Source organism: Kitasatospora sp. NPDC002551 (genome assembly GCF_040296005.1).
In the GTDB taxonomy this organism is placed as follows: Bacteria; Actinomycetota; Actinomycetes; order Streptomycetales; family Streptomycetaceae; genus Kitasatospora.
Genome location: NZ_JBEOWI010000019.1, coordinates 1 through 56,508, shown reverse-complemented (window position 1 = coordinate 56,508; position 56,508 = coordinate 1). Strand labels below are relative to the sequence as shown.

Genomic DNA, 56,508 nt, shown 5'->3' with positions numbered 1-56,508 from the left:
CGCGACGTGCTTGATCAGGCCGCCCAGGCACAGTTCGCCGGCGGTGGTGCGCAGGGCGGCCTGCTCGTCGGTCAGGTCGCGGGTGGTGAAGCGCAGGAACTGGCGCTGCGTGGCGAGCTGTGCCAGCAGGTCGGCCCGCTCGCCGGTGACCGCGAGGGGGGTGATGGTCGCGGTGTCGCTCATGTCTCTGCCTCCGTCGTGCATCCGTTGCCGGCGGCTCGTGCCGTCCGACGTGCTTCACAGTAGGCTCCGTATAGGTCAGATCCTGACCTCGACCCCACCCCGCCGCCCTCTTGACGGACCGTCGGCCGGCGAGGGTCGTCGGGAGGATCAGTTGAGCTGGTCCGGGTGCGGGCCGGTGCGCAGGCCGCGGTCGGTCGCGGCGATCGCGGCCATGTCCTCGCCGGTCAGCTCGAAGTCGAAGACGTGGAGGTTCTGGCGGATCCGGGCCGGGGTGACCGACTTGGGGATCACGATGTTGCCCAGCTGCAGGTGCCAGCGCAGCACCACCTGCGCGGGCGACTTGCCGGTGCGCGCGGCGATCGCCGTGATCGCCGGGTCGTCCAGGACGGCGCCCTGGGCGAGCGGGCTCCAGGCCTCGGTGGCGATGCCGTGCCGGGCGTGGAAGGCGCGCAGCTCGGCCTGCTGCAGACCGGGGTGCAGCTCGACCTGGTTGACGGCCGGGACGAGCTCGCTGGTGTCCAGCAGGCGCCGGAGGTGGGCGGGCTGGAAGTTGGAGACGCCGGCGGCGCGGATCCGGCCCTCGGCGGCGAGGCGCTCGATGGCGCGCCAGGAGTCGAGGTAGCGGTCCCGGGCCGGGGCGGGCCAGTGGATCAGGTACAGGTCGACGGTGTCCAGGCCCAGTTTGGCGAGGCCGGCGTCGAAGGCGCGCAGGGTCTCGTCGTAGCCCTGGTCGGTGTTCCACAGCTTGGTGGTGACGAACAGCTCCTCGCGCGGCACGCCCGCCCGGGCCAGGGCCCGGCCGACGCCGGTCTCGTTGCCGTAGATCGCGGCGGTGTCGATGCTGCGGTAGCCGGCCTCCAGGGCGGCGGCGACGGCCGCGGTGGTCCGGTCGTCGGGGACCTGGAAGACGCCGAAGCCGAGCTGGGGGATCTCGACGCCGTTGTTGAGCTTCACGGTGGGGACGGTGGGGGTGTTCACGGTGGTGCCGGTCTTTCGGTCGGTGCGGTGGTGGGGGGTGTGAGGGGCGGTCCGTCCGTTGTGGTCGGCGAAGACCTCGCGGGGCGTGCGGGTCATCGGGCGAGTTCCCGCAGCGCGGCGGCGGCGAAGGAGTGGTCCTGCTCCGGGGCGCCGCCGCCGACGCCCATCGCGCCGACGAGACGGCCGTCGCGGTGGACGGGGATGCCGCCGGCGATGAACAGCAGCGGCCGGTCGAGCGCGGTCGGCAGCGAGTGGAACGGCCCCTCGGGCTTGACCAGGTCGACCAGGTCGGCGGTCGGGGCGTTCAGCTGCAGCGCGGTGTAGGCCTTGCGGGTGCTGGTCTCGCCGGAGATGAGGACGGCCCGGTCGTCGCGGCGGAAGGCCAGCAGGTGGCCCCCGGCGTCGAGGACGGTGACACTGACCGGGACCCCGGCCGCCTCGGCGGCGGCTCGGGCGGCCGTGACCAGGGTCTCGGCGTCGGCGGTGGTCAGCGGGGTGACGGCGGTGGTGCTCATGGGGTGGTTCTCCGGGGGGTGGGGGAGCCGGACGGGGGAGGTCAGTGGTGGGCGGCGACGGCGGTGGTGACGGGGGCCGCCGTGGTCGCGGTCGCGGAGGTGCGGCGCTCCAGGGCGGCGGACCACAGGGCGAGCACGAGGGCCGCGGCGGCGAGGGCGGCACCGACCCAGTTCGGCGAGGTGTAGCCGAGGCCGGCGGCGATGACCATGCCGCCCAGCCAGGCGGCGAGCGCGTTGCCGAGGTTGAAGGCGCCGATGTTCACGGCGGAGGCCAGGGTGGGCGCCCCGTGGGCCTGGTCCAGGACCCGCTTCTGCAGCGGCGGGACGGTCGCGAAGCCGAGCGCCCCGACGAGCATGATGGTGATCGCGGCGAGGACCTTGTTGTGCGCGGTCACGGTGAACAGCGCGAGCACGGCGGCGAGGCCGCCCAGGGTGGTGTAGAGCATCGGCATCAGCTTGCGGTCGGCGTACTTGCCGCCGAGCAGGTTGCCGAGGAACATCCCGGTGCCGAAGAGGACCAGCAGCCAGGTGACCGCGCCGTCCGAGTAGCCCGCCACGTTGGTCATCATCGGGGCGATGTAGGTGATCGCGGCGAAGACGCCACCGAAGCCGAGCACGGTCATCGCCATGGCGAGCAGGACCTGCGGGTTGCGGAAGGCGGTCAGCTCGCGGCGCAGGTGGGCGCCCTCGGGGCGGGGCATGGCGGGCACCAGCTTGGCGACGCCGAGCAGGCCGACCACGCCGAGCGCGGCCACGCCGGCGAAGGTGGTGCGCCAGCCGACGGCCTGCCCGATGGAGGTGCCGAGCGGCACGCCGACGATGTTGGCGACGGTGAGGCCGGTGAACATGGTGGCGATGGCGCCGGCCTTCTTGTCCGGGGCGACCAGGTCGGCGGCGACGACGGAGCCGATGCCGAAGAACGCGCCGTGGGCGAGCGAGGCGACCACGCGGCCGGTGAGCATCATGCCGAACGAGGGAGCGAGGGCCGAGACCAGGTTGCCGAGCACGAACAGGCCCATCAGCAGCATGAGCATCCGCTTGCGGCTGACCTTGGTGCCGAGCACGGTCAGCAGCGGGGCGCCGAGGACCACGCCGAGCGCGTAGCCGGTGACCAGCAGGCCCGCGGTGGGGATGGAGACGCCGTAGTCGGCGGCGATCTCGGGCAGCAGTCCCATGATCACGAATTCGGTGGTGCCGATGCCGAAGGCGCCGACGGCCAGAGCGAGCAGTGCGAGAGGCATTGGGCCCGACCCTTCTGTGATTGCTTGAGTGAGCTCCTTGCGTGTCTCGACAATAGTTGCAGACGCGCGATATGTGCAAGCGCGTGATGTGGTCGTTCTCTGGATGTCGGCGGTCACATGTCATCGCGGGGCACGAAAAACCGGCCCCAGCGGAGTGCTGGGGCCGGTCGGCGCGGACGGGAGGCGGGCGGCTAGCCGAGTCGCGCCGGGGCGTTCACGGCCTCGACGGCCTCGACCAGCGAGGCCAGCTCGGGGTTGCGCGCGGCCTCGTCGAGCGCCTCGCGCAGCGCCGCGTCATTGGTCGGCCGGGCCTCCTCCAGCAGCTTCAGCCCCTCCTCGCTGACATTGGTGTAGATGCCGCGGCGGTCGGTGGGACACAGGTAGCGCGCCAGCAGTCCGCGGTCCTCCAGCCGGGTGACCAGCCGGGTCGTCGCGCTCTGGCTGAGCACGACCGCGTCGGCGACCTGCTTCATCTGGAGGTGGCCGCCCTCACCGTCGTGCTGCCGGCTGAGCACGTCGAGCAGCGAGTACTCCCGCACGCTCAGGTCGTGCCTGGACTGCAGGGCGCGCTCGATGTGCGACTCGATCCTGCCGTGCAGGAGGGAGAGCGCGCCCCAGCCGCTGGCCAGGGCGGTGAGCGCGGGGTCCGTGGCGGTCATGGGGCCGGTCTCCTTACCGAATGGGGCGGTACCCAAGGGTAAGCCATGAAGGTGAATACCGGCCAGAGCTGATAAAGCGCTAGTGCAAGTATTCTGCCCCGGGCCCCGCGCTGCGACGCCCCGGCCCGGGGCGGCCGCAACGCGCCGCCGGCCCGCCGGGCGCGGGCGGATCAGGACTCCCGCCGCGCCGCCGCGAGCGCGGTGTTGATCCGGGCGGCCCGGCGGGTCAGGTGGTCCCGCTCGGCGACGTTGGCCGCCTCACGGGCCGCCTCGGCGTACAGCCGGGCCGCCGTCGCGAGGTCGCCGTCCCGCTCCCGCAGATGGGCCTCCGCCGCCGTCCGGCGCGGGAGCCCGGCGTCGACCTCCGCCAGCGCCGCCAGCCCGGCGCGCGGCCCGTCCGCCTCGCCGACCGCGACCGCGCGGTTCAGCCGGACCACCGGGCTGCCGGTCAGCCGCAGCAGTTCGTCGTACCACTCGACGATCTGCACCCAGTCCGTCTCCGGCGCGCTGCGCGCGTCCGCGTGCAGCGCCGCGATCGCCGCCTGCGCCTGGAACTCGCCCAGCCGGTCGCGGGCGAGAGCCGCCTGGAGGACCGCCACGCCCTCCGCGATCGCCGCGGTGTCCCAGCGGCCGCGGTCCTGCTCGGCGAGCGGCACCAGGTCGCCGTCCGGCGTGGTCCGGGCGGCCCGCCGGGCGTGGTGCAGCAGCATCAGTGCGAGCAGCCCCGCCACCTCGGGGTGGTCCACCCGGGCCGCGAGCTGCCGGGTCAGCCGGATCGCCTCGGCGGCGAGGTCGACATCGCCCGAATAGCCCTCGTTGAACACCAGGTAGAGCACCCGCAGCACGGTCGCCACGTCGCCGGGCCGGTCGAAGCGCACGCCGGAGACCGTGCGCTTGGCCCGGCTGATCCGCTGCGCCATGGTCGGCTCGGGCACCAGGTAGGCCCGGGCGATCTGGCGGGTGGTGAGCCCGCCGACGGCGCGCAGGGTGAGCGCGACCGCCGAGGCGGGCGTCAGCGAGGGGTGGGCGCACAGGAAGTACAGCCGGAGCGTGTCGTCCACCGCGGACGCCGGGCCCGGGGCCGGCTCCTCCTCGACCCGGTCCTCCCGGCGGCGCCGGGCGGTGTCCGCCCGGGCCGCGTCGAGGAACTTGCGCCAGGCCACGGTGACCAGCCAGCCCTTCGGGTCCGCCGGCGAACCGGCCGGCCAGACCCGAAGGGCCTCCACCAGGGCGTCCTGGACGGCGTCCTCGGCCGCCGCGAAGTCGGCTCCGCGGCGGACGAGGACGGCGAGCACGCCCGGGGTGAGGCTGCGCAGCAGGGCCTCGTCCACCGGAGACGTCACTCCGTGACGGTCGGCGCGGAGCCGTAGAACGGGCGCAGCTCCAGCCACTCGTGGATCGGCCGCCCGCCCGCCCCGGGCGCGGCGGACAGCTCCCCGGCCAGCTCGACGGCGCGCTCGTAGCTGTCGACGTCGATCACCATCCAGCCGGCGATGAGGTCCTTGGTCTCCGCGAACGGGCCGTCGGTGACCGGCGGGCGTCCCTCGCCGTCGTACCGGACCCACGCCCCCTCGGGGGCGAGCGCCTGGCCGTCGACGTACTCGCCGCTCTTCTCCAGCCGGTTCGCGAAGTCCCGCATGTACTGCATGTGGGCCTCGATCTCCTCGGGCGTCCACTGGTCCATGGGGACGTCGTTGACCGACTCCGGCGCGCCGCGGTAGTGCTTCAGCAGCAGGTACTTGGCCATGGTGACCCTCTCCTCGGAGTTCCTGCGGCCCATTGTGGCCGCCTTCGACCCTGGGACGGAGCCACCCACGGCTTCTCGACATCACCGCGCGGAATTTCTTCCGGCGGTTTCCGACGCCCTCCCGTCAGCTCCGGTAGACGCCCGCCTCGAACAGCGAGTACCCCCAGGAGGTGCCGCGCTGCTCGCCGTGGATCCGCACGTGGCGGGCCGGGACGGCGGGGAACCGCGCGGTGTCCAGGCCGCCGTCGCCGGAGGCGGTGGACCACACCGTGCTCCAGTTCGTCCCGTCGGTGGACACCTCGATCCGGTAGGCCCGGGCGAAGGCGCGTTCCCACTCCAGGGTGACCCGGCCGACCAGGGCGGTGGCGGGCAGGTCCACCCGCAGCCACTGGTCGTCGCTCCAGTCGCTGGCCCAGCGGCTGGAGCCGTTGCCGTCGACGGCCCGGGCGGCCCCGTAGTCGGTGAACGGGTTCCACTCGGCGGAACTCGCCCCGGCCGAGGCACCCGCGGCGAGGTTCACCCCGGACCGGTGCCGCTCGGAGGCGCCCCAGGTGGTGAGGTACGACTCCGCGCCCCGGAACAGGTCGTCGACCACGTCCTGCCCGCCCACCTGCCGGATGTCCTCCAGCCAGTCCGGCACCAGGCCGTAGTGCGCGGCGCCGTCGGTGTTGACGTCCCAGGTGCGGCTGCCGGCGGTGGCGCGCTCGACCAGGGAGCCGCCGTCGGCGGTGCGGAACGGGTATCGCACCGGGTTGGCGGTCCCGGCCCCGCGCGGACCGGGCCAGCCGCCCACGCCGTTCATGTCGGTGCCGTAGCCGTACCCGACCCCGTACTTGTCGCGCAGCGCGTCGGTGCGCCTCGCCTCCGCGCTGAACGCCTCCGCGCCGTTCATGTACTGGGCGACGAAGCCGCCGAGCCGGTAGACGCGCTCCGTCCAGCCGAGGTCCATCCAGCTGTGCGAGGAGAGGGCGCCCGGGTAGGACACCGACTCCATGACGTCCAGCGCCCGCCCGGCCGCCTTGACGCTCATGTGGTCGAGCTCCAGCATCATGCCGCGCCGCATCATCCCGCGCAGGGCGTACTCGCCGAGCTCGGTCAGGCCGCGGGTGTTGCACTGCGCGCCGGCCGCGTACGAGGGCGCCGCCACCCCCGGGGGCAGCTGGCTCTGGATCGAGGCCGGGGTCGGCGCCAGGCCGATCGGGTTGTCGTGCTGCGGGCCCGGGCACGTCTCGGTCTGCCAGAAGGTGCCGGTCGACAGGAACTGGCCGGCGTTGATCGCCGCGCCCAGCGAGCCCTCGTCGAACCGCACCCCGCACAGCGCGTTGTCGAACTTGTGGCACAGGAACATGCTGCGCACGCCGAGGCCGTACAGCTCGTCGAGGCCGCGGTCGATGTCCGCCTGGCCGCACTGGGCGACGTCCAGCACCTGCTTGCAGCCGAACGGCTCGGAGGTCTCCACGCCGAGGACGACGGCCAGCTTGCCCTGGCGGACGACGTCCCGGGCCTGCGTGCTGCTGGTGACGATCCGGAACCAGCCCTTGCCCGGACCGCCGTACATCGCGTCGACGTAGGACTGCATCGCGTAGCTCTGCTGCGCCTGCAGGCGGATGGAGGTCATCTCGTCGCAGCTGCGGTCCTTGAAGAAGTAGACCGAGCAGATCACCCCGTTGGTCACCAGGTCGTTGACGAGCACCCGCTCGCCGCCGCGCCAGGCACGTTCCACCCAGGCGTAGTAGTTCTGCTGGTGGGTCAGCGAGTCGTGGGCCGGCCAGTCGGCGAAGGTCGGCCAGCCGACCGGGTCGTGCTTGCCGTCGCCGCCCTTGGTGATCATGTCGAAGATGGCGAGCGAGCCGTCGGGGTAGTGCTCCGGGCAGTCCTTCAGGGCGTCCTCGACGCCCGCGGGGGAGAAGGCCTTGCCGCAGATCAGGCGGCCGCCGAAGGCCTCGTTGGCCATGATGTGGTCGTGCGCGTCGACGAAGCCGCGGACCCGGCCCTGGGCGTCGGTGCCGGTGAACGGTTCGCCCGTGACGCCGATCGCGGCGTCGGGCGCCGGCCGGGCGACGGGCTCCCACCAGTTCGCGCCGCCCGCCCCGCGGGCCGGGGCGGCGAGCGCGGCGGCGACCAGGGCGAGCAGGGTGGCGAGCAGGGTGGCGAATCGGAGGCGTAAGCGGGGGAGTCGGGTCATGGGCACCCCAGTTCCGGACGGGCGGACGGCGCGGCCGGCGTCCCGCCCGTGGCGCGGCACCGCACCCTGGCCGGTCGTCAGGTCCCGCGCACTCGGTGCTGACGAGAATCGCCATTGTTGGACATTCCGTCAATAGCGCTGACAGAACCCGCACGGCGCCGGCTGCCCCGGTCCGCGCGACCGTCGGCATGTCCGCCGCGGGATCGGGCAGACGCCGGTGGTCCATGGCCGGTGCGAGCGGAGGAGGCAGCAGTGGGGGAACGGACGAGAACGGCCGGCCGGGGCCGCGACGCGACGGCCGGACCGGGCGGCGGCGCCGTCGAGAGCACGATCCCGGCCCGGCTGGACCGCCTGCCGTGGTCCGCCTGGCACTGGCGGATCGTGATCGGCCTGGGCACCGTCTGGATCCTGGACGGCCTGGAGGTCACGATCGTCGGCAACATGGCGGCCAGGCTCGCCGAACCGGGCAGCGGCATCGGCATCTCCACCGCGCAGGTGACCACGGTCGCGGCCGCCGTGTACGTGGCGGGCGCGTGCAGCGGGGCGCTGTTCTTCGGCTGGCTCACCGACCGGCTGGGCCGCAAGAAGCTCTTCATGCTGACGCTGGCGGTCTACCTCGCCGCGACCGCCGTCACCGCGTTCTCCTGGAGCGCCTGGTTCTTCTTCGTCTGCCGGTTCTTCACCGGCTTCGGCATCGGCGGCGAGTACGCGGCGATCAACTCCGCGATCGACGAACTGATCCCGGCCCGGGTGCGCGGGCGGATCGACCTGATCATCAACGGCAGTTTCTGGATCGGCGCGGCCGTCGGCGCCTTCGCCTCCATCGCGCTGCTCGACACCGCGCTGTTCGCCACCGACACGGGATGGCGGCTGGCCTTCGGCATCGGCGTGGCGCTCGGCCTGGTGATCCTCCTGGTGCGCCGTCACGTCCCGGAGAGCCCGCGCTGGCTGGTCACGCACGGGCGCGCCGACGAGGCCGAGGCGGTGGTGGCCGAGGCCGAGCGGATCACCGAGGAGCGGACGGGCTCCGCGCTGCCGCCGGTCACCGGCGAGCCGATGCTGATCCGCGAGCGCGGCCCGCTCGGCTTCCTCGTCATCGCCCGCACCGTGGTCACCCGGTACCCGCGCCGCACCGTCCTGGGCCTGGCCCTGTTCATCGGCCAGGCGTTCCTCTACAACGCGGTGACCTTCGGCTACGCCGTCATCCTGACCACCTTCTTCGACGTTCCCGAGGGCGACACCGGCTACTACTTCGCGGTGATCGCGCTCGGCAACTTCCTCGGCCCGCTGCTGCTCGGTCACCTCTTCGACTCGGTCGGCCGCAAACCGATGATCGCCGGCACCTACCTCGGATCCGGCGTGCTGCTCTTCGGTACCGCCGCGCTCTTCCAGCAGGGGGCGCTGTCCGCCGTCACCATGACGGCCTGCTGGACGGCCGTGCTCTTCCTCGCCTCGGCGGGCGCGAGTTCGGCCTACCTGACGGTCAGCGAGATCTTCCCGCTGGAGACCCGGGCGCTGTGCATCGCCTTCTTCTACGCCGTCGGCACGGCGGCCGGGGGCATCAGCGGTCCGCTGCTGTTCAACGGGCTGGTGAGCACGGGCGAGGTCTCCGACACCACCCTGGCGTTCTGCGTCGGCGCCGGGCTGATGACGCTGGCCGGCCTGGTGGAGGCCGCGCTCGGCGTCCGCGCGGAGCGCCGCAGTCTGGAGTCCCTGGCGACCCCGCTGAGCGCCGTCGGCAGCGCCCCGCCGGGAACCGGCCCGGCATGACCCGGCGCGCCCGGCGCCGTCCCCGGGCGGTGCGAGCCGCTCACCGCCCGGGGACGGACCGGGCCTCCCCGCTGCCGGCCGGGCGGTCGTGCGGCAGGAGCAGGGCCGCCCCGAGGCCGACCACCCCGAAGCCGGCCAGCGCGATCATCGCCGCGGCGTAGCCGTTGCGGCTGAGTTCGGAGACCAGGATGGTGCCGGCGACGGCGGTGCCCAGCGAGGACCCGAGGTTGGAGACGCTGCGGGACAGGCCGGAGATCTCGCCCTGGCGGCGGTCCGGGAACGCGGACTGCACGACGTTGACCGACGGGGTGAGCATCAGGCCGAGGCCGAGCCCGATCAGCAGCAGACCGGGGGTGAAGGCCCAGACGCCGTCGAAGGAGCGCACCAGCAGGAGCAGCACGACGATGCCGGCCGTGGTCGCGGCGAAGCCGGTGACGATCAGGGTGCGCTGGGCGCGGCGCTTCGCCAGCCGCTCGGCGGCCAGCGAGGAGAAGAGCAGCCCCACGGTGGCGGCGGTGAACACCCCGCCGGTGGCGATGGCGCTGTAGCCGCGGACGACCTGGAGGTAGGCGCCGACCGTGAAGGACACCCCCATCAGCACCAGCCACTGGGCGTTCTGGGTCACCAGGCCGAGGTTCGAGGTGCGGTCCCGGAACAGGCTGGTGGCCAGCAGCGGTTCGCGCCCCGCGCGTTCCAGCCGGCGGATCCAGGCGAAGAAGCCGACCAGTACGGCCGCGCCGGCCGCCAGCAGGGCGACCATCAGCCAGGCGTTGTTGTCGGCGGCGAGGATGCCGGTGACCAGCAGGACCAGGCCGGCGGCCGACAGCACCGCGCCGACGGCGTCGAACGGCCGGTCGGGGTCGGGCGGCAGCGGGTCCTCCAGGGTGCGGGTGAGCAGCATGATCGCGGCCACCACCACGACCTGGAAGCCGAAGTTGGCGCGCCAGTCGATCGCGGTGGTGAGCAGGCCGCCGATGAGCGGTCCGGCCGCCGCGCCGATGCCGCCGAGCGCCATGATGGCGCCGAACGCCCGGGCCCGGGCGGCGGTCCCGGTGAAGAGCAGGGTGGTCAGGATGTAGACCGGGGGGATCAGCAGCGCGGTGCCGACGCCCTCCAGGACCGAGTTGCCGAGGATCAGCACACCGAGCCCGGGGGCGGCCGCGCTGAGCAGGGCGCCGACGCCGTAGACGCCGAGGCCCAGCATCAGGCAGCGCTTGCGCCCCCAGCGGTCGGTGAGCTTGCCGCCGGGGATCATCAGGGCGGCCATCACCAGCAGGAACACGGTGATCGCGACCTGGACGCCCTGGACGCTGGTGTCGAGGTCCTCGCTGATGTCGTTGATCATCACGTTCATGCTGGAACCGGCGAAGCTGCAGATGAACTGGGCGAGGGCGAGCGGGACCAGGACGCGCCGCCCGGCCGCGGCGGGGCGGGCCGTGGCGGCGGTCATGTCCGGCTCCCCGGCGCGGGCGAGGTGAGCACGGCGTAGAGCGCGGCCACGTCGACGGCGATGATCAGCAGTGACCAGGCGGGGTAGCTCGGGAGGAAGACGAACTGCACGAAGACGTTGGCGCACAGCACCGTCACCGGGAACCAGCGGCTGGGCAGGTCGCCGGTCAGCAGCGTGATGCCGGCCAGCCCCTGGGCGACGGCGAGGGCCAGCACCGCCCAGCCCAGGCTGTGCAGGTCGCCGAAGACGTAGCGGTCGGTGCCGGTGACGACGGGGGAGTCGATCAGGGCCGCCATCGCGTCCCACCCGTTGAACAGGGCCAGCAGGATCAGCGCCACGCCCGCGAACGGCAGCAGGTTGCGGCGCGGGCGCGCCGGGTGGGCGGTGGAGGCCATGGCCGGGCTCCTTTCACGAACCTGGACGGACACCGGACGGATCGCGGTGCCGGGCATCGCGCGCCGTCAGGCGGCGCCCCGGCGGTCCAGCTCCTCGTCGAGGGCGAGGGCCGCGTCGATCAGCGCGAGATGGGTGAACGCCTGCGGGAAGTTGCCCAGTTGCTCGCCGGAGGGGCCGATCTCCTCGGCGAACAGGCCGACGTGGTTGGCGTAGGTGAGCATCTTGTCGAAGGCGTAGCGGGCCTGCTCGACCCGGCCGGCCCGGGCGAGGGCCTCGACGTAGAGGAAGGAGCAGAGGTTGAAGGTGCCCTCGGTGCCGCGCAGCCCGTCGGGGGAGGCGGCCGGGTCGTAGCGGTAGACCAGGCTGTCGCAGACCAGCTCCCGGTCCATCGCGTCCAGCGTGGACAGCCAGTCCGGGTCGGTGGGGGAGAGGAAGCCGACCTTGGGCATCAGCAGCAGTGAGGCGTCCAGGACGTCGGTGTCGTAGTGCTGGACGAAGGCGCGGCGCTCGTCGTTCCAGCCGCGCTGCACGATCTGGCGCAGGATGTCGTCGCGCACCGAGCTCCAGCGCTCCAGGTCCGCCGGGCGGGCGTGCAGGCGGGCCAGGCGCACGGCGCGGTCGAAGGCGACCCAGCACATCAGGCGGCTGTAGGTGAAGTCCTGGCGCCCGCCGCGGGTCTCCCACACCCCCTCGTCGGCGCGGTCCCAGTGCTCGGTCAGCCAGTTCACCAGCCGTCGGAAGGCGTCCCAGCCGCGCAGCGCTCCCATGTCGCTCTCGTCGGCGGCGAACGCGTAGGCGGCCTCGCCGTAGATGTCCAGCTGGAGCTGGTCGGCGGCGGCGTTGCCGGCGCGCACCGGGAACGAGGCGAGGTAGCCCTCCCAGTGGTCGAGGGTCTCCTCGCTCAGGTGGGGGTCGCCGTCGATGCGGTACATGATCTGCAGCCGTTCGCCCGGGGCGTCCGCGGCGGCCTCGACCCGCTCGCGCACCCAGCGGCGGAAGGCCCGCGCCTCCTCGTGGAAGCCGAGGCCGGTCAGCGTGTGCGCGGAGAGCGAGGCGTCCCGGATCCAGGTGTAGCGGTAGTCCCAGTTCCGCTCGCCGCCGACCTGCTCCGGCAGCCCCGTCGTCGCGGCGGCGATCAGCGCGCCGGTCGGCCGGTAACTGAGCAGCTTGAGCGTGATCGCCGAGCGGTCCACGATCTGGCGCCAGCGGCCCCGGTAGGTGGACGACCTGAGCCAGTCGTACCAGAACGCGCGGCAGGCGTCGAAGGCCGCGAGGGTGTCCTGGTCGCGCGGCGGGGCGGGCAGCACGGCGCCCGGCGGGCGGGTGGTCAGCACGACGGTGGCCATCTCGCCCTCGCCGAGGCTGAACCGGGCCGTCACGTCGGTGCCGTCCGCCTCCAGCACGACCGGGGCGGAGGACTGCACGCACAGCTCCTGGCCGGGGCTCCGCAGCAGGGCGGTCCGCTCGTCGGGCCGGTCGAGCCGGTGGGCGGCGCGGCCGTAGTCGAAGCGCGGCCGGCACTCCAGCACGAAGGGCACCCGGCCGCGGACCACCCGGGCGGTGCGCAGGATCCGGTGCTGCTCGCTCGGCTGCGGCGAGGTGTCCGGGAGCATGAAGTCGATCACCTCGGCGACCCCCTGCGGGGCGAGGAAACGGGTGACCAGGATGGCCGTGCCGGCGAGGTAGAGCTGCTTCACCTGGACCTCGGGCACCGCGTCCCGGTCGGCCGCGAGCCGGCACCGGCCGCCCCGGGTGGCGTCCAGCAGGGAGGCGAACAGGCTCGGGGAGTCGAAGCGGGGGGTGCACCACCAGTCGATGTCGCCCTCGGTGGAGACGAGGGCGGCGGTCTGCAGATCGCCGATGATCCCGTGCTCGGCGATCGGGGGGTAGGCGCTCATGGGTGCTCCCTCGACGGACGGCGGTGGCCGGGCAGTGGGAACCGGACGGGCGGCGGGAGCCGGACGGCCGGCGGGGACTGCCTGCGCCGCCACCCTACGAGCGGGCGGCGCGGCGCCGGATCACCCGGCGTGGGTGACCGCCCGGCCGGCAGCCGCCGCGCCCCGCGTGCCCCGGGCCCGGGCGGGAGGGTCACCTGGTGGGGGTGATGCGGTGCGCGCGGGGCGGCGGTGACGCTGGAGGTCACCGACGAGGCGAAGGGAGCCGGCCCCATGCGCTACGAGATCCAGGTGTCCGGCGTGCTGCAGGAGACCACCCGCCGCGAGGGCTTCCCCGAGCTGGAGAGCCGGGTCGTCCCCGACCACACCGTGCTGTACGGCGACGTCGTCGACGAGGCGCACCTGTTCGGGCTGCTGAACCGGTGCCAGGCCCTGGGGCTGACCGTGACGGAGCTGCGCCGGCTGCCGGAGTGAGCCGGCGGTGAGCCGACGCGCGGGCCGGCGGCCCCGCCCGCCGGTGCGCGGGCTCAGGGCTTCCCGTCCAGCAGGTGCAGCCGCGAGGCGGCGCGCACCGCCTCGCGGCGGTTGGCGGTCAGCAGCTTCCGGTTGACGCTCTTGAGGTGCGTCTTGACCGTGTTCGGCGACAGGAACAGCTCGTCGGCGATCTCCTGGGTCGACAGCATCCGCGCCGCGCACCGCAGGATCTCCTGTTCCCGCGTCGTCAGCGGCTCGGCCGGCGGCGCGCCGTCGCCGTCGGGGGCCGCGTCCACGGCGGCCGGCCGCAGGTCCTGCGGGAGCCAGGCGTGGGCCCGGGCCAGCTGCGGCTGTCGGCTCAGCTGGCGGCGCACCCACGGCGCCGACTCGCGGAACGGCCGGCGCAGCCGCTCCGGCTCGGCGGTGGCCAGGGCCTGCACCAGCAGGCGGGTGCTGTCCGGGCCGTCGTGGTCGGCGCCGGCCTGCGCGAGCAGCAGCAGCGCCCGGGTGCGGGTCGCGCTGCCGACCGCCGGATCGCCGCGCAGGGCGCGCAGCCGCCCGAGCGCCCCTTCCTCGTCCCGTCCGGCCGCGAGCTGCGCCTGCGCCGCCACCACCACCGAGTCCGGCGCCCGGGTCGGCGCGCCGGCGAGGGCCGCCACCGCGTCCTGCGGCCGGCCGGCCGCCAGCAGGGCGGCGCAGGCCGTGACGGCCAGGCGCTCGCGGCTCCAGTCGGAGGGCCGGTCGGCGAGCTCGCGCTCCCGGGTCTCCGCCAGCAGGCGCAGCGCGGCCTCGGGCCGGCCCTGGGCGAGCTGGAGCCTGGCCCGGATCACCCCGCTGCCCAGGGTGACCACCGGGTCGCGGTCGGGCGCGTGGTGGCCGGCCGTGAGGCGGTGCAGCGCCGAGCGGGCGTCGGCCAGCTCGTCGCGCTCCAGCGCCGCGGCGGCCAGCACCAGGTCACGGACCTCGGTGCGGCTGTCGGGCGGCAGGCTGGAGCGGTCGGCCTCCTCGTCGGCCTCGTGCACCCGGCGCTCGGCCCGCCCGGGCCAGCCGCGCAGGTAGTCGATCAGCGCGAGCCGGCACAGCGAGTCGTGGCGCAGCCGGACGGTGGTGGGCGACAGCGGTGCCTGTGCGGCGCTGTCCAGGGCGGCGCGCGCCTCGTCCAGGCGCCCCTGCCACAGCAGCGCCGAGCCGAGCCCGGCGTCCACCAGCGGGAGCAGTTCGGGGTGGCGCTCCAGCAGCTCGGCCGGCACCAGGTGCTCCAGCTCGTGGGCCCGGCGGGCGGCGCTCTCGGCGAGCGCGGCGCAGCCGAGGCGGCGGGAGGTCTCCGCGCGGACGAAGGCGGCCGCCAGCTGGAGCGGGGGCTGCTGGTCCGCCAGCCGGGGTTCGACCCGCTCCAGGATCCGCAGGGCGTCGTCCGCCTCGTCGCGGGCCAGGTGGACGGTGGCGCGCACCAGGTCGGCGGCCGGGGCGTGCTCGCCCGGCGGCATCCGGGAGAACAGCGCGCACAGCCGGGTGGCGTCGCGCCCGGCGAGGAGTTCGCCGAGGGCCAGCTGGTCGACCAGCAACTGCGCGGCCAGCGCCCAGGCGCCGCTCTCGGCGGCGTGGTCCAGCGCGGCCCGGTACTGGCCGTGGTCGGCGAGCCAGCGGGCGGCGCGCACCCGCAGCCCGTCGATCCGCTCCGGGTCGGCGGCGCGCAGGTGCAGGCGCAGGATGCCCGCGAACATCGGGTGCAGCCGGTACCAGCCGTCGGGCAGGGCGTCGGTGAAGGCGTTGTCCTGGTGCAGCCGGCTCAGGATCCGCAGGCCGTCGCGGCGGCCGGTGAGCGCGTCGGCGAGGTCCGGGTGGACCCGGGCCAGGATGCTGCAGCGCAGCAGCAGGTCCTGGGTCGGCGCGGGCTGGGTGCGCAGCACCTCGGCGAGCAGGTAGTCGGAGAGCGCGGCGTGCCCGGTGTCGATCCGTCCCAGGTACGCGCCGGGGTCGTCCGAGTCCTTGGCGGCGATCGCCAGCAGCCGCAGGCCGGCCGCCCAGCCGGACACCGCGTGGTGCACCGCGCCGACGGTGGCGGCGTCCAGATCCAGCCCGTGGCGCGCCAGCACCGCGGCCGCCTCGGCACGGCTCAGCGCGAGGTCGGCGGCGTGCAGCTCGCCCAGTTCGTCCGCGGCCCGGTAGCGGTGCAGCGGCAGCAGCGGCTCGCTGCGGCCGACCAGCACCAGCCGCAGCTGCCCGGAGGTGTGCCGGACCAGGTCGTGCAGCTGCTCGGTCAACCGGGGGTTGTCGATGTGCTCGAACTCGTCCAGCACCAGGACCACGGGAGTGGGCAGGCCGTTCAGCCAGGCGGCCAGGTGGACCAGCAGGGAGGGCTCGACGTACTCGGCCCGGGCGGGGGCGCCCACCTCGTCGGGCAGTCCGGGCACGGCGCTCTGCAGCGCCTCGCGGACGTACGCCCAGAAGGTGCCGGGCTGGTTGTCGCCGGTCTCCAGGGTGAGCCACCCGGCCGGGCCCGGCAGGTGCCCGCGGGCCAGCCAGTCGGCCACCAGCAGGGTCTTGCCCGCTCCGGCGGGGCCGTCGACCAGGGTCACCGGCCGGGTCACCGCCGCGTCGAGCCGGCGCAGCAGCCGGTCGCGCGGCAGGAAGGTGGCGGCGGGAGGGGCGGGCGGACGGACCCGGGTGAGCAGCATCGGGTCGCCGTTGGGAAGCCTCGCGGGTGCGGTGCGGGTGTGCGGCATGGGCCACCGCCTGGGGGTTCCGCCGTGCCGGTGGGCACGGCCGGGAGCGGAGCGGCGGGCCGCGGGCGAACCGCCGCGGGCCGCTCGGGGAGACGCCACCTCGACGGTAGTACGGGCCGGGCGCCGCGTGCCATCGGAGCGGGCGGGAACCCCGCCTCACCTCCCCGGGGTGAGGCCGGCGGCCGCCGCACGGGCGACGATCGTCGCGAGGACCGGTCGGCCCGGCCGGCCCGGTCGCTACCCCGCGGGAGGCCGCCGTGACCGATCCCGGACCGGCGCCGCGACGGCGCGTCCCCGGCCCGCCCGGCTCGCCCGGCTCGCCCGTCCCGCCCGGAGCGGGGCCGGACGAGCGGGCGCGGCGGACCGACTACGCCGGGGCGGTCTACGGCTCGATGCTGGCGGCCTCGGTGATCGCGGCCTCCAGCGTCGACGGGCCGCACCCGAGGTTCTCGCTCATCCTGCTGCTGGTGGTCACCGGGCTGGTTTTCTGGGCCGCGCACGTCTACGCGCACGTCGCCGGGCAGCGCGAGGCCGGGCGCCAGGTCAGCCGGCGCCAGGTGGTCGAGGTGGGGCGGCACGAGTGGCCCATCGTCGAGGCCGCGGCGCTGCCGGCCCTGGCGGTGCTGGTCAGCCCCTGGCTCGGGACGCGGGAGAACGCCTGGCTCGCCCTCGGCGTCGCGGTGGCCCAGCAGGTGGGCTGGGCGAGCCTGGGCGCCCGCCGGGCCGGGGCCGCCCCGCGCCAGGTCCTCGCCGAGGCGGTGGTCAACCTGCTGCTGGGCCTGGTCATCGTGGCGGCGAAGGTGGCCGTCGGGCACTGAATCACCCGGACCGGGTGGTCCCGTCGGCGGCGCCGCCGTGGCGCAGTGGTGGGGTACGTGGCCTGCCCGAGGCCGTGACCGAGGGCGGGCCCGTGACCGAGGGCCGTGACCGAGGTCCGTACCCGAGGGCCGTCTCCGCGACGGACCCGCCACCTGGAGGCAACCATGACCGCCGCCGTTCCCCACGGCGCCGCCCGGCCGGCCGGGGCGTCCGCGAAGGGCGACCAGCTCGGCTCCGGGCTGCTGACCTTCGCCGGAGTGCTGCTGGTGCTGGTCGGCTCGCTGAACGCGCTGGACGGCATCTCCGCCATCGCCGGCTCGCACGTCTTCATCGGCGACGCCCACTTCGTCTTCGGCGACCTGCTGGCCTGGGGCTGGGTGATGCTGGCCCTGGCCGTCGCGCAACTGGCCGCCGCCTACGGCGTGCTGGCCGTCCGCACCCAGTGGGCCCGGTGGGCGGGCGTCGCCGTCCTGGTGCTCAACGCCTTCGCGCAGATGTCCTTCATCCCCTCCTACCCGGTGTGGTCGCTGACGATCATCGCGATCGACGTGGTGGCCATCTACGCGCTGACCGCCTACGCCACCCCCGACCGGTGGCCGCCGGATTCCTCCGAGCAGCCGCCCGGGACCGGCGGCGGGACCTGAGCGGCCGGCGCGGTCCCGGCCCACCGCGGCCGCAACCGGGTGGCATGACGCGCGCCGGTGCGGGAAGACGGGCCCCGGGCCGGTGCTGACGGTCCGTCGGGGAGGTTCCCGGCGGACCGCCGGGCTTTCCGCCGGCCCGCACCGCCGCCACCGTCGAGGAGGAACCCGATGACCCGGCCCGTCCCGCCCAACCTGTCCGTCGCCCACCTGGCCGCCGAGGCCGCCGAACTCCTGCGCGCCGCCGGCACCGCCCCGCAGGGCGGCCGCCCGGGCCTGCTGCACGCCGCCGAGGCGGCCGAGACCGTCGGCGCGCTGGCCGGGCTCGCCGCGCGCCTGCCCGAACTGCTGGACCACGTCGAGGCGTTCCTCAGCAGCGAGCAGGCGGCCGGCCGGATCGCCTCGGGGACCGCCGGGGACGGCGGGTTCGCGGCCGTGCGCACCGCGCGCGACGCCCGCGAGCAGCTCTACGAGGCCAGCCGCACCGCCGCGCTGCTCGCCGAGTCGCTGGCGGCGGCCACCGCCGTCCTCGCCCCGCTCGGCGCCAACCGCGCGAGCGGCGGCCCGACCGTCCCGCACGTCTGACGGCTCACCCCGGCCGCGGCGCGTCGGCCGGCCGCTCCAGCCGCCAGACCACCTCGGTCCCGCTGCCCGCCGGGGCCACGGGCGGCGCGACCGGCCCGCGCCGGACCTCCCGGAAGCCCAGCCGGCGCGGCACGGCGGCGCTGGCGGTGTTGGCCAGGTCGTGGGCGATCTCCACGAACTCCACGTCCGGCAGCGCGAACACCTCGGCGGTCAGGGCCGCCGCCGCCCGGGTCGCGAACCCCCGGCCGGTGGCGGCGGGGTGCAGCCAGTAGCCCAGCCGCGGCCCCCGGGGGTCGGCCCCGCGATAGGCCTGGCACATCCCGAGCAGGGTGCCGTCCCCGGCGGCGACGGCGTAGTTGAACACCTCGCCCTCGTCCCAGCGCGCGCCCGCGCGGTCGAGGAACCCCCGGGTGAACTCCTCGTCGTACCCGTCGATCCAGGTCTCCCAGGGCCGCAGGTGCTCCAGCGACTCCTCGATCAGCGCCAGCGCCGCGGCGAGGTCCTCCTGCCCGCGCCACCGGCGCAGCGTGAAGTCCCCGCAGTCGATGCTCTCCCTCGGTCGCCCCATGGGCGCCATGATGGCCCGCGTCGCGCCCCCACCGCCAGAGCGGTGCGGGGCCGCACCGCGGCCGGGCGGTGCGGCCCCGCCGAGGGGGCGGTCAGTACCGGTCGCCGTAGCGCCGGCGGAAGCGCTCGACGCGGCCGGTGGTGTCGGGGACGCGGGACCGCCCGGTGTAGAAGGGGTGGCTCGCCGAGGAGATCTCGACGTCGATCACCGGGTAGGTGCGGCCGTCCTCCCACTCGACGGTGCGGTCACCGGTGACCGTCGAACGGGCGAGGAAGGCGAGGTCACCGCTCCTGTCGCGGAAGACGACGGGCCGGTACGCGGGGTGGACGGTGGGCTTCACGGGTTCTCCTTCGGGTCGGGTCGGTTCGGTCGGTTCCGGGCTGGTCGGCGGGTCAGCGCTCCTCGCGGAAGTCGACGTGCCGGCCCACGACCGGGTCGTACTTGCGCAGCACCATCCGGTCCGCGTCGGTGCGGCGGTTCTTGCGGGTCACGTAGGTGTAGCCGGTGCCCGCGGTGGAGCGGAGCTTGACCACCGGGCGCAGTTCGCTGCGGGCCATGGGGGTGTCCTCCCGGGTCGCGCGGCGGCGGGCCGTGAAGCCCTCCGCCGAAATGGAAGTCGTTTTCACCGGCTGCAACGCGCACCGCCCGCCACGCATTCCCGGCCCCCGCCCGCCCGGCGGCGCGCTCAGGCCGGCCGCGACAGCTTCCGCCGGCCCGCCCGGCGGCGCAGCTCCGGCAGCCGCGCGGCGGCCACCGCCGCCGCCTGCCGCTGCCGCTCGTGCAGCACCCCGAGGGCGAAGCCGTCCGCCCGGCCCGCCGGGTCCTCGGCGAGCACGGCCAGCTCCTGCCGGGCCACCACGCTGTCCTGGTGCGCGCCCAGCACCTTGTGCAGCCTCTTCATCCGCGCGGCGAAGGTCTCCGCCCGCTTCGCCGCGCGCCGCCGGACCCCGGTCCGGGTGTCCTCGGCGGTGTACCGGGCGCGCTTGGCGGCCTTGCGGGCGCGGTGCAGGGCCCGGTCGCGCGGCGGGCCGGGCTCCGCGCGCAGCGCCCGGTCCAGCCGCTTCGTCGTCCGCCGCTGCTCGCGCCGCAGGGTGGCGGCCAGGTAGGCGCGCGCGTCCCGGCCGGCCCGGCGGCGCAGCGGCGGCCGGGCGGCGAAGGCGTCGAGCTCGTCGAGCAGGGCGTGGTACCGCGCGCCGTCGAGACCGGAGACCGCCTCCCGCCAGGCTGCCCGGTAGCCCCGGGCGTAGCGCTCGGTGAGACGGCCGCGCAGGGCGGCCCCGCGCAGCCGGGCGGGTACGGCGTCGAGGTGCTCCACCAGCAGCTCGCCCAGCACCTCCTGGTCCCGGGCACGGCCGAGCAGCCGCCCCAGCCACCGCAGTCCGTCGGACAGCGCCTGCGTGCGGCGCCGGTCGAACAGCCGCCGGTGGGCCCTGAGCAGGCTGCGCAGCCGGCGCGCGGTGACCCGCATGCGGTGCACGGAGTCCGGCTCCCCGCGCCGCACGGCCGCGTCCAGGACGAGCAGTTCCCCGACCCGGGCGCGCAGGCCCGCCGTCACCACGGCGCCGGCCGAACCCGGGGGCCCCGGCTCGGCGGGCGCGGTCGGCGCGGGCTCCCCGCCGAGCACGCGGGCGAGCTTCGACGGCCAGGGCGAGCGGACCAGCCCCGCGTCGGTGAGCACCTCGTCCAGCGCGTCCAGCAGCGCTGCCGGGCCGTGGTCCAGCTCCACCTCGAACTCGGTCCAGCCGATCGGCTCCGCATCGGGCCCGGCGCCGTCGCCCGCTGCGCCCGGCGGGCCGTCGGTGCACACCCGGGCCGTGACCCGGTCCTCGGTGATCCGTGCCAGGGCCTCGCCCCGGTCGTCCCGCAGCACCGTTTCCGCCCGGTGCGTGCACAGGTGCGCCACCGGCCCGAGCCCGGCGCCGCGCGCGTACGCCGCCACCAGCAGCGCCAGCTCCTGCGGCACGCCGTCCGGCCCGGCCGCCTCCAGCGGCAGTGCGACCTCCCGCCGGGCTTCCGCGTCCATCGGCAGTTTGAGGTGCCAGCCGGCGTCGCCCCCTCCGGAGCGCCGGCGCAGGGTGATCCGCCGGCGCAGCAACCGCAGGTCGGGGGTGTCGTAGTAGACCGCGTCGAGGTCCTGCCGCTCGCCCCGCTCCACGGCGGCGACCCCCGGTGCCCGGTCGAGCCGCTCCGGCAGGGCCGGTCCGTCGTACTTCCGCTCCGTCTCCACATGCGTCGTCGCCATGGACTGCGCCTGCCCCGGACCGGGCCGGTCATGCGGCCCGCGCACGCGCCGGGCCGGGGGCGAACACTGGAGGCATGGACCCGGTCGAAGCGCTGCGGCGGATCGCCTTCCTGCTGGAGTGGCGCGACGCCTCCCCGTACCGGGTGCGGGCGTTCCACACGGCCGCCGACGCCGTCCTCGCCCTGCCGGCCGGACCGGTGGACGCGGCCCGGGCCCGGGCCCTGCGCGGGGTCGGCCCGGTCACCGCCGAGGTGATCGCCCAGGCCTCGGCCGGCGCGGTGCCCGGGTACCTGGCCCGCCTGGAGGAGGAGACCGGCCCGGCCGCCCTGGCGGGCTGGGACCTCGCGTCGGCGAGCCTGGGGGACTGCCACCTGCACTCCGACTGGTCCGACGGCGGCAGCCCGATCGAGGAGATGGCCGAGGCGGCCGGTGCGCTCGGTCACCGCTGGGCGGTGCTCACCGACCACTCGCCCCGGCTCACCATCGCCCACGGACTCGGCGCCGACCGGCTACGCCGGCAACTGGCCGTGGTGGCCGCCGTCAACGCCCGCTCCGCCACGGGCCTGCGGCTGCTGACCGGCATCGAGTGCGACATCCTGGAGGACGGCGCCCTCGACCAGGAGGAGGAACTGCTCGCCCGGCTCGACGTGGTGGTGGCCTCGGTGCACTCCGGGCTGCGTTCCGAGCCCGGACCGATGACGGCCCGCATGGTGGCCGCCGCGCGCAGCCCGCACGTCGACGTGCTGGGGCACTGCACCGGCCGGATCATCACCGGCCGCGGCCGTCCGCAGTCCCGCTTCGACGCCCGGGAGGTCTTCGCGGCCTGCGCCGAGTCCGGGACGGCGGTGGAGATCAACTGCCGCCCCGAGCGGCGCGACCCGCCCGACGACCTGCTGCGGCAGGCGGTCGAGGCGGGCTGCCTGTTCGCGGTGGACACCGACGCCCACGCGCCCGAGCAGCTGCGCCGGCAGTCCACCGGCTACGCGCGGGCCGCCAGGGCCGGGTTGGGAGCGGAGCGGCTGGTGACCACCTGGCCGCTGGGGCGGCTGCTGGACTGGACGGCCGGGCCGCCGCCGGGCCGCTGACCGTCCGCCGGGCTCAGCTCTGGGGTTGCGGGAGCGCCACCACCGCGTCGGCGAACCGCGCGGGGGCCTGCGGATCGGTGTCGAGGAAGAGGTTCGGCTCGACCAGCTCCACCTCCAGGACCACCGGCTCCCCGCGGTCGTCCAGCACCAGGTCCACCCGGGCGAACAGCGGGGGACGGGCGGAGGGCAGGGCGGCCAGGGCCGCCAGCGCGGTGCGGACCTCCGCCCCGGTCGGCCGGTACCGGACGACCCCGGGGTGCGGGTGGCGGTCGTTGTCGACCACCCCCGGCTCCGTCAGCAGGGGGTCCTTGCGGACCGCGTGGCTGAGCACCCCGCCGAACAGGACCAGCGCGCGTTCCCCCTCCGCCACCCGGGGCAGGTACGGCTGGACCATCACGCCGCGGCCCCGGTCCAGCAGCGCCCGGGCGTGCCGGGCGGCGGCCCCGGCGTGGCCGGGCGGGTAGCGGGCGGTGTCCAGCGCGCCCGCCGAGACGGCCGGCTTGACCACGACGCCGTCCGGGCCGTCCAGCCGTGCCGGGTCGAACGGGGCGCCCGGTTCGAGGAACCGGGTGGGGACGACGGCGACGCCGCGTCCGGCCAGCTCCCGCAGGTAGTGCTTGTCGCTGTTCCACCGGATCAGCGGCGCCGGGTTCCACAGCCGGGTGGCGCGCGCCGTGCTGTCGGCCCAGGCCAGGAACGCGTCGAGCCGCTCCACGTAGTCCCAGGTCGAGCGGACGACCGCCAGGTCGAACCGCTCCCAGGCCGTCCGGGCCGCACCCCAGACCACCGGTTCCGCCGCCACCCCGCGCTCGGCCAGCGCCGCCACGACGGGCGGCAGGTCCTCGTCGAGCCCGAGCCCGGCCTCGCTGGTCACCAGGGCGACCCTGGTCGTGCTCATCGCACCCTCCTGCCCGTTCCCCGGGATCCAGCATCGCGCAGGCGGCGGCTCGGGGTGTGAAGTGCGCTCCGGGCGGTCCGGCCCCCGCGTCCGCCGGGTCCGGAAACGGGCGGGGGCGCGCCGCGCCCGGGACACCCGCGCCGCCGCGCCCGCAGCCGGCCGCCACGCACCACGCGGTGCTCTGTGTGAACGCGCCCGCGATGGCCGCCTCGGGCCCCGACGGCCAGCTGCGCGGACACGGCCTGCACGGCTTCTACCGCTCCGGCGTCCGGGTGGTGGCCCGGATGGAGCTGCGCCTCGGCGGGGTCGAGCCGCTTCCGCTCCAGGGCACCCTGACCTCGGCGGCCCAGGCCCGCTTCCTGGGCGCCGTGCGCCTGCCCGGCGACCTCGACCCGGATCCGGCGCTCACCGTCGAGCGGCTGCGCCACGCCGACGGCGTGGAGACCGTCACGGTGCGCAACGCCGGCAGTCGCCCGGCCCGCCTGCCGCTGGAGATAGCGCTCGCCACCGACCTCGGCCCGGTCGGCGAGATCGCCGCCGGACAGCGGCCCCCGGACCTGCCCGGCCAGGTGCAGTCCGCCGGGCTGCGCTGGGCCGGGCCCGCGCACAGCGCCACGGTCAGCGCCCAGCCCTCGCCGCACGCGGTGCTGGCCGGCGCGGGCGTGCTGCGCTGGGACCTGGACCTCCAGCCGGGTGCGCGCTGGTCGGTCGAACTGCGGGCCGGGCTGGAGAGCACGGTGGCCGGCCCGCGTCCGCCGGGCGGCCGCGGGACCGGCGTCCCGCTCCCGTGGGCCGAGCCCGAGGTGCGCTGCGACGACCCGCGCGCGGCGCTGGTGGTGTCCCGCTCCCTGGACTCCCTCGGCGGGCTGCTGTTCGCCGACCCCGACCGGCCCACCGACCTCTACCTGGCCTCCGGCGCGCCCTGGCGGTTCGGCCTCGCCCCGGCCGACGCGCTATGGGCGGCCCGGCTGACCCTGCCGCTCGGCACCCGGCTCGCCGCCGGGACCCTGCGCGCCCTGGCCCGCCGTCAGCAGCCGGCCGCCGCACCCGGCCAGGGCCCCCGCCGCCCCGAGGGACTGCTCCCCGGCACGCTGCGGCACGGCGGTCCCGAGCTGCCGCCGACCTGTACGGCCACCGAGGCGACCCTGCTGTTCGTCACCGTGCTGGCCGAGGCCTGGCGCTGGGGCCTGCCCCGGGCGGAGGCGGCCGAGCTGCTCCCCGCCGCCGAGCGGGCGCTCGGCGCGCTGCGCGAGGGCCTGGTGGACGGCTTCGTCACCGACCTGAGCCGCCCCGTCGAGGAGCGCTCGGCCCACCCGGTGCCCGCCCGGGCCGAGGTGCAGGCCCAGGCGCACCGGGCCGCCCTGCACGGCGCCGAACTCCTGGAGGCCTTCGAGCGGCCCGGGGCAAAGGAGTGGCGCGACTGGGCGGCCGCCCTGCGCGGCCGGTTCCGCGAGCGGTTCTGGGTGGACGACCTCTCCGGTGGCCGTCCCGCCGCCGGGCTCGCCCCGGGCGGCCAGCCGCTGCCCGCCGTGGCCGCCTCCCTGGTCCACCTCCTCGACCCGGGCCTGTCCGCCGGGGGCGGTCGGCACGAGAGCCTGCTGGACCGCGAGCAGACCAGGCTGCTCGCCCAGCGGCTGGCCGCGCCCGAGCTGGACAGCGGCTGGGGGCTGCGCACGCTCAGCGCCAAGTCGCCCCGGTTCAACCCGCTGGGCCACCGCAGCGGGGCGGTGCGCGTCCACGAGACCGCGCTCGCCGTCGCCGGGCTCGCGGAGGCCGGCTACGAGAACGAGGCCGGGGCCCTGCTGGAGGGGCTGCTCGGCGCCGCCGCCCACTTCGAGGGCCGGCTGCCCGAGATGTACGCCGGGGAGCAGTGGACGCCCGGCTGCCCGCCGGTGCCCCACCCGGGGGCCTGCCGACCGGCGGCGGTCTCGGCCGCCGGGGCCGCGCACGCGGTGTTCGCGCTCGCCGGGGTGCGCCCGGACGTCCCCGGCGGGCGGGTGCTGGTCCGCCCGGCCAGCACGGCGCCGCTCGGGGAGCTGGAACTGACGGGGCTGCGGGTGGCCGGCGAACCGTTCTCGGTCCGGGTCAGCCGGATCGGTGTGGCGATGGTCGAGGAGGCGTCCGCCGAGCTCCAGCTGGTGGCCCGCTGACGCCGCCTCCGCTGCCGCCGCCCGGGCGCGGGCCGGGTTCCACCGGCCCGCGCGGGGCGGAGGGCGGCCGGGGCCGCCGCGGCACGGCCCCTCCGCGGGCCTGTGCTTATCGTCAGAGAGACGACTATGATCGTCGCCATGTCGCGTTATGACCCGTCGGCCTTCCCCCCGTTCGCAGTCACGGTCGACCTGGTCGTGCTGACGGTGCGCGAGCACGCGCTCTGTGCCCTGCTGGTCCGCCGGGGCGAGCCGCCCTACCAGGGCTACTGGGCGCTCCCCGGTGGATTCGTGCGCCCCGGCGAGGGCCTGGCCGAGGCCGCCTCGCGGGAGCTGGCCGAGGAGACCGGCCTGCGCGCCCACTCCGCCCCCGGCCACGACGCGGCCGGGCCCGGCACCGCCGGCGCCCACCTGGAACAGCTCGCCACCTACGGCCACCCCCAGCGCGACCCCCGGATGCGGGTGGTCAGCGTCGCCTACCTGGTGCTCGCGCCCGACCTGCCGACCCCGCGCGCCGGCGGCGACGCCAGCGGCGCCCGCTGGGCCCCGGTCACCGAACTCCTCGGCCCGAACCAGGTCGACGGCGTCCCGCTCGCCTTCGACCACGGACTGATCCTGGCGGACGGGGTGGAGCGGGCCCGCTCCAAGATCGAGTACTCCTCGCTCGCGACCGCCTTCTGCTCGCCCGAGTTCACCGTCGGCGAGCTGCGCCGGGTCTACGAGGCGGTCTGGGGCGTGGTGCTGGACCCGCGGAACTTCCACCGCAAGGTGACCGGCACCCCGGGCTTCCTGCTGCCCTCGGGCGGAACGACGACCCGTCAGGGCGGGCGCCCGGCCCAGCTGTTCACCGCCGGCGGGGCCAATGTGCTCAACCCGCCGATGCTGCGCCCGGAGTCCTGAACCGCCTCGGCCGAAGTCCTGAACGGTCCCGCCCGGAGTGCTGGAACCGTCCGGGCCGGTGGCGCCCGGATGTCTCGGTCGCAGGATCGGATTGTCCCCTGATCGGGTGAGGTGTGCGGGCGGCGGGCCCGCGCCGCTCCCGCAATGCCCGGAATCGCCGGTGCGGACCCCTAATGTGCTGGCGCGGAACCGTGCGGGCGCGACCCTGCGCCGCGCGGACCAGGTCGGCCGAGGGCATGGGAGCAGCCAGCGATGATCCAGATCACCGGACTGACCAAGGTCTACCGCCGGGGTGTTCCGCCGGCGGTCCTGGATCTGACCTTCGAGGCCCGCCCGGGCACGGTGACGGCGCTGCTCGGCCCCGAGGGAGCGGGCAAGACCACCGCGCTGCGGCTGATGCTGGAGCTCGAACGGGGCCGGGGCGTCACGCTCTTCGCCGGCCGTACCTACCGACGGCTGCGCCGGCCCGAGCGCGAGGTCGGCGTGGTCCTCGCCGGAGCGGGCGGCGCGCCGGGGGCGGCGGAGGCCGTCGGGCACCCCGACCGGAAGGCCCGGGGGCACCTCAGGATGCTGGCCGCGGCCGTCGGCGTGCCGGCCTCCCGGGCCGACGAACTCCTGGAGCAGATCCGGCTCGCGGCCGTCGCCGACCAGCGCCTGCGCACCTTCTCGCCGGGCATGCACCGGCGGCTGGCCCTCGCCGCCGCGCTGCTCGGCGAGCCCGGCACGCTGCTGCTGGACGCGCCCACCGAGGGCCTCTCCCCGCGCAACGTGGAGTGGTTCCACTCCTTCCTGCGCTCCTTCGGCGCCGCCGGGGGCACGGTGCTGGTCACCACCCGCACGCCGCAGGAGGCCGCCCGGCTCGCCGACCGGGTGATCACCCTGGACGAGGGCCGGATGGCGGCCGACCAGCCGGTGGCGGAGTTCCGGCGCACCCGGCTCAGCCCCGAGGTCGCCGTCCGGGGGCCGCAGATGGCCCGGCTCGCCGACCTGCTGGCGGGCTGCGGCGCGCAGGTCCGCAGGGACGGCGGGGCGGGGCTCGCGGTGGCCGGGATCGGACGGACCGAGATCGGCGAGCTCGCCTACCGGCACGGCATCCTGCTGCACGAACTCGCCGACCGGGTGGCCGAGCAGCCCGCTCCCCGGGCCGCCCTGCCGGCCGGCTCCGGCCGCTCGGGGCACCTGCAGGTGCAGGCCGGGCCCGAACCGGCCCGCCCGCCGAAGACCCGGGCGGCGGGCGCCGGCGCGAAGGAGCGGGCGAAGGAGCGGGAGCCGGCGCTGCCGGTGGCCGCGGCGGCCCGGACGGCCGAGCAGGGGAAGACGGAGCCCGGCAGCGCCGCGGCGGCCCCGTCGGCCGCCGCCGAGCGGGAGCGGGACCCCGGGCCCACCCTCGCCCTTCCGGTCGCGGCCACGGCCGGGTTCTCCGCCGCGACCGCGCTGTCCGCGCTCACCGCCCGCAGCGGGATCCGGGCCGTCCCCCGGCGCCCGGCCGCGGGGCGGCGCGGGGCCGGGGACGGCCGGCGGCGCGAGGAGGAGGCCTCACCGACCGTCGCCGTGGACCGGCTCTTCCGGGAGGGGCTGACCGGCCTCGCCCGCTCGGCGGACGGCCACCCGGGCCAGAGCCGCCAGAGCGGCCAGACCAGCCAGACCGGTCGGAGCGGCCGGGCCGCGGACCTGAGAACGGACGACACCGTCCGCCTGGGCCGGGTCGCACCCCCCTCCGCCGCGCACCCGCCCACCGAGCCCGCCGGTCCGGCGGGGCCGGACCGGGGCGGCGTGGTTGTTCCCGTGACCTCCGACCTTGGGAGCGAGTGACCGTGCGAGTTCTGGCCTACGAGCTGCGCCGGGTGCGCGGCCTGCGTTCGACCTGGCTGCTGCTCGGCCTGGTGCTGCTCTGCGACGCCGCGGTCGCCGGCGTGCTGGCGGGGCAGACGGCCGACGGCGACCTCGGCGGCGCCGCGGCGGTGCGGCTGCTGACCGCGGCGGTGCCGCTGGTGCCGCTGCCGTTCGCGGCGCTGGGGGCCGGGGTGCTGGGCGCGCTGTCGTACGGGCACGAGGTGCGGCACCCGGGGCTGGCGGCCTCGCAGGTGGGCTATCCGCGCCGGGTGGGGCTGCTGGCGGCCAAGCTGCTGGTGACCGGCGCGCTCGCGGCGCCGCTGGCCGTCGCGACGCTGCTGGTCGACGCGGTGGCCGTGCACCTGGCGCTGCCGGCCGGGGTGGCGGTCACGGCCTGGTCGGACCCGGCCGCGCTGTCCGGGCGGGTCGCGCAGGCGCTGGACGCGGCCGGTCTCGGCGCCCCCGGCGAACTGCCGGGGGCGCTGGCGCCGCTGGCCCTGGGGGCCGGGCACGGGGCGCCGGCCGCGCTGGCGGCGTTCGTCCTGCTGGTGGTCGTGGCGGGCTGGACCGGGGTGCTGACCGCCGCGCTGACCCGCAGCGCGGTCGCCGGGGTCCTGCTGCTCTGCGCCCTGCCGCCGCTGCTGGAGTCCGGGGTGGCGCTGCTGCTGCGGCAGACCGGGACGGCCTGGCCCGCCCGGGCGGCGGAGCTGCTGCCGTTCCAGTCCGGGATCGAGTGGGCGTACGGATGGGTGTACGGCGGGGACCGCCGGGTTGCGGCCGGCGGTCCGGCGCTGACCGATCCGGTGCTGCTGGCCGCGGTGGCGGCTCCGGCGTTCGCGTTGCTGCTGGTCACCCTGCTGGTGCAGGTCAGGCGCCGGTCGCTGTGAGCCGCCGCCCGGCGGGGGCGGTTCGTCAAGATCGACCAAGGGTGACCGGAATGCGCCCTTCGCCCTGATAAGAAGTCAATTATCCAGTCACGGTCGATCACCCTTTCGTGTGCTTTTCACGAGAATTCTCAAGCTGTGCCCGCCGATCGCCGACAAAGGACCTGTGAACACCCTTGCGCACCCCACCATGACCCCCGCCCGTTCCGCCGACGGGGCCATCCCCGGCCCCGCCGACCTGGACCGCTTCTCCTACGACCGGCCCACCCCGCCGGCGCCCCGCTGGGAGGGTGCCGAGTCGGACCTCGCCCGGGTCGGCCGCAAGACCACTAGCAGCCGTGGCCGCGGCCTGCACGGCCAGCTCGTCCAGCAGCTCGGCCAGATGATCGTCTCCGGCGACCTCGGCGCCGACCGGCCGCTCGTCCCCGAGGAGATCGGCCAGCGGTTCGAGGTCTCCCGCACCGTCGTCCGCGAGTCGCTGCGGGTGCTGGAGGCCAAGGGCCTGGTCAGCGCCCGCCCCAACGTCGGCACCCGGGTCCGCCCGGTCAGCGACTGGAACCTGCTCGACCCGGACATCATCGAGTGGCGCGCCTTCGGTCCGCAGCGCGACGAACAGCGCCGGGAGCTGTTCGAACTCCGCTGGGCGATCGAGCCGCTGGCCTCCCGGCTCGCCGCCGGCCACGGCCGCGAGGACGTCCAGCAGCGGCTGGCCGAGCTGGTCGAGATCATGGGGCACGCCTGCGCCCAGGCGGACCTCGCCACCTACGCCCGGGCCGACGCCGAGCTGCACGGCCTCGTCCTGCAGCTGGCGGGCAACCGGATGCTGGAGCACCTCTCCGGGATCGTCGCCTGCGCGCTCCAGGTGTCCGGCGGTCCGGCCACCTCCTGCGAGCGGCCCTCGGAGTCCTCGGTCGGCCTGCACGCCCGGCTGGTCGACGCGCTCGGCGCCGGCGACGGCACCGCCGCCGAGAGCGCGATGCGCTCGCTGCTCACCGTCCACCCCGAGATGGAGCCCTCCGTCCCGGCGCCCCGGGAGCACTGAGCGGACCGTTCGGCGACCGGGTGCCGCCACTGCGCCCCGCGACCCGTCCACGGACCGCCCCCGCCATGATCCGTCCGACCGCGACCGTCCCGCGGCCTTCCGCCGCCCCCTCCGCGACCCTGGCCCTCCGGCTGCCGCCACGGTGCAGCCGGGGGGCCTCCGCGCGTCCGCCCGGCGGACCGGGGCGGGCGGAACCGGAGCCGGAGACGGACCGGAGCCGGACCGGAGCCGGACCCTGATGGCGTGTCCATGATGAGTGGCTTCGGCGCGCGTGGGGGATGATGGAAGTCGGCCCCGGGCCGCGGCCGCCGTCCGGTGTGACCCGCGACACGAAGGCCATGCGTAACACTTGACGAGTAGCAGCGATGTGTCCTGAGCGGAAGCAGCTCCGGAATACCCCAACATGTCAGAATGCTGTGTTGGTCCGCGGCGCTGCTGCCGTCCTGCAAACCCAGTCCTCAAGCCCGAGTCGGTCGGAATCGACACCGCGTGCCCGACGCGCGATCTCCTTCCCCGCCCGCTCGGGCGGCCGGTACGGGTTCGAGTCCACTCATCGTCCGAGAGGTTGTTCGTGTCGGCCAGCACATCCCGTTCGCTTCCCCCCGAGATCGCCGAGTCCGCGGCTCTGCTGGCGCTCATCGAGCGGGGCAAGGCCCAGGGGCAGATCGCCGGTGACGACGTGCGCCAGGCGTTCGAGGCGGACCAGATCCCGGTCACCAAGTGGAAGAACGTCATGCGCAGCCTCAACCAGGTGCTGATTGAGGAGGGGGTGGACCTCATGGTCAGCGCGGCCGAACCGGCCGGCGCCAAGCGCAAGAGCGTTGCTGCCAAGAGCCCCGCCAAGCGCACGGCGACCAAGGCGGTCACCACCCGGACCCCGGCCGCCCCGTCGGCCCCGACCAAGCCGCCCGTGCGCATCGCGCCCGGTGCGACCATCTCCACCCCGGCGGTCGCGGCCGCCGCCGCGCCGGTCAGCACGGTGTCCGCCGAGATCACCGCGGAGGCGACGGCCGCGTCCGGCGCCGAGGTGAAGGCGGCCCCGGCGAAGAAGGCCGCGCCGGCCAAGAAGGCCGCCGCCAAGAAGACCACGGCGCCGGCCAAGAAGACCGCCGCCAAGAAGACCACCGCCGCCAAGACGGGCAAGGGCGACGAGGAGCTGCTCGGCGAGGAGGAGCTGCTGGAGGAGGTGGCCCTGCCGGGCGACAAGCCCGGTACCGAGGGCGACGCCCCGGAGGAGGAGTCGGAGGGCTTCGTCCTCTCCGACGACGACGAGGACGACGCGCCGGCCCAGCAGGTGGCCGTCGCCGGTGCCACCGCCGACCCGGTCAAGGACTACCTGAAGCAGATCGGCAAGGTCCCGCTGCTCAACGCCGAGCAGGAGGTCGAGCTCGCCAAGCGGATCGAGGCCGGCCTGTTCGCCGAGGACAAGCTCTCGGCCGCCGACAAGCTCGCCCCCAAGCTCAAGCGCGAGCTGGAGATCATCGCCGAGGACGGCCGCCGCGCCAAGAACCACCTGCTGGAGGCCAACCTCCGCCTGGTCGTCTCGCTGGCCAAGCGCTACACCGGCCGCGGCATGCTCTTCCTGGACCTCATCCAGGAGGGCAACCTCGGTCTGATCCGTGCGGTCGAGAAGTTCGACTACACCAAGGGCTACAAGTTCTCCACCTACGCGACCTGGTGGATCCGCCAGGCGATCACCCGCGCGATGGCCGACCAGGCCCGCACCATCCGTATCCCGGTGCACATGGTCGAGGTCATCAACAAGCTGGCCCGCGTCCAGCGCCAGATGCTCCAGGACCTGGGCCGCGAGCCCACCCCGGAGGAGCTGGCCAAGGAACTCGACATGACCCCCGAGAAGGTCATCGAGGTCCAGAAGTACGGCCGCGAGCCCATCTCGCTGCACACCCCGCTGGGCGAGGACGGCGACAGCGAGTTCGGTGACCTCATCGAGGACTCCGAGGCGGTCGTCCCGGCCGACGCGGTCTCCTTCACCCTGCTCCAGGAGCAGCTGCACTCGGTGCTGGACACCCTGTCCGAGCGCGAGGCGGGCGTGGTCTCGATGCGCTTCGGCCTGACCGACGGTCAGCCGAAGACGCTGGACGAGATCGGCAAGGTGTACGGGGTCACCCGTGAGCGCATCCGCCAGATCGAGTCGAAGACCATGTCCAAGCTGCGGCACCCGTCGCGCTCCCAGGTGCTGCGCGACTACCTGGACTGATCCACCGGATCACCGGATCACCGGTACCGCTCCTCGGTACCGACCGGAAGGCCCGGAGCCCCGTGCTCCGGGCCTTCCGGCCGTTCGGGGCCGGTGGGCGTCAGCGTCCGGGTGGCCGTTGTCCCTCGTCCGGGTGGCGGCGCGGCGGTGAGCGGTCGCGGACCGTAGCCGGTCACCTACGCTGTGCCGGTTGCCTGCTGCCGAGCCACCTGGAGACACGGTGTCGCCCACCCCGGACCGTCCGGACCGCGCCGACCTGCCGACCGCCGCGCCCGCCGTCGCCGCATCCGCCGCACCGGGCGCCGCGCGGGTGTCCCGGCGGCGCCGGACCGCCGCGCTGGCGCTGCTGGCCGCGCTGCCCGCGCCGCTGCTCGCCCTCGGCCCGGCGGCCCCGGCCGCCCAGGCCCGGCCGCAGGGCCGGATCGTCGGCGGGGGGACGGTGAGCACCGGCGACCACCCCTGGATGGTCGCGCTCGGCAGCCGCCAGCAGTTCGGCTCCGCCCGCTCGGGCCAGTTCTGCGGGGGAGCGCTGGTCACCCCGACCAAGGTGGTCACCGCGGCGCACTGCTTCTACGACGAGTCCACCGGGCACCAGGTGGACCGGCCGGGCCTGCGGGTGGTGGTCGGCCGGGACGACCTGCGCGGCTCGGCCGGCCGTGAGGTGACGGTGCGCGACGTCTGGGTCCACCCCGACTACTCCTTCGCCACCAACATGAACGACGTGGCGGTGGTCACCCTCACCGAGTCCCAGGGGAGCCGGCCGGTGATCGGCCTGGTCGGCCAGGGTGAGACGGAGCCCTACCGGCCGGGGAACCGGGCGCAGGTGTACGGCTGGGGGGACACCAGCGGCCGTGGCGACTACTCGCCCGAGCTGCGCAGCGTGAACGTGCCGATCATCCCCGACCAGGCCTGCGCCCAGGCCTACCCGGGCGGGCCGGACGGGCGCTTCGACGCCAGGGGCATGGTGTGCGCGGGCGAGCAGCAGGGCGGCAAGGACGCCTGCCAGGGGGACAGCGGCGGTCCGCTGGTGGTCGCCGGCCGGCTCGCCGGGCTGGTCTCCTGGGGGACGGGCTGCGCCGAGGCCGACCACCCGGGCGTCTACACCCGGATCGCCTCGGTCACCGACGCGGTGCGCGCCGTTCTGTAACCGCGCGGGCACCCGGTGTTGACCGTTCGGGCCGCGCTCCGGGGCTGCGGCCGGAGGGGCGGGCGGAGCCGGCCCGGGAACGACGAAGCCGGGCGACCGGCCCCCGCAGGGGCGGTCACCCGGCTCACCCGGTCACGCGCGGTGCGTGGCCGGACACGCAGCTCGACGCTGGTTGCCGGTGGGCGCTGGATCAGCGCTCGTCGTCGGAGGCCGTGGCGGTCGTGGTACCCAGGCGGCCGCTCTCGTCCTGTATCTCCACGGCGATCTTCTTGAGCTCGGGCTCGAACTTCCGGCCGTGGTGGGCGCAGAAGAGCAGCTCTCCGCCGCTGGCGAGTACGACGCGCAGGTAGGCCTGGGCGCCGCAGCGGTCGCAGCGGTCAGCCGCGGTGAGCGGGCTCGCAGGTGTCAGAACAGTAGTCACGTCGCCTCTTCTCTAGCTCGACGAGCTGTCGTACCAGGGTCAACATCCAACCAGGCCGAAAACGTTCCCGCTCGTGGCTTTTCTTCTCTGAGGATTCTGCTGTGTTGATGAGGACGTGCCCCGGGGGCCGGTGGTTCATGCGTACCGAATCCCAGGATCCGCCCGTCGCTCGAACGCCCGATCGGAACCGGATGCTGGAGTCCGCGTAGCATAATCCTCTGCTGGGTTGGAGCATAAGCCCCGTCCCGGGCCCCGGTAGCCTGCATAACGGCAGTTCCGGAGCCCGCACCCGGTCCCACGGTCCGCCAGGAGCGGTGGTACCGGGAGGAGATGGAGCCCCGGCGTCCCGAATCCGGCACGGCCCTTGTTCGCGCAGCGCGTACAAGCTGCGCGGGACCGGTCCGCCGTGCTGTGCACCCAGCGGAGGGGTGCGCACACGCAGGGGAACGGCTGTCGGTGCGGTGTGCTGCACTGGCGGGCGGTCCGGGCACGCCCGGATGTGACCGATGAGACAGAACTTGACCGAGGAGAGTGCCGCGTGAGTGCCGAAACGACCGTGCCGTCCGCTCTGCTGGCCGGCGACGACGGTTCCAACTACACCGCTCGGCACCTGCTCGTCCTGGAGGGCCTGGAGGCGGTCCGCAAGCGCCCCGGCATGTACATCGGCTCGACCGACAGCCGGGGTCTCATGCACTGCCTCTGGGAGATCATCGACAACTCCGTCGACGAGGCGCTGGGCGGCTACTGCGACCGGATCGAGGTCGTGCTGCACGACGACGCCTCGGTCGAGGTCCGCGACAACGGGCGCGGCATCCCGGTGGACGTCGAGCCGAAGACCGGGCTGTCGGGCGTCGAGGTCGTGATGACCAAGCTGCACGCCGGCGGCAAGTTCGGCGGCGGTTCCTACGCGGCCTCCGGCGGCCTGCACGGCGTCGGCGCCTCCGTGGTCAACGCGCTCTCCGCCCGCCTGGACGTCGAGGTCGACCGCGGCGGCCACACCCACGCGATCAGCTTCCGCCGCGGCACCCCCGGCATCTTCACCGAGACCAGCCCGGACGCCCCCTTCGAGCCGGCCAACGGCCTGACGAAGGCCCGCAAGGTGCCCAAGACCCGCACCGGAACCCGGATCCGCTACTGGGCCGACCGGCAGATCTTCCTCAAGGACGCCCGGCTCTCCCTGGAGAACCTGCACAGCCGGGCCCGGCAGACCGCCTTCCTGGTGCCCGGCCTGACCATCGTCGTGCGTGACGAGCGTCTCACCGAGAGCGACCAGGTCGAGGAGAGCACCTTCCACTACGACGGCGGCATCGCCGAGTTCTGCGAGTTCCTGGCGCCCGACAAGCCGATCTGCGACGTGCTGCGGCTGCACGGCGAGGGCACCTTCAAGGAGACCGTGCCCGTCCTGGACGACCTCGGGCACATGACGCCCACCGAGGTCACCCGGCAGCTCGGGGTGGACATCGCGCTGCGCTGGGGCACCGGCTACGACACCACGCTGCGCTCCTTCGTCAACATCATCGCCACCCCCAAGGGCGGCACCCACGTCACCGGCTTCGAGCGCTCGCTGGCCAAGACGGTCAACGAGGTGCTGCGCGCGAGCAAGCTGCTGCGCGTCGCCGAGGACGACATCACCAAGGACGACGCCACCGAGGGCCTCACCGCCGTGGTCACCGTCCGGCTCGCCGAGCCGCAGTTCGAGGGCCAGACCAAGGAGGTGCTCGGCACCTCGGCGGCCAACCGGATCGTCGCGGCCGTCGTCGCCAAGGAGCTCAAGGCCTTCCTCACCTCCGCCAAGAAGGACGAGAAGCTCCAGGCCCGGTCGGTGCTGGAGAAGGTCGTGGCCGCCGCCCGCACCCGGGTCGCCGCCCGCCAGCACAAGGAGGCCCAGCGCCGGAAGACCGCGCTGGAGACCAGCTCGCTGCCGGCCAAGCTGGCCGACTGCCGCAGCGACGACGTCGACCGCAGCGAACTGTTCATCGTCGAGGGCGACTCCGCGCTCGGCACCGCCAAGCTGGCCCGCAACTCCGAGTTCCAGGCGCTGCTCCCGATCCGCGGCAAGATCCTCAACGTGCAGAAGGCGTCCGTGAGCGACATGCTCAAGAACGCCGAGTGCGCGGCGATCATCCAGGTGATAGGGGCCGGTTCGGGCCGCACCTTCGACATCGACCAGGCCCGCTACGGCCGGGTCATCTTCATGGCCGACGCCGACGTCGACGGCTCGCACATCCGCTGCCTGCTGCTGACGCTGTTTCAGCGCTACATGCGGCCCATGGTCGAGCAGGGCCGGGTCTTCGCGGCGGTGCCGCCGCTGCACCGGATCGAGCTCACCAACCCCAAGCGCGGGCAGGAGAAGTACCACTACACCTACTCGGACGCCGAGCTGCGCTCCACCCTGCTGGAGTTCCAGCGCAAGGGCCTGCGCTGGAAGGACCCGATCCAGCGGTACAAGGGCCTGGGCGAGATGGACGCCGACCAGCTGGCGGAGACCACCATGGACCCGCGCCACCGCACGCTGCGCCGGATCAACCTGGGCGACCTGGAGCAGGCCGAGAAGGTCTTCGACCTGCTGATGGGCAACGACGTGGCGCCGCGCAAGGAGTTCATCGTGGACTCGGCGGCCACCCTGGACCGCTCGCGCATCGACGCCTGAGCCGGCCGGGCGGCACGTGGCCCTCCACCCACGGGTGGAGGGCCCCGTGCCGCAGGTTCCACCGGCGGTCCACCCCGGAGCCGATCAGCCCGGGGCGGTGGATCCGTAGCGTCGAAGAGGTCGGCCCGAACCTCTTCCCGGACGGAGAAGCCCCATGTCTGCCCAGGTCAACGCCGCCCTGGTGGTCGCGGTGACGGTGCTGGTGCTCCAGCGCCAGCTGCGCCCCCGGCGCCTGGACACCGAACGCCGCTTCTGGGTGCTGCCGCTGGTCCTCGGCGCGGTCGCGCTGCGCGACCCGCAGCTGCTCGACCGCCGGGACACCGCCTGGTCCGTGGTCCTGGTCGGCGGCGGGCTGCTGACGGTGCTCGCGGCGGGCTCCGTCTGGGGCTGGACCGTGCGGATCTGGCGGGAGGCGGACGGGACGCTCTGGGTCCGGGGCACCAGGGCGACGCTGGCCGCCTGGGGCGGGCTGGTCGCGATCCGGTTCGGCCTGTTCGGGCTCGGCGCCGCCCTGCACGTGCGCCAGTCGGGCAGCGCGCTGCTGCTCGGCCTGGCGGTCCTGCTGCTGGTCCGCACCCTCGTGGTGAACCGGAGGGCGCGCACGCTGGAACCACCGGTGCGGGCCGCCGTACCGTGCTGACCGCCGGAGCTCACCAGGAGGAACGCTTGGCCGGGTGGTACTGGACCCGCTGGCCGTCCCGCGAGGGGCTGCGGTACGACGCCGAGAGCCGGCCCCGGCGGATCCTCACCGTCCTCGGCCGGCTCGTCGTGCTGGTCAGCGTCTGCTGGGGGACGCTCACCGGCGGCAGGTACGCCGGCTGGGCGGTCCTGGTCGTGGTGGCCGGGCTGGGCGCGGCGGTCGCCCTCGCCGCCGGCTACCTGCACGCCAGCTGGGAGCAGTGGGCGGCTCCCGCGTACGCGCTGGCCGCCGGGGTGTTCGCGGCCGCCTGGCTGGCCAACTGGGGGCAGGCCCTCCTGCTGGCCGACGTGCTCTGGTACGGGCTCGCGGTGACCGCGGTGATCCGGTTGCCGCCCGGGCCCGCGCTGCTCGCGGCCGGTGCCTCGCTCGGCTCGTACGCCGCGGTGAGCACGGCGAGCCGGCTGAGCGTCATGGCGACCGTCGGCGGTCTGCTGCTGCTCGGCTACCTGTTGCGGCTGGACATCGAGGCGCGCGGAACCGCGCGCCGGCTGCTCGACCAGGAGCGGGCCGCCCGGGCCGCCGAGGCGGAGAGCGCCGCGCTCGCCGAACGGGCCAGGATCGCCCGGGAGATCCACGACGTGCTGGCGCACAGCCTCTCCGCCCAGCTGGTCCACCTGGAGGCGGCCCGGCTGATGCTGGACTCCGGCACCGAGCGGGAGCGGATCCGCGAGCGGGTGGTGGCCGCCCGCCGGATGGCGCAGGACGGGCTGGCCGAGACCCGGCAGGCGCTCTCCGCGCTGCGCGGCGAGTTCACCCCGGTCGGCGAGTACCTGGTGGAGCTGACCGGGCGGGAGCGCGCGGCGTTCGGCGTGGTCGGGACGCCGCGTCCGCTGGCCGCCGAGGCGGGGCTCGCCGTCCGGCGCACGGCGCAGGAAGCGCTGACCAACGTGCGTAAACACGCCCCCGGCGCGCGATGCACGGTGGAGCTGCGCTATCGGGCGGACGACGTGGAGCTGGAGGTGCGGGACCGGCGCGCGGGACGGGCCGAGGCGCCCGGCGGTCTGGCGGCCAGCGGTGGCGGGTACGGTCTGCTCGGGATGCGCGAACGCGCGGAACTGCTCGGCGGCACCCTGCTGGCGGGCCCCCACGAGGGAGGATGGCGCGTGCTGCTGCGGGTGCCGGCATGACGGGGCCGGCGGTCACCAGGGTGCTGGTCGCGGACGACCAGACGGTGGTCCGCGAGGGCATCGTGATGCTGCTCGGGCTGCTGCCCGGGATCGAGGTGGTCGGCTCGGCGGCGGACGGCGAGGAGGCCGTGGCACTGGTCGCCCGGCACCGGCCGGACGTGGTGCTGATGGACCTGCGGATGCCGCGCTGCGACGGGGTGGAGGCGACCCGGCGGATCCGCGCCGGGCACCCGGGCACCGAGGTCGTGGTGCTCACCACCTACGCCGACGACGACTCGCTGTTCCCGGCGCTGCGGGCCGGGGCGCGCGGCTACCTCACCAAGGACGCGGGCGGCGAGGAGATCGCCCGGGCGGTCGCGGACGTCCGGTCGGGGGCGGCCGGGCTCTCGCCGCAGGTGCAGCTGAGGCTGCTGGAGCGGCTGGCGGGGGACGCCCCGGCCGGGGCCGCCGAGCTTCCGCCCGGGCTGACCGCGCGGGAGGCGGAGGTGCTGGGGCTGATCGCGCAGGGGCTGTCCAACACCGAGATCGCCCGGCGGCTGTACGTCAGCCCGGCCACCGTGAAGACCCACATCAACAACCTGTTCGCCAAGACCGGCGCGCGGGACCGGGCGCAAGCGGTCGCGTACGCCTTCCGACACGGAATCACCGGGTCCGCGCAGTAGTCGGATGAGTGTCTGTCGGATCATCGATCACCTCATCGAGTGAACGTATCTGCGTTGGGAGTTTGGGGAGTTCGGGCGCCCCCATGATGGGTCGCATCACAGACCCCCCGGCCCAGGAGCAGCCGTGCCACAACAGCAGACGAGAAACCCCGAGCCGGGAGGGCGACTGGACTGGTGGGCGCCGGAACCGGTGCCCGCGCAGGCCTTCGGGACGGCGCCGGACTTCGGGCCGGCGGCGGGGGCCGGGACCGCACCGGCGTCCGGGTACGCGTCGGCCTCCGAGCGCGTGCCGGAGGCCGGGTACGTGCCGGTGTCCGAGTACGCGCCGGTGTCCGAGTACCTGCCGGAGGCCGGGTTCGCCCCGGCGTCCGAGTACCTTCCGTCCGGCCACCTTCCGTCCGGTTACCTTCCGTCCGACTACCTGCCGTCGGACTACCAGCCGGAGGCCGCTCCCGCGGTCGACAGCACCGAGGTGTACCGGGCCGTGCAGCGCAGCGCGGCCTTCCAGCGGATCCGCCACAGCTACCGGACCTTCGTCTTCCCGGTCAGCGGCGTCTTCCTCGGCTGGTACCTGCTCTACGTCGCCGCCCAGGCGGCGGCCCCCGAGCTGATGCGCCGACCGGTCGCCGGCCCGGTCAACGTCGCCTGGCTGCTCGGCCTGCTGCAGTTCGCCAGCACCTTCCTGCTGGCCTGGCTGTACGCCCGCAACGCCCGCACCAAGCGCGACCGGGCCGCCCTGTCGCTGCGCTGGGACACCCAGGACCAGCTGCGATGAGGGCCGCCACCCCGCCCCCCGTCGCCCCCACCGGGGACCATCACGGCCTGGCCGTGGTGCTCTTCGCCGTCGTCGTCCTGGTCACCCTGGCGATCACCTTCTGGGCCGGCCGCCGCGGCGGCGCCGCCGAGGACTTCTACGCCGGAGGCCGCGACTTCACTCCGCTGCAGAACGGGTTCGCGCTCTCCGGCGACTACCTCTCCGCCGCCTCCTTCCTCGGCGTCGCCGGGCTGATCGCGCTGTACGGGTACGACGGCGTGCTCTACAGCATCGGCTTCCTGGTCGCCTGGCTGGTGGTGCTGATGCTGGTGGCCGAGCTGGTCCGCAACGCCGGCCGGTACACCCTGGCCGACGTGCTGGCGCTGCGGTTGCGCCGGCGCAAGGTCCGGGCGGCGGCCGGCGGCGCCAGCGTGGTCGTCACGCTCTTCTACCTGGTCGCCCAGATGGTCGGCGCGGGCAGCCTGGTCGCCCTGCTGCTCGGCACCAACAGCGCCCAGGCCCGGACCTGGAGCATCGTGGCGGTGGGCGGTCTGATGATCGTCTACGTGACGATCGGCGGGATGCGGGCCACCACCTGGATCCAGATCGTCAAGGCGTTCCTGCTGGTCGCCGGTTCGGTGGTGCTGACCGTGCTGCTGGCGGTCCGCTTCCACGGGGACGTCGGCGAGCTGATGCGGCAGGCGGCCCAGCACAGCGGCGCCGGGCAGCGCTACCTGGAGCCCGGCCTGAAGTACGGCAAGAGCTTCACCAGCCGACTGGACTTCTTCAGCCTGGGCCTGGCCCTGGTGCTGGGTACCGCCGGTCTGCCGCACATCCTGTCCCGCTTCTACACCGTGCCCACCGCGCGGGCCGCCCGCCGTTCGACGATGTGGGCGATCGGACTGGTCGGCGGCTTCTACCTGATGGCCATCGCGCTGGGCCTCGGGGCCACCGCGCTGATCGGTTCGGCCGAGGTCCGGCAGGCCAACTCGGCGGGCAACACCGCCGTTCCGCTGCTGGCCCTGGTGCTCGGCGGCGGCAACGGCTCCACCGGCGGGGTGGTGCTGTTCGCGCTGATCTCGGCGATCGCCTTCGCCACCATCCTCGCCGTGGTCGCCGGGCTCACCCTGGCCTCCTCGGCGGCGTTCGCCCACGACATCTGGGCGGGCGCCTGGCGGGGCCGGCCGCGCGGCGGCAGGGCCGCGCGCGAGGGCCGCGGCCTGCGCGGGCGGCGGGCCGCGGTGCCGGCCTCCCGGCGGGCGGGCAGCGAGCCGGACGCCCGGGCCGCCGGCGAAGCCGGTCCGGGGCCCGAGCCCGGGGCGGACAGCGCGCCGGCCGTCGCCGAGCGCGACGAGGTGCTGGTGGCGCGGATCGCGGCGGTCGGGATCGGCGCGGTGGCGATCGTGCTCAGCCTCTTCGCCCAGCAGCTGAACGTCGCCTTCCTGGTCGGCCTGGCCTTCGCCGTCGCCGCCTCGGCCAACCTGCCGGTACTGCTCTACAGCCTGTTCTGGCGGCGGTTCACCGCCCGCGGCGCGGTCTGGTCGGTGTACGGCGGGCTCGTTCCGGCGGTGGTGCTGGTGACCTTCTCACCGGTGGTCTCCGGTACCAAGGTCGCGCTGTTCCCCGGGATGGACTTCCACTGGTTCCCGCTGGAGAACCCGGGCATCGTCTCCATCCCGCTGGGCTTCCTGGCCGGCTGGATCGGCACCCTCACCTCGCCCGAGCCGGCCGACCCGGACCGGTACGCCGAGCTGGAGGTCCGCTCGCTGACGGGGGCCGGGGCGGTCTGACCGCCCGCTCCGGGAAACGGACGACGAACGACCCCCGGCGGGCATCCCGCCGGGGGTCGTCGCACGTCACAGCTTCCCGTCACAGCTTCCCGTCACAGCTCCCGTCACAGCTCCCGGAGCGAGGTGACCTCCATCCGGGACGGGGTGCCCGCCGACTTGCCGCAACTCTCCGGACGGGGCGGCTCGCTGACACCCTCGACCACCCGCGCCTCCCAGCACCGGCCGTCCTCGTGCCGGACCTCGACCAGCCAGTGGCCCGCGCCGTCCGCCCGCTGGGTCACGGCGAGCGCGTCGGCCCTGGTCTCGCCGGTGGCCAGCCGCACCGCGTGATCGGCCGCCTGGCCCGGCCGGTCCCAGCCGGAGCAGCCGCGCGACCACTCCGGCACCATGTGGCCGGACGCCGTCGCCGCGAGCACCTCCTTGGCGGACTCCGCGGTCAGCCGGCCGTAGGCGTAGCCGAACGGCAGCACCAGCATGGTGGGGGAGAAGCGGTGGCCGCCCAGGTGGGTCACCTCCCACACCTCGCTGTGCCCGGCGGCGGCCAGTTCGGCCGCGAGCGGGCGGCCCAGCAGGGCGCAGCAGCGGTCCCGGCGGCCGTTGGTGCACACCAGGGCGACCGGGCCGCCGACGTGCGGCTCGCCGAGGCCGCCGTGGTCGCCGGCGCCCAGCGCCGCGAAGTCGAGGGCCAGCAGCTCCGCCGGGTCCGTCACCTCGCAGCGCCGCACCCACCCGCGGCCGGGGGCCGGCACGGTGTGCGCCACGATCACCTCGTGGCGGGCCGTCGGCAGGCAGTCCGCGTGCCGGCCGGGCCGGCGGATCAGCGCCACCCGGACCCCGGTGCCGGCGGCCGCGGCGTCCAGGGCGCGCCCGACCGCCGCGTCCAGATGGCTCTCGCCGAGCGCCTTCGCGCCCCACGGGCCGTTCTGCTCGACCAGCAGCCAGGTGCTCGCGGTCGCGGCGGTGGCGGCCAGCGGCTCCGACAGTTCACGCGACAGCGTCGCACAGGTGCTCACGCCGGTAAGGCTACCCTTGCCCGTCAGCCGAAGGCGGCCCGTACCTTCGCCTCGACCTCGGGGGACGGCACCGGTGCGGCCGCCGGCACGAGGGCCGGCCCGGGGAGGTCGGCGAACTCCAGGTGGACGCTGCGCACGATGCCGGCGAACACCTCCGAGTACAGCTCCCAGTCCTCGGCGCACGGCGTGCTCAGCTCCAGCGAGAGCAGCTGGGACTCGTTCGGGAGCGGCAGGTGCACCTGGATGACCGAGGAGACGAACGTCCCGCCGTCGACCGCCGTCACGACGCCGTCTATCACCGCTGCGGCGCGTCCTGCGGGCAACTCGATCGCCGTGACCGTGGCGGCCGGCCGCGCCCGGGTGAAGGCGGGAAGCAGGGTGTCCACGGCGTTCTGGTACCCGATGCCGCCGAGAGGCGCCAGGGAGGCGACGACGGAGGCCGTACTCGGCCGGCCGCCGACATCCACCAGGCAGAGTCCCGCATAGATCACCCCGGCCTGGGCCATCGACGGGATCATCCGGGCGAGCAGGACGGCCCAGCGGGCACGGACCTCGTCGGGGTCCGAGGCCAGTACCTCGCACGCCAGCTCCCAGAGCCGCTCGGCCACCTGCTCCTCGGTGCCGAGGACGGGGATGTCGTGGAAGGACGTGGGGACGACGAAGCGGATCTGTACGTCGGGGGAGGCGGAGGCCGGCATGGTCATTTCCACTTCTTGGACCTCTCGGTCGTGTCCAGCCAGGACGGCAGCACGGGTACTGGGAGGCCGCACTCGTGCGCGAACTCGAGGATCGCGACATATCCGACGGCCTGTGCGCGGACGCCGCTGAGAGCTCGCCGGCGGAGTGTGACGGCACCCAGCACCGCGGTCGTGAGCGAGAGGGCGAACAGCAGTCCCGCGAGGGCGAGGAGGACGGTGGCGGCGGATGCCGGACGCGCCACGGACGGCTCGGTGTCCAGGCTCAGGCTCACCCAGAGGGCGCCGGCCGCCGCCAGCAGGAGGCAGAACGACGTGCTCAGGCGGAAGACGGCCTGACCCCAGTACCGCTTCTGTTCGGCGAGCAGCGTCCGGATGGCGTTGGCGTCGAAATAGTCGATGCGGTTTCGTGTGCCGAGTTGGGCGGCGAAGGCCCGCACCGTCGGATGCCGGGCATAGGTGTCGACCGGAACCAGGGGCAGGAGGCCTCGGTCGTCCTGGCGCTCGCCCAACACCTCCGCTCGTCCCAGCGACCACTGGGCGGGGATCGGGACTGCCGCCCCGTGGTCGCGGGCCAGTTCCAGCAGGGCCGTGTAAGCGGCGAAGTGCGCCAGCGCCTCACGTTTGGTCCTTCCCTGGCGGAACCCGGCCACCCACACCAGGATGCCGAGGGGTACCGCCAGGCAGGCCGCGATGAGCCCTGCGATCTGGCCGGACTCGGGAGGCGAGGCCATCGAGCTGCCGAGGACGGCGGCGGCGACCACGCCGCCGATGACCAGGAGGCCGCCGACCTCGTCGTGCCAACCTCCGGTGTCCTTCAGCAGGTTGTGCCGGATGATCACGTCCTGTGCGACGGTGTCGTCGACGAGGTTGATTCCGTACGCCTCGACGACCTGCCGGGCGGCCTCGGCCACCTCGGGGATCTCGGCCAGCCGGCGGCCGGGGACCGGGAGCGGTTCGAACGCTTCCATCACGGACTCCTCAGGTCGCCACGGCGTGGAGGAACGGGGAGGCGGAGGGAGGCGCCGCGGGCTGCGCGGACTCCTGCTCCAGGTCCGCGTTCGGGCCCTTGTGGTCGAGCAGACCGAGTTCCATGCCGAAGGCCTTGACCGGGAGGGTGACGTTTCGCGGCTCGGGGACCACCCCGAACTTCTTCAGCCCGGCGGTGATGCCCTTGGTGGAAAGGGGGTTGCTGGTCATCTCGAAGAGGGCGTTGCCTGATCCGGCGGCCCGGGCCCTGAGCCCGGCACCGGCGGACCCCCTGACGGCGCCGGAGAACTCCTTGGCGAAGGCCGGGACCTTCTGGACCAGGCTCAGGTCTTTGGCGACTTTCAGTTCCTTGCCCGCGGTGGCGAAGCCCTTGACGGCGCCGATACCAGGAATGACGCCGAGCGAATCGATGCCGATGTCCAGCCACGAGACGTCCTTGCCGCGGGACTTTCCGACGCCGTGGCCGATGAGCGCGCCCGCGCTGGTGAGCATCGCGGCCCCTCCCAGCACTATTCCGCCGACCTGCCCGATCACGGGGATCCAGGAGACCGTCAGCGCGGCGATCGCCAGGCCGGCCGAGATCTTGGAGAGCAGGTCGGCGTGGTCCACCAGGAAGTCGATGGACTTCTGCCAGGCGTGCTGCACGCCGTCCAGCAGGCGTTTGAACACGTTGGGGTCCGGGGGGTGGTTCCGCGAGGCCTCCTGAACGGCGCGGGCGGCGGTCTCGGCCTTGCGGCGGTGGTCGTCGAGCTGCTTGCGGGCGCGGGCGATCACCTCGTCGAGCTGCCGATGGCCGCGGAGGCTGGCTTCGCGGGCGGCCTCGAACCGGGCCTGGGTGCGCTCCAGGACATCGGCGGCCGGGGCCTGGGAACCCGGCTGGACGAGGGCGTCCAGGGAGCGGCCGAGGTCGGCGGCCTGTTTGTCCTGCCACTCCAGGCGGCGGCGCAGCTCGGCGGCCTCGGTCTCCATGCCCTGGCCGGCCGTGACCATGCCGGAGAGCTGGGTGTGCCAGGTCTTCAGGGCCAGGGAGCACGCGGCCATCGACCGGTGGCCCTTGTCCAGGTACTTCGGCAGCTCGCCCAGTTTCTCCGCGAACGCGCGGGCGGCCTCGCCCTCCCAGGCGCCGCCGGTGGTGCCGATGCCGACGAGGGCGCCGCGGAGTTCCTCCAGTTCACGGGCCACCGCGTCGACGTCGGTGTACATCTGGGCGATCGCGCCGAGATCGCCGGGGGCCGGGCAGAAACCGAGGCCCGGCCAGTTCTGGTCGCTCATGGTGGTTGTCTTCCCCCCGTCGGTGGCGCGGTCAGGTGGCGCCGAATCCCTTGGCGACGCCCTGCTCGTGGCCGCCGTAGCTCCTGAGCGTGAGGTCGAGGCCTTCGCGCAGCCCGGAGGCCAGTTTGGCCATCCGGCCGATGCCGCCGTGCCACTCGTCCTCGAACTGCTTGCAGGCCGAGTCGAGTCGCGCGGTTCCGGTCTGCCGGCCCTTGCCCAGGTTCTCCAGACGCTTGGCGACGGCGCTCATGCGGGTGCCGCACTCGCCGAGTTGGGTGGCGACCGCCTGCATGCGGGCCAGGTCGATTCTGAAGTCGTCGGGCAACGGTCCGTCTCCCCCGGGGCCGGTGATGGGTGGGCGCTCTCGGTGCGAACCTAGCTCAGTGGGGGTGAACAATCATGCGATGCAGGGAAGTTGGTGGGGGCGTTCCGGTTGGGGGAACGCCGCAGGGCGCCGGACCGGGGATGCGGTTCGGCGCCCTGCGGGGGGTGCGTCGGGGGGTGTGCCGGGTCAGGCGGGGCCGGCGACCGTGGCGATGGGGGTGGTGACGGGGGTGCCGGAGCCGTCGCGGCGGGGGTCGCGGTCGGGGAGGTCGACCGGGGCGCCCTTGGCGGTGGCGGCGTGGGCGGGGGCCGGGCCGGCCCAGGCGAAGGCGAGCGCGTCCTCGCCGCGCAGGAAGCGCTGGCAGCGGACGCCGCCGGTGGCGCGGCCCTTACGCGGGTACTGCTCGAAGGGGGTGACCTTCCAGGAGGACTGGGCCTCGCCGGTCAGGGTGCCGGAGGCGCCGGCCACCGAGACGACCACCGCGTCGGCGGCCGGGTCGACGGCGGTGAAGGAGAGCACCCGGGCGCCGTCCGCGAGCTTGATGCCGGCCATGCCTCCGGCCGGGCGGCCCTGCGGGCGGACCTGGCCGGCGGGGTAGCGCAGCAGCTGGGCGTCGGAGGTGATGAAGACGAGGTCCTCCTCGCCGGTGCGCAGCTCGACCGCGCCGATCACCTCGTCGCCGTCCTTGAGCGCGATCACCTCGAACTCGTCCTTGTTGGCGGGCCATTCGGGCACCACCCGCTTGACCACGCCCTGCCCGGTGCCCAGCGCCAGGCCGGGGGAGGACTCGTCCAGGGTGGTCAGCGCGAGGACCCGCTCGCCGGTCTCCAGGCGGAGGAACTCGGTGGCGGCGGCGCCGCCGGCCAGCGTCGGCGAGGGGGTGGGCGGCAGCGCCGGCAGGTCGATGACCGGCAGCCGCAGGACCCGGCCGGCCGAGGTGACCACGCCGACGTCGGCGCGCGCGGTGGTCGGCACCGCGGAGACGATCACGTCGTGCTTGGCGCGCTTCTCGGAGAGCTCGAACGGCTCGCCGTCGGCGGTGCGGGCGAGCAGGCCGGTGGAGGAGAGCAGCACCCGGCACGGGTCGTCGGCGACCTCCAGCGGGACGGCCAGCGAGGCGGCCGGAGCGGCGCCGGCCTCCAGCAGCACGGTGCGCCGCTCGGTGCCGAACTGCTTCGCGACGGCGCCGAGTTCGCCGGAGACCACGCTGCGCAGCTTGCCGTCCGACTCCAGGATCTCGGTCAGGTCGGCGATCTCGGAGGTCAGCTTGGCCTGCTCCTGCTCCAGCTCGACCCGGTCGAAGCGGGTGAGCCGGCGCAGCGGGGTGTCGAGGATGTACGCGGTCTGCGTCTCGGTCAGCGAGAAGCGCTCCATCAGGCGCTCCTTGGCCTGGGCGGCGTTGTCGCTCGACCGGATGATCGCGATGACCTCGTCGATGTCGACCAGCGCGACCAGCAGGCCCTCGACCAGGTGCAGCCGCTCCTGGCGCTTGCGGCGGCGGAAGTCGCTGCGCCGGCGGACCACCTCGAAGCGGTGGTCGACGTAGACCTCCAGCAGCTCCTTGAGGCCGAGGGTGAGCGGCTGGCCGTCGACCAGCGCCACGTTGTTGATGCCGAAGGTCTCCTCCATCGGCGTCAGCTTGTAGAGCTGCTCCAGCAGGGCCTCGGGCACGAAGCCGTTCTTGACCTCGATGACCAGGCGCAGGCCGTGCTCGCGGTCGGTGAGGTCCTTGACGTCCGCGATGCCCTGGAGCTTCTTCGCGTTGACGAGGTCCTTGATCTTGGAGATGACCTTCTCCGGGCCGACGTTGTACGGCAGCTCGGTGACCACGATGCCCTTGCGGCGGGCGGTGACCGCCTCGATGGTCGTGGTGGCGCGGATCTTGAAGGTGCCGCGGCCGGACTCGTAGGCGTCCCGGATGCCGGAGAGGCCGACGATCCGCCCGCCGGTGGGCAGGTCCGGGCCGGGGACGAACCGCATCAGGGTGTCGAGGTCGGCGTTCGGGTGCTTGATCAGGTGGCGGGCGGCGGCGACGACCTCGGAGAGGTTGTGCGGCGGCATGTTGGTGGCCATGCCGACCGCGATGCCGGTGGCGCCGTTGACCAGCAGGTTGGGGAAGGCGGCCGGGAGCGCGAGCGGCTCCTGCTCGCTGCCGTCGTAGTTGGGGCCGAAGTCGACGGTCTCCTCGTGGATCGACTCGACCATGGCCATCGAGGCGGCGGTGAGCCGGGACTCGGTGTAGCGCATCGCGGCCGGCGGGTCGTCGTTGCCGAGCGAGCCGAAGTTGCCGTGGCCGTCGATCAGCGGCAGCCGCATCGAGAACGGCTGGGCCATCCGGACGACCGAGTCGTAGATGGAGGCGTCGCCGTGCGGGTGCAGCCGGCCCATCACCTCGCCGACCAGGCGGGCGCACTTGACGTGGCCGCGGTCCGGGCGCAGGCCCATCTCGTTGGCCTGGTACAGGATGCGGCGGTGCACCGGCTTGAGGCCGTCCCGGGCGTCCGGGAGGGCCCGGGAGTAGATGACCGAGTAGGCGTACTCGAGGAACGAGCCCTGCATCTCGTCCACGACGTCGACGTCGAGGATGCGCTCCTCGAAGTCTCCGGGGGGCGGGGTCTGCGAACTGCGGCGGGCCATCGCGGCGGGGCTCCCTTACGTCTCGCTTGCGTCTCGTCCACGTCTCGTCGGCGCGGTCTGGCCGGGCTGTCGGCGGTTCTGTCAACAGGGCTCGGCGCCCCCATTGTGGACCCTCCCGCCGACAGTCCCGGCCAGCGCCCCTCTTCCGCCCCTGGCGAACGCCCCGTCCGCGCGGACACATCCACGGTGTTCGCGCGTTGCACCACAATGGGGGACGCCACACGAACCCCGACATCGACGACGGGAAGGACCCGAGCGCATGGCCAACCCGGCCCCCGCCTCCCAGCGAGGCATCGCCATCACCGAGCACCGCCTGGCCAACGGCCTGCGCGTCGTCCTCTCCGAGGACCACCTGACCCCGGTGGCCGCGGTCTGCCTCTGGTACGACGTGGGCTCCCGGCACGAGGTGAAGGGCCGCACCGGGCTGGCCCACCTGTTCGAGCACCTGATGTTCCAGGGGTCCGCCAACGTGTCCAACAACGGGCACTTCGAGCTCGTCCAGGGCGCCGGCGGTTCGCTCAACGGCACCACCAGCTTCGAGCGCACCAACTACTTCGAGACCATGCCGGCCCACCAGTTGGAGCTCGCGCTCTGGCTGGAGGCGGACCGGATGGGCTCGCTGCTGGCCGCCCTCGACGACGCGTCGATGGAGAACCAGCGCGACGTGGTGAAGAACGAGCGCCGCCAGCGGTACGACAACGTGCCCTACGGCACCGCGTTCGAGAAGCTGACCGCGCTGTCCTTCCCGGACGGCCACCCGTACCACCACACCCCGATCGGCTCGATGGCCGACCTGGACGCGGCCACGCTGGAGGACGCCCGGGCGTTCTTCCGCACCTACTACGCGCCGAACAACGCGGTGCTGTCGGTGGTCGGCGACATCGACCCGGAGCAGACCATCGCCTGGGTGGAGAAGTACTTCGGCAGCATCCCGGCGCACGACGGCAAGCAGCCGCCGCGCGACGGCGGCCTGCCGCAGACCATCGGCCGGGAGCTGCGCGAGCTGATCCGCGAGGACGTGCCGTCCCGCGCGCTGATGGCCTCCTACCGGCTGCCGCACGACGGCACCCGCGAGGCGGACGCCGCCGACCTGGCGCTGACCATCCTCGGCAGCGGCGAGTCCAGCCGGCTGTACAACCGGCTGGTCCGCCGGGACCGCACCGCCGTCGCGGCCGGCTTCGGCCTGCTGCGGCTGTCCGGCGCGCCGAGCCTGGGCTGGCTGGACGTCAAGACCTCGGGTGACGCCACCGTCGAGCAGATCGAGACGGCCGTCGACGAGGAGCTGGCCCGGTTCGCGGCCGAGGGCCCGACCCCGGCCGAGCTGGAGCGCGCCCAGGCGCAGATCGAGCGCGAGTGGCTGGACCGGCTGACCACGGTGGCCGGCCGTGCCGACGAGCTCTGCCGCTACGCCGTGCTGTTCGGCGACCCGAAACTGCTGAACGACGCCCTGCCCAAGGTCCTCGACGTCACCGCCGAGGAGGTGCGGGAGGTCGCCGCGGCGCGGCTGCACCCGCAGAACCGGGCGGTGCTGGTGTACGAGCCGACCCCGGCCGAGGACACCGCCGACGACACCGCTGCCACCGCCGAGACCGACGAGGAGGGCGCCGCCGTATGAGCACCGAGTACGTCCCCGCCATGACCTTCCACCCCCAGCCCCAGCCCGGCACCCCCACCCCGTGGGCGTTCCCGGCGCCGGAGCGCGCCGCGCTCGGCAACGGCATCACGGTGCTGCACTGCCACCGCCCCGGCCAGCAACTGGTGGCCGTCGACGTGCTGCTCGACGCGCCGCTCGCGGCCGAGCCGCAGGGCGTGGACGGCGTCGCCTCGATCCTGGCCCGGGCGTTCAGCGAGGGCACCGACACGCTGAGCGCCGAGGAGTTCGCGGCCGAGCTGGAGCGGGCCGGCGCGACCCTGGACGCGCACGCGGACCACCCGTGCATCCGGGTGTCGCTGGAGGTCCCGGCCTCCCGGCTGGCCCGCGGCCTGGACCTGCTGGCCGCCGCGCTGGGCAGCCCGGCGCTGCCGCAGGACGAGATCGAGCGGCTGGTCGCCAACCGGCTGGACGAGATCGTGCACGAGCAGGCCAACCCGGCCCGGCGGGCCGCCAAGGCGCTGTACGCCGAGCTGTTCGACGGCGCCGACCGGCTGTCGCGCCCGCGCGCCGGCACCGCCGAGACGGTCAAGACGATCGACCGGGCGGCCGTCCGGGCCTTCTACGAGGCGCACGTGCGCCCCGCCACCACCACCGTGGTCGTGGTCGGCGACCTCACCGGCACCGACCTGCCGGCCCTGCTGGAGTCGACCCTGGGCGCCTGGAAGGGCTCCCCGGCCGAGCCGGTCACCCACGCGCCGGTGACCGCCGACGACACCGGCCGGGTGATCATCGTGGACCGGCCCGGCTCGGTGCAGACCCAGCTGCTGATCGGCCGGATCGGCCCGGACCGGCACGACCCGAGCTGGGCCGCGCAGATCCTCGGCACCTACTGCCTGGGTGGCACCCTCACCTCCCGGCTGGACCGGGTGCTGCGCGAGGAGAAGGGCTACACCTACGGCGTGCGGGCCTTCGCCCAGCCGCTGCGCTCGGCCGCCGACGGCAGCGGGCGCTCCCTGCTGGCGATCAGCGGCTCGGTGGACACCGCCTCCACCGCTCCGGCGCTGGCCGACACCTGGACCATCCTGCGCACGCTGGCCGCCGAGGGGCTCACCGACGCGGAGCGCGCCGAGGCGGTGCAGTTCCTGGTCGGCGTGGCGCCGCTGAAGTACGAGACCGCGGGTTCGGTGGCCGGCACCCTGGCCGACCAGGTCGAGCAGCACCTGGCCGACGACTTCCAGGCCGAGGTCTACCGGCAGCTGGCCGAGCTGCCGACCGCCGCCGCCACCGAGGCCGTGGTGAAGGCCTTCCCGCCGGACCGGCTGGTCACGGTGCTGGTCGGCGACGCCTCGGCGTTCGCGGACCAGGTGCGGGAGCTGGGCATCGGTGAGGTCACCGTGATCAGCGCCTGACCGTCCCGGCGCCCGAAGGGGCCCGGCGGAGCGTTCCGACGCCCCGCCGGGCCCCTTCGCGTCGCGGTGGTAATCCCCTTGCGGCACCGGTGCGCCGCGTGGGTAGATAGCCCCCGGCACCGGTGCACACACACGGAGAGGAGGCGGTCACCATGCGGGTCGAGCCCAGCCAGCGGCGCTCCCCGAGACTGTCCTCCCGATGCCCCTCGGTCGCCTGAGCGCGGCCCACCCCTGACATTCCCGCACCACCGACATCCCCGCACCGCGCCGGGTCCCTTCGCGCGGCATCCCCCGGGGCGGCTCCCCGCCTAGGCTTGAAACCGTCCGACCTTGGAGGTCGTTGAACCATGTCGTACACCGAGGTACCCGGCGTCCGGGTTCCGATCCGGATGTGGACCGACCCGGCCACCGTCGAGGGCCAGGCGATGCAGCAGCTGCGCAACATCAGCTCGCTGCCCTGGCTGCACGGGCTCGCCGTGATGCCCGACGTCCACCTGGGCAAGGGCGCGACGGTGGGTTCGGTGATCGCCATGCGCGGCGCCGTCTGCCCGGCGGCGGTCGGCGTGGACATCGGCTGCGGGATGAGCGCGGTGCGGACCTCGCTCACCGCGAAGGACCTGCCGGACGACCTGTCCCGGCTGCGCTCGCGGATCGAGCGGGCCATCCCGGTCGGCCGCGGACTGCACAGCGACCCGGTCGACCCGGGCCGGATGCACGGCGTCCCGACCGGCGGCTGGGACGACTTCTGGCAGCGGTTCGACGCGGTCGCGCCCGAGGTGAAGTGGCGCCGCGAGCGGGCGGCCCAGCAGATGGCGACGCTCGGCGGCGGCAACCACTTCATCGAGGTGTGCGTCGACGACACCGGCGCGGTCTGGCTGATGCTGCACTCCGGCTCGCGCAACATCGGCAAGGAGCTGGCGGAGCACCACATGGGCGTGGCCCAGTCGCTGCCGCACAACCAGGGGCTGATCGACCGTGACCTCGCGGTGTTCGTCGCGGACACCCCGCAGATGGCCGCCTACCGGCAGGACCTCTTCTGGGCGCAGGAGTACGCCAAGCGCAACCGGGCGCTGATGATGGCGCTGTTCCAGGACGTGGTCCGGCGCGAGTTCCCGCGGGCGAAGGTCGCCTTCGACGAGGTGATCAGCTGCCACCACAACTACGTGTCGGAGGAGAGCTACGACGGCGTCGACCTGCTGGTGACCCGCAAGGGCGCGATCCGGGCCGGGGCCGGCGACTACGGGATCATCCCGGGGTCGATGGGCACCGGGTCGTACATCGTCCGCGGGCTGGGCAACGAGGCGTCGTTCAACTCGGCCTCGCACGGCGCCGGCCGGAAGATGAGCCGCAACGCCGCCAAGAAGCGGTTCACCACGCAGGACCTGGTCGAGCAGACCAAGGGCGTGGAGTGCCGCAAGGACTCCGGCGTGGTGGACGAGATCCCCGGCGCGTACAAGCCGATCGAGAAGGTGATCGAGCAGCAGCGGGACCTGGTCGAGGTCGTGGCGCACCTGAAGCAGGTGGTCTGCGTCAAGGGCTGAGCCCGCACCGCCGCCGCCCGTGCCGAGCCCCCGGCCGTCCGGCCGGGGGCTTCGGCGTGCCCGGGAACGGGCCGCCGGCGTCTTCGCGGGCGTGCGTGCGGCGTGCCCGCGGCCGCTACGCCCCGTCGCGCTTCGGGTTGAGCCGCCGGTAGCCGGGGTGCACCCCGGCGGTGAGCTGCTGGGCCTCGGCGACCCGGCGCAGCAGCTCGCCCAGGACGATACGTTCCTGCGGGTCCAGGCCCGTGCAGATGGCGTCCTCGTGGGCGAGCGCCGCCTCGGCCAGCCCGCGCATCGCCTCCTCGCCCTTGGGCGCGAGGTAGAGGTCCTGGAACCGGCGGTCCTTGGGGTTGCGCCGGCGCTCGACCAGACCGCGCGCCTCGATGGCGTCGACGAAGGCCACGAAGCGGCTGGGGGACATGCCCAGCCGGCGGGCGAGCTCCTGCTGGTGCTGGCCGGGGGCCAGGCTGACCGCCCTGAGCAGACCGGCCTGGGCCGGGGTGAGGTCCAGCTCGGCGACCCGCCGGGCGAAGGCCTGGGTCGCGTGTTCGCCCAACTGGGAGAGGAGGAAAGCGACCTGGGATCCCAGTGGGCCCGTGTGCGGGGTCGGGGCGGGGTCGGGAGTTCCGGGCATGGGAAACACGATACCAGTGGACAATGATGTCCCCGGGTGAACTATTCTGGATCTGGAACTACCGGCGCCGGTGCCGTTGAGCCGTCCGGCGTCCTGCCCCCCGGCCCTAACGACCCGTTCTCGACTGGAGCGCCCCTCATGACCACGACATCAGCGGTGCCGGCCGCCTCCGCCCGGCGTCAGCAGTCAGGACCTCCTTTGCTGCTGCCCGCCGTGGCGTTCGCGGCACTGATGGTGGTGTCCATCGTGCTGGCCCGGCAGACCCCCCTGCCCACCGATTCGGCGGCCGACACGCTCGCCTACTACAAGGACCACGCGACCGCCGCGAAGGTCGCCGGGACGCTGCAGTTCGGCGCCTCGCTCCCGCTCGCGGTCTGGGCCGCGATCGTCTACCAGCGGCTGCGCCGGCTCGGCGTGGTCGCCCCGGGCCCCGGCATCGCGCTGGTCTCGGGTGTGCTCGCCTCCGCGGCGATGGCGCTGTGCGGGCTCACCGTCTGGGCCGCCTCCCGCTCCGGGGAGCTCGGCGACGCGCCGCTGGCCCGTTCGCTGGCGGACCTGACCTTCGCCTCCGGCGGCCCCGGGCACGTCGTCCCGTTCGCGGTGATGCTGGCCGGTGTGGCGGTGCCGATGCTGCTGCTCGGCTTCGGTCCCAAGGGCTTCGCCTGGGCCGGTCTGGTGCTCGCCGGGATCGGTGTGCTCGGCACTCTGGCGCTGCTCTCCACCAGCCTCGGGTTCTTCCTGCCGATCGCCCGCTTCGGCGGTCTGATCTGGCTGGTCGCGGCCAGCGTGATCCTGCCGAAGCAGCGTCCGCGCCGCACCTCCTCCTACGACACGGAGGCGGACGCGGCCTGAGTCCGACCGTGGTGACTGCTCCGGTGCGGTGACGGCCCGGGACCCCGTTGGTGGTGCTCCGGGGTGAGGCCGTCCCGGCCGGGGGAGGGCGACGGGGCGCGGCGCCGGGAGGCGCGGCGGACCGGTCGCGACCGAGCGGGCCGATGGGCTCGTGAGGAAAAGGGAAGGCGGCGCGGCGGTGTCCTGGGGAGGAAGGCCGCCGCGCCGCCGGCCGTCGTGCGGCGACCGGAGGGGGGTCGCCGGACGACGGCTCGTGCGTCGGGACGCGGGTGTGCGGGACGGGTGACGGGACCCGGAGCGCGAGGGGCGGGCGGCCGTCAGGCGGCCGGGAGCCGGCGGTCCAGAACGGCGAGAATCAGCTCCTCGATCCGGCTGGCCACCGCCCCGCTGTCGTCGTCGGCGCCGGCCAGCAGATCGAAGGTCTCGAAGCTGGTCAGCATGAAGAGCAGGTCCAGCAGCTCGTCGAGCTCGGCCTCGCCGACCTCGGCGTCGCGGTCGGCGAGCAGCCGGCCGAGCACCACCTGGAGGCCGCCGCGCCGCCGGTCGCCCCGGCTCTGCAGCGCGGTGTCGAGCTCCGGGTCGAGGATGCCGAGGCCGCGCAGCCGCCGCAGGGCGATCCGGCCGGAGGCGTAGAAGCCGGTGAGCACCTCCAGGATGGCGGTGAGCGCCTCCCGTCCGCTGGGCGCCATGAAGGCCGCGGGCATCCTGGCCATTCCGCCGCGCTGGGCCAGGTCGTCGAAGAGCGCCTCCAGCAGGCCGGTCTTCGAGTCGAACTGGTAGTAGACGGTCATCCGCGCCACTCCGGCGGTCTTGGCGACGGCGTCCATGCTGAACGAGGCCGGGCCCTTCTCCCCGGTCAGCAGCTCGCAGGCCGCCTCCAGAATGCGGGTGCGGGTCTGTTCGGCGGCTACCTGGCGTTGGCCGGCTCGGTACTGGCGTGGGCTCATGGGCTGTTGACGTCTCCTGAGGCGGGTGCTATGACATTCATTGTACACTCAGTCTATATAAAAATTCGGGGGCAGGGAACGGGTCCGGTGCGGACCGTCTCCCGCGCCCGCCCCCGTGGAGGACCGGCGCCACTCCCACCACGACATCTCTCCACTGCGGAGGCAACGATGAGGTATCGCCATGTGAGTGTGCCGAGGCTCGGCGGGGCCGAGGTCCTGCGGCTGGCCAGCGACGAGCTTCCGGCCCCGACCGTCGGTCAGGTCCGGGTCCGGGTGCTCGCCGCCGGAGTCTCCTACGGTGACATTCTGCTCCGTGCCGGCGTCATCCCCGGCGGGCCCAAGCGTCCCTTCACGCCGGGATACGACCTGGTGGGGGTGGTCGACCAGGTCGGACCGGGCACCCGGGCCCTCGAACCGGGGCAGCGGGTGGTCGCGCTGGTGCGCAGCGGCGGTTACGCGGAGTACGCGCTCGTCGCCGCCAACCGGCTGGTCCCGCTGCCCGACGGGGTCGATCCCGTGGAGGCCTCGGCGCTCGCCCTCAACTACTTCATCGCCCAGCAGATGCTGCACCGGGTGGCCGAGGTGCGGCGCGGCGGCACGGTGCTGGTGCACGGGGCCTCGGGCGGCGTCGGCACCGCCTTCCTGGAGCTGGCCGCGCTCGCCGGGGTCACCGTCTACGGCACCTGCTCCGCCGCCCGGGCCGAGCAGGTGCGGGCACTCGGCGGGCACCCGATCGACCGGGACGCCGAGGACTTCCGGCGGGTGGTGCGCGCCCTGCCGGGCGGCGCGGTGGACGCGGTCTTCGACCCGATCGGCGGCCCGCACTTCCTGCGCTCGTACCAGGCGGTGCGGCGCGGCGGCGTGATGGTCGGCTTCGGCCAGAACGCCGCCCTGCGCGGCAACCAGCGGGACCTGCTGACCGGCGCCCAGGGGTTCCTCGGCGGCATCGTGCTGCCCAAGCTGGTCCCGGACGGGAAGCGGACCCTGTTCTACAACGCCTGGAGCCTGGAGAAGTCCCACCCGGCCGCGTACCAGCAGGACCTCGCGACCGTGCTGGAGCTGCTGCAGAAGGGGCAGGTCAAGCCGCTGGTGGGCCGGACCATGCCGCTGGACGAGGCGGCGGACGCGCACCGCGCGATGGAGAGCGCGGCGGTCACCGGGAAGATCGTGCTCGTCCCGGCCGCTGCCTACTGCGGAGGTACGACCGTCATGGCCTGGCTCGTTCTGATCGTTTCCGGTGTCCTGGAGACCGTGTGGGCGGTGGCCCTGG

Annotated in this window: 50 protein-coding genes (1 of these 50 only partly in view); 24 read left to right on the top strand and 26 right to left on the bottom strand. The window is 74.6% G+C overall.

Translation table 11 applies throughout. The annotated features are described in order from the left end of the window. From ABT093_RS18240 to ABT093_RS18205, 8 genes are all read right to left on the bottom strand, one after another. On the bottom strand, positions 1–183 hold the 5' portion of the coding sequence (locus ABT093_RS18240) for a DinB family protein (protein WP_350565358.1). 360 nt of this gene lie to the left of the window's left edge; the window shows 183 of its 543 coding nt (coding positions 1–183); the start codon lies at positions 181–183; its stop codon lies beyond the left edge, outside the window. 147 nt (positions 184–330) lie between these two features. Continuing rightward, complete coding sequence (locus ABT093_RS18235) at positions 331–1,161, bottom strand: aldo/keto reductase (protein ID WP_350565496.1); 831 nt, start codon at positions 1,159–1,161, stop codon at positions 331–333. Between the two features lie 92 nt (positions 1,162–1,253). After that, on the bottom strand, positions 1,254–1,676 hold the full coding sequence (locus tag ABT093_RS18230) for a GlcG/HbpS family heme-binding protein (protein WP_350565356.1): 423 nt from the start codon (positions 1,674–1,676) through the stop codon (positions 1,254–1,256). A 41-nt stretch (positions 1,677–1,717) separates the two neighbouring features. Next, positions 1,718–2,917: an MFS transporter gene (locus ABT093_RS18225; RefSeq protein WP_350565354.1), complete on the bottom strand. Its 1,200-nt coding sequence runs from the start codon at positions 2,915–2,917 to the stop codon at positions 1,718–1,720. A gap of 191 nt (positions 2,918–3,108) precedes the next feature. Further along, the gene (locus tag ABT093_RS18220) at positions 3,109–3,576 is read right to left on the bottom strand and encodes a MarR family winged helix-turn-helix transcriptional regulator (protein ID WP_350565353.1); all 468 of its coding nucleotides are present in this window, start codon (positions 3,574–3,576) and stop codon (positions 3,109–3,111) included. Between the two features lie 170 nt (positions 3,577–3,746). After that, a complete protein-coding gene (locus ABT093_RS18215; RefSeq protein ID WP_350565494.1) occupies positions 3,747–4,907 on the bottom strand; it encodes an RNA polymerase sigma factor in 1,161 nt (386 codons plus the stop codon). Positions 4,908–4,915: 8 nt separating this feature from the next. Next, positions 4,916–5,323: a YciI family protein gene (locus tag ABT093_RS18210; protein ID WP_350565351.1), complete on the bottom strand. Its 408-nt coding sequence runs from the start codon at positions 5,321–5,323 to the stop codon at positions 4,916–4,918. A 124-nt stretch (positions 5,324–5,447) separates the two neighbouring features. Then, positions 5,448–7,508, bottom strand: coding sequence for a galactose-binding domain-containing protein (locus tag ABT093_RS18205; RefSeq protein ID WP_350565349.1), 2,061 nt, complete (start codon positions 7,506–7,508; stop codon positions 5,448–5,450). A gap of 252 nt (positions 7,509–7,760) precedes the next feature. On the opposite strand from ABT093_RS18205, the gene ABT093_RS18200 reads away from it, so the two are divergent. Continuing rightward, positions 7,761–9,278, top strand: coding sequence for an MFS transporter (locus tag ABT093_RS18200; protein ID WP_502884252.1), 1,518 nt, complete (start codon positions 7,761–7,763; stop codon positions 9,276–9,278). Between the two features lie 40 nt (positions 9,279–9,318). On the opposite strand, the gene ABT093_RS18195 is transcribed toward ABT093_RS18200, so the two are convergent. The 3 genes from ABT093_RS18195 to ABT093_RS18185 form a co-directional block, all read right to left on the bottom strand. Then, positions 9,319–10,728 carry an MFS transporter gene (locus tag ABT093_RS18195; RefSeq protein WP_350565347.1) on the bottom strand — a complete coding sequence of 470 codons (1,410 nt, stop codon included), beginning with the start codon at positions 10,726–10,728 and terminating at the stop codon, positions 9,319–9,321. Continuing rightward, positions 10,725–11,123 carry a DUF7144 family membrane protein gene (locus ABT093_RS18190; RefSeq protein ID WP_350565345.1) on the bottom strand — a complete coding sequence of 133 codons (399 nt, stop codon included), beginning with the start codon at positions 11,121–11,123 and terminating at the stop codon, positions 10,725–10,727. Before ABT093_RS18190 ends, ABT093_RS18195 begins: the two co-directional genes overlap by 4 nt. A gap of 66 nt (positions 11,124–11,189) precedes the next feature. Further along, on the bottom strand, positions 11,190–13,022 hold the full coding sequence (locus tag ABT093_RS18185) for a glycoside hydrolase family 15 protein (protein WP_350565343.1): 1,833 nt from the start codon (positions 13,020–13,022) through the stop codon (positions 11,190–11,192). Between the two features lie 270 nt (positions 13,023–13,292). Here ABT093_RS18185 and ABT093_RS18180 point away from each other — a divergent pair, with 270 nt between their 5' ends. Further along, on the top strand, positions 13,293–13,493 hold the full coding sequence (locus ABT093_RS18180) for a DUF8691 family protein (RefSeq protein ID WP_350565342.1): 201 nt from the start codon (positions 13,293–13,295) through the stop codon (positions 13,491–13,493). Between the two features lie 53 nt (positions 13,494–13,546). On the opposite strand, the gene ABT093_RS18175 is transcribed toward ABT093_RS18180, so the two are convergent. Then, a complete protein-coding gene (locus ABT093_RS18175; protein WP_350565340.1) occupies positions 13,547–16,219 on the bottom strand; it encodes a winged helix-turn-helix domain-containing protein in 2,673 nt (890 codons plus the stop codon). A 257-nt stretch (positions 16,220–16,476) separates the two neighbouring features. On the opposite strand from ABT093_RS18175, the gene ABT093_RS18170 reads away from it, so the two are divergent. The 3 genes from ABT093_RS18170 (at position 16,477) to ABT093_RS18160 (ending at position 18,264) form a co-directional block, all read left to right on the top strand. Next, positions 16,477–17,037, top strand: a complete 561-nt coding sequence (locus tag ABT093_RS18170; RefSeq protein WP_350565338.1) for a hypothetical protein — start codon at positions 16,477–16,479, stop codon at positions 17,035–17,037. Between the two features lie 165 nt (positions 17,038–17,202). Beyond that, positions 17,203–17,682: a DUF7144 family membrane protein gene (locus ABT093_RS18165; RefSeq protein WP_350565337.1), complete on the top strand. Its 480-nt coding sequence runs from the start codon at positions 17,203–17,205 to the stop codon at positions 17,680–17,682. A gap of 168 nt (positions 17,683–17,850) precedes the next feature. Further along, positions 17,851–18,264, top strand: coding sequence for a hypothetical protein (locus ABT093_RS18160; RefSeq protein ID WP_350565335.1), 414 nt, complete (start codon positions 17,851–17,853; stop codon positions 18,262–18,264). A gap of 4 nt (positions 18,265–18,268) precedes the next feature. Here the strand turns inward: ABT093_RS18160 and ABT093_RS18155 are convergent, their stop codons facing one another. From ABT093_RS18155 to ABT093_RS18140, 4 genes are all read right to left on the bottom strand, one after another. After that, the gene (locus ABT093_RS18155) at positions 18,269–18,832 is read right to left on the bottom strand and encodes a GNAT family N-acetyltransferase (protein WP_350565333.1); all 564 of its coding nucleotides are present in this window, start codon (positions 18,830–18,832) and stop codon (positions 18,269–18,271) included. A gap of 91 nt (positions 18,833–18,923) precedes the next feature. Next, positions 18,924–19,172, bottom strand: coding sequence for a type B 50S ribosomal protein L31 (locus tag ABT093_RS18150; protein WP_350565331.1), 249 nt, complete (start codon positions 19,170–19,172; stop codon positions 18,924–18,926). Between the two features lie 52 nt (positions 19,173–19,224). After that, positions 19,225–19,389: a 50S ribosomal protein L33 gene (rpmG, locus tag ABT093_RS18145; protein WP_350565329.1), complete on the bottom strand. Its 165-nt coding sequence runs from the start codon at positions 19,387–19,389 to the stop codon at positions 19,225–19,227. A gap of 128 nt (positions 19,390–19,517) precedes the next feature. After that, entirely contained in the window at positions 19,518–21,074 is a 1,557-nt protein-coding gene (locus ABT093_RS18140; RefSeq protein ID WP_350565327.1) for a CYTH and CHAD domain-containing protein, read from the bottom strand. A gap of 74 nt (positions 21,075–21,148) precedes the next feature. Here ABT093_RS18140 and ABT093_RS18135 point away from each other — a divergent pair, with 74 nt between their 5' ends. Further along, positions 21,149–22,159: a PHP domain-containing protein gene (locus ABT093_RS18135; protein WP_350565326.1), complete on the top strand. Its 1,011-nt coding sequence runs from the start codon at positions 21,149–21,151 to the stop codon at positions 22,157–22,159. A 13-nt stretch (positions 22,160–22,172) separates the two neighbouring features. Here ABT093_RS18135 and ABT093_RS18130 read toward each other — a convergent pair whose 3' ends face one another. Beyond that, positions 22,173–23,057 (bottom strand): ATP-grasp domain-containing protein, encoded by an 885-nt coding sequence (locus tag ABT093_RS18130; RefSeq protein ID WP_350565324.1) that lies wholly within the window; start codon positions 23,055–23,057, stop codon positions 22,173–22,175. Between the two features lie 176 nt (positions 23,058–23,233). On the opposite strand from ABT093_RS18130, the gene ABT093_RS18125 reads away from it, so the two are divergent. The 7 genes from ABT093_RS18125 (at position 23,234) to ABT093_RS18095 (ending at position 33,228) form a co-directional block, all read left to right on the top strand. Beyond that, on the top strand, positions 23,234–25,207 hold the full coding sequence (locus tag ABT093_RS18125; protein ID WP_350565322.1) for an amylo-alpha-1,6-glucosidase: 1,974 nt from the start codon (positions 23,234–23,236) through the stop codon (positions 25,205–25,207). 138 nt (positions 25,208–25,345) lie between these two features. Beyond that, complete coding sequence (locus tag ABT093_RS18120) at positions 25,346–26,104, top strand: NUDIX hydrolase (RefSeq protein ID WP_350565320.1); 759 nt, start codon at positions 25,346–25,348, stop codon at positions 26,102–26,104. Positions 26,105–26,356: 252 nt separating this feature from the next. Beyond that, entirely contained in the window at positions 26,357–27,916 is a 1,560-nt protein-coding gene (locus tag ABT093_RS18115) for an ATP-binding cassette domain-containing protein (protein WP_350565318.1), read from the top strand. Between the two features lie 2 nt (positions 27,917–27,918). Beyond that, positions 27,919–28,824, top strand: coding sequence for a hypothetical protein (locus ABT093_RS18110; protein ID WP_350565316.1), 906 nt, complete (start codon positions 27,919–27,921; stop codon positions 28,822–28,824). 109 nt (positions 28,825–28,933) lie between these two features. Beyond that, positions 28,934–29,863: a FadR/GntR family transcriptional regulator gene (locus ABT093_RS18105; protein WP_350565315.1), complete on the top strand. Its 930-nt coding sequence runs from the start codon at positions 28,934–28,936 to the stop codon at positions 29,861–29,863. Positions 29,864–30,428: 565 nt separating this feature from the next. Next, positions 30,429–32,081, top strand: coding sequence for an RNA polymerase sigma factor (locus tag ABT093_RS18100; RefSeq protein WP_350565313.1), 1,653 nt, complete (start codon positions 30,429–30,431; stop codon positions 32,079–32,081). 220 nt (positions 32,082–32,301) lie between these two features. Further along, on the top strand, positions 32,302–33,228 hold the full coding sequence (locus ABT093_RS18095; RefSeq protein ID WP_350565311.1) for a S1 family peptidase: 927 nt from the start codon (positions 32,302–32,304) through the stop codon (positions 33,226–33,228). 190 nt (positions 33,229–33,418) lie between these two features. Here the strand turns inward: ABT093_RS18095 and ABT093_RS18090 are convergent, their stop codons facing one another. Further along, entirely contained in the window at positions 33,419–33,649 is a 231-nt protein-coding gene (locus ABT093_RS18090) for a DUF7455 domain-containing protein (protein WP_350565309.1), read from the bottom strand. Between the two features lie 538 nt (positions 33,650–34,187). On the opposite strand from ABT093_RS18090, the gene ABT093_RS18085 reads away from it, so the two are divergent. The 6 genes from ABT093_RS18085 to ABT093_RS18060 all read left to right on the top strand — a co-directional run bounded on the left by ABT093_RS18085 (position 34,188) and on the right by ABT093_RS18060 (position 41,332). Further along, positions 34,188–36,299: a DNA gyrase/topoisomerase IV subunit B gene (locus tag ABT093_RS18085; protein ID WP_350565308.1), complete on the top strand. Its 2,112-nt coding sequence runs from the start codon at positions 34,188–34,190 to the stop codon at positions 36,297–36,299. A gap of 154 nt (positions 36,300–36,453) precedes the next feature. After that, positions 36,454–36,939, top strand: a complete 486-nt coding sequence (locus ABT093_RS18080; RefSeq protein ID WP_350565306.1) for a DUF1453 domain-containing protein — start codon at positions 36,454–36,456, stop codon at positions 36,937–36,939. Positions 36,940–36,965: 26 nt separating this feature from the next. After that, positions 36,966–38,126 carry a histidine kinase gene (locus tag ABT093_RS18075; protein WP_350565304.1) on the top strand — a complete coding sequence of 387 codons (1,161 nt, stop codon included), beginning with the start codon at positions 36,966–36,968 and terminating at the stop codon, positions 38,124–38,126. Then, complete coding sequence (locus tag ABT093_RS18070; protein WP_350565302.1) at positions 38,123–38,788, top strand: response regulator; 666 nt, start codon at positions 38,123–38,125, stop codon at positions 38,786–38,788. Before ABT093_RS18075 ends, ABT093_RS18070 begins: the two co-directional genes overlap by 4 nt. Positions 38,789–38,912: 124 nt before the next feature. Next, a complete protein-coding gene (locus ABT093_RS18065; RefSeq protein WP_350565300.1) occupies positions 38,913–39,563 on the top strand; it encodes a DUF485 domain-containing protein in 651 nt (216 codons plus the stop codon). Continuing rightward, positions 39,560–41,332, top strand: a complete 1,773-nt coding sequence (locus ABT093_RS18060; protein WP_350565298.1) for a solute symporter family protein — start codon at positions 39,560–39,562, stop codon at positions 41,330–41,332. Before ABT093_RS18065 ends, ABT093_RS18060 begins: the two co-directional genes overlap by 4 nt. A 104-nt stretch (positions 41,333–41,436) precedes the next feature. Here ABT093_RS18060 and ABT093_RS18055 read toward each other — a convergent pair whose 3' ends face one another. The 6 genes from ABT093_RS18055 to ABT093_RS18030 all read right to left on the bottom strand — a co-directional run bounded on the left by ABT093_RS18055 (position 41,437) and on the right by ABT093_RS18030 (position 48,264). Then, positions 41,437–42,345 carry a ferredoxin family protein gene (locus ABT093_RS18055; RefSeq protein WP_350565296.1) on the bottom strand — a complete coding sequence of 303 codons (909 nt, stop codon included), beginning with the start codon at positions 42,343–42,345 and terminating at the stop codon, positions 41,437–41,439. A gap of 23 nt (positions 42,346–42,368) precedes the next feature. Then, positions 42,369–43,049: a hypothetical protein gene (locus ABT093_RS18050; protein ID WP_350565294.1), complete on the bottom strand. Its 681-nt coding sequence runs from the start codon at positions 43,047–43,049 to the stop codon at positions 42,369–42,371. Beyond that, positions 43,046–44,011 (bottom strand): hypothetical protein, encoded by a 966-nt coding sequence (locus ABT093_RS18045; RefSeq protein ID WP_350565293.1) that lies wholly within the window; start codon positions 44,009–44,011, stop codon positions 43,046–43,048. Before ABT093_RS18045 ends, ABT093_RS18050 begins: the two co-directional genes overlap by 4 nt. A gap of 10 nt (positions 44,012–44,021) precedes the next feature. Beyond that, the gene (locus ABT093_RS18040; protein ID WP_350565291.1) at positions 44,022–45,302 is read right to left on the bottom strand and encodes a hypothetical protein; all 1,281 of its coding nucleotides are present in this window, start codon (positions 45,300–45,302) and stop codon (positions 44,022–44,024) included. Between the two features lie 31 nt (positions 45,303–45,333). Beyond that, complete coding sequence (locus ABT093_RS18035; protein ID WP_350565289.1) at positions 45,334–45,627, bottom strand: DUF6317 family protein; 294 nt, start codon at positions 45,625–45,627, stop codon at positions 45,334–45,336. 186 nt (positions 45,628–45,813) lie between these two features. Next, positions 45,814–48,264, bottom strand: a complete 2,451-nt coding sequence (locus tag ABT093_RS18030) for a DNA gyrase/topoisomerase IV subunit A (RefSeq protein WP_350565288.1) — start codon at positions 48,262–48,264, stop codon at positions 45,814–45,816. Positions 48,265–48,523: 259 nt separating this feature from the next. On the opposite strand from ABT093_RS18030, the gene ABT093_RS18025 reads away from it, so the two are divergent. The 3 genes from ABT093_RS18025 (at position 48,524) to ABT093_RS18015 (ending at position 52,808) form a co-directional block, all read left to right on the top strand. Beyond that, positions 48,524–49,879 (top strand): M16 family metallopeptidase, encoded by a 1,356-nt coding sequence (locus ABT093_RS18025; protein ID WP_350565286.1) that lies wholly within the window; start codon positions 48,524–48,526, stop codon positions 49,877–49,879. A 20-nt stretch (positions 49,880–49,899) separates the two neighbouring features. After that, positions 49,900–51,267, top strand: coding sequence for a M16 family metallopeptidase (locus ABT093_RS18020; protein WP_502884253.1), 1,368 nt, complete (start codon positions 49,900–49,902; stop codon positions 51,265–51,267). Positions 51,268–51,614: 347 nt separating this feature from the next. Next, a complete protein-coding gene (locus tag ABT093_RS18015; RefSeq protein ID WP_350565282.1) occupies positions 51,615–52,808 on the top strand; it encodes an RtcB family protein in 1,194 nt (397 codons plus the stop codon). A gap of 115 nt (positions 52,809–52,923) precedes the next feature. On the opposite strand, the gene ABT093_RS18010 is transcribed toward ABT093_RS18015, so the two are convergent. Then, positions 52,924–53,439 (bottom strand): MarR family winged helix-turn-helix transcriptional regulator, encoded by a 516-nt coding sequence (locus ABT093_RS18010; RefSeq protein ID WP_350565280.1) that lies wholly within the window; start codon positions 53,437–53,439, stop codon positions 52,924–52,926. A 138-nt stretch (positions 53,440–53,577) separates the two neighbouring features. On the opposite strand from ABT093_RS18010, the gene ABT093_RS18005 reads away from it, so the two are divergent. Beyond that, complete coding sequence (locus ABT093_RS18005) at positions 53,578–54,291, top strand: DUF4386 domain-containing protein (RefSeq protein WP_350565278.1); 714 nt, start codon at positions 53,578–53,580, stop codon at positions 54,289–54,291. Positions 54,292–54,608: 317 nt separating this feature from the next. Here the strand turns inward: ABT093_RS18005 and ABT093_RS18000 are convergent, their stop codons facing one another. Next, positions 54,609–55,238 carry a TetR/AcrR family transcriptional regulator gene (locus ABT093_RS18000; RefSeq protein WP_350565276.1) on the bottom strand — a complete coding sequence of 210 codons (630 nt, stop codon included), beginning with the start codon at positions 55,236–55,238 and terminating at the stop codon, positions 54,609–54,611. A 183-nt stretch (positions 55,239–55,421) separates the two neighbouring features. Between ABT093_RS18000 and ABT093_RS17995 the strand changes: the two genes are divergently transcribed. Then, positions 55,422–56,508, top strand: a 1,087-nt coding sequence (locus tag ABT093_RS17995) for a medium chain dehydrogenase/reductase family protein (RefSeq protein ID WP_350565274.1), incomplete at its 3' end; no start/stop codon positions are given.

Excerpts from the sequence above, each read along its gene's own strand:
- ABT093_RS18045 (WP_350565293.1), bottom strand. The coding sequence starts at position 44,011 with ATGGAAGCGTTCGAACCGCTCCCGGTCCCCGGCCGCCGGCTGGCCGAG.
- ABT093_RS18015 (WP_350565282.1), top strand. The coding sequence starts at position 51,615 with ATGTCGTACACCGAGGTACCCGGCGTCCGGGTTCCGATCCGGATGTGG.
- ABT093_RS18155 (WP_350565333.1), bottom strand. The coding sequence starts at position 18,832 with ATGGGGCGACCGAGGGAGAGCATCGACTGCGGGGACTTCACGCTGCGC.
- ABT093_RS18190 (WP_350565345.1), bottom strand. The coding sequence starts at position 11,123 with ATGGCCTCCACCGCCCACCCGGCGCGCCCGCGCCGCAACCTGCTGCCG.
- ABT093_RS18195 (WP_350565347.1), bottom strand. The coding sequence starts at position 10,728 with ATGACCGCCGCCACGGCCCGCCCCGCCGCGGCCGGGCGGCGCGTCCTG.
- ABT093_RS18060 (WP_350565298.1), top strand. The coding sequence starts at position 39,560 with ATGAGGGCCGCCACCCCGCCCCCCGTCGCCCCCACCGGGGACCATCAC.
- ABT093_RS18080 (WP_350565306.1), top strand. The coding sequence starts at position 36,454 with ATGTCTGCCCAGGTCAACGCCGCCCTGGTGGTCGCGGTGACGGTGCTG.
- ABT093_RS18130 (WP_350565324.1), bottom strand. The coding sequence starts at position 23,057 with ATGAGCACGACCAGGGTCGCCCTGGTGACCAGCGAGGCCGGGCTCGGG.
- ABT093_RS18120 (WP_350565320.1), top strand. The coding sequence starts at position 25,346 with ATGTCGCGTTATGACCCGTCGGCCTTCCCCCCGTTCGCAGTCACGGTC.
- ABT093_RS18005 (WP_350565278.1), top strand. The coding sequence starts at position 53,578 with ATGACCACGACATCAGCGGTGCCGGCCGCCTCCGCCCGGCGTCAGCAG.
- ABT093_RS18180 (WP_350565342.1), top strand. The coding sequence starts at position 13,293 with ATGCGCTACGAGATCCAGGTGTCCGGCGTGCTGCAGGAGACCACCCGC.
- ABT093_RS18140 (WP_350565327.1), bottom strand. The coding sequence starts at position 21,074 with ATGGCGACGACGCATGTGGAGACGGAGCGGAAGTACGACGGACCGGCC.
- ABT093_RS18010 (WP_350565280.1), bottom strand. The coding sequence starts at position 53,439 with ATGCCCGGAACTCCCGACCCCGCCCCGACCCCGCACACGGGCCCACTG.
- ABT093_RS18220 (WP_350565353.1), bottom strand. The coding sequence starts at position 3,576 with ATGACCGCCACGGACCCCGCGCTCACCGCCCTGGCCAGCGGCTGGGGC.
- ABT093_RS18020 (WP_502884253.1), top strand. The coding sequence starts at position 49,900 with ATGACCTTCCACCCCCAGCCCCAGCCCGGCACCCCCACCCCGTGGGCG.
- ABT093_RS18115 (WP_350565318.1), top strand. The coding sequence starts at position 26,357 with ATGATCCAGATCACCGGACTGACCAAGGTCTACCGCCGGGGTGTTCCG.
- ABT093_RS18185 (WP_350565343.1), bottom strand. The coding sequence starts at position 13,022 with ATGAGCGCCTACCCCCCGATCGCCGAGCACGGGATCATCGGCGATCTG.
- rpmG (WP_350565329.1), bottom strand. The coding sequence starts at position 19,389 with ATGGCCCGCAGCGAACTGCGCCCGGTGGTCAAGCTCCGCTCCACCGCG.
- ABT093_RS18025 (WP_350565286.1), top strand. The coding sequence starts at position 48,524 with ATGGCCAACCCGGCCCCCGCCTCCCAGCGAGGCATCGCCATCACCGAG.
- ABT093_RS18165 (WP_350565337.1), top strand. The coding sequence starts at position 17,203 with ATGACCGCCGCCGTTCCCCACGGCGCCGCCCGGCCGGCCGGGGCGTCC.
- ABT093_RS18135 (WP_350565326.1), top strand. The coding sequence starts at position 21,149 with ATGGACCCGGTCGAAGCGCTGCGGCGGATCGCCTTCCTGCTGGAGTGG.
- ABT093_RS18230 (WP_350565356.1), bottom strand. The coding sequence starts at position 1,676 with ATGAGCACCACCGCCGTCACCCCGCTGACCACCGCCGACGCCGAGACC.
- ABT093_RS18160 (WP_350565335.1), top strand. The coding sequence starts at position 17,851 with ATGACCCGGCCCGTCCCGCCCAACCTGTCCGTCGCCCACCTGGCCGCC.
- ABT093_RS18070 (WP_350565302.1), top strand. The coding sequence starts at position 38,123 with ATGACGGGGCCGGCGGTCACCAGGGTGCTGGTCGCGGACGACCAGACG.
- ABT093_RS18050 (WP_350565294.1), bottom strand. The coding sequence starts at position 43,049 with ATGACCATGCCGGCCTCCGCCTCCCCCGACGTACAGATCCGCTTCGTC.
- ABT093_RS18210 (WP_350565351.1), bottom strand. The coding sequence starts at position 5,323 with ATGGCCAAGTACCTGCTGCTGAAGCACTACCGCGGCGCGCCGGAGTCG.
- ABT093_RS18175 (WP_350565340.1), bottom strand. The coding sequence starts at position 16,219 with ATGCCGCACACCCGCACCGCACCCGCGAGGCTTCCCAACGGCGACCCG.
- ABT093_RS18030 (WP_350565288.1), bottom strand. The coding sequence starts at position 48,264 with ATGGCCCGCCGCAGTTCGCAGACCCCGCCCCCCGGAGACTTCGAGGAG.
- ABT093_RS18040 (WP_350565291.1), bottom strand. The coding sequence starts at position 45,302 with ATGAGCGACCAGAACTGGCCGGGCCTCGGTTTCTGCCCGGCCCCCGGC.
- ABT093_RS18000 (WP_350565276.1), bottom strand. The coding sequence starts at position 55,238 with ATGAGCCCACGCCAGTACCGAGCCGGCCAACGCCAGGTAGCCGCCGAA.
- ABT093_RS18205 (WP_350565349.1), bottom strand. The coding sequence starts at position 7,508 with ATGACCCGACTCCCCCGCTTACGCCTCCGATTCGCCACCCTGCTCGCC.
- ABT093_RS18225 (WP_350565354.1), bottom strand. The coding sequence starts at position 2,917 with ATGCCTCTCGCACTGCTCGCTCTGGCCGTCGGCGCCTTCGGCATCGGC.